Source organism: Aeromonas sp. 602200, from assembly GCF_049173895.1.
In the GTDB taxonomy this organism is placed as follows: Bacteria; Pseudomonadota; Gammaproteobacteria; order Enterobacterales; family Aeromonadaceae; genus Aeromonas; species Aeromonas veronii_A.
Genome location: NZ_JAAKSL010000010.1, coordinates 1 through 56,539 on the forward strand (window position 1 = coordinate 1; position 56,539 = coordinate 56,539).

General features: G+C 60.9%; 49 protein-coding genes and 1 riboswitch. Of the genes, 23 read left to right on the top strand and 26 right to left on the bottom strand.

All coding sequences use genetic code 11. The features are described from left to right. Positions 1-204: 204 nt before the first annotated feature. The 3 genes from glgA to rsmC all read right to left on the bottom strand — a co-directional run bounded on the left by glgA (position 205) and on the right by rsmC (position 4,052). Positions 205-1,665 carry a glycogen synthase GlgA gene (gene glgA / locus G5221_RS12780; protein WP_005343039.1) on the bottom strand — a complete coding sequence of 487 codons (1,461 nt, stop codon included), beginning with the start codon at positions 1,663-1,665 and terminating at the stop codon, positions 205-207. Then, a complete protein-coding gene (gene glgC / locus G5221_RS12785; protein WP_005340236.1) occupies positions 1,655-2,872 on the bottom strand; it encodes a glucose-1-phosphate adenylyltransferase in 1,218 nt (405 codons plus the stop codon). Before glgC ends, glgA begins: the two co-directional genes overlap by 11 nt. Before the next feature lie 151 nt (positions 2,873-3,023). Beyond that, positions 3,024-4,052, bottom strand: a complete 1,029-nt coding sequence (gene rsmC / locus G5221_RS12790; RefSeq protein ID WP_421263348.1) for a 16S rRNA (guanine(1207)-N(2))-methyltransferase RsmC — start codon at positions 4,050-4,052, stop codon at positions 3,024-3,026. A gap of 280 nt (positions 4,053-4,332) precedes the next feature. On the opposite strand from rsmC, the gene dapA reads away from it, so the two are divergent. Continuing rightward, positions 4,333-5,205 carry a 4-hydroxy-tetrahydrodipicolinate synthase gene (dapA, locus tag G5221_RS12795; RefSeq protein ID WP_421263349.1) on the top strand — a complete coding sequence of 291 codons (873 nt, stop codon included), beginning with the start codon at positions 4,333-4,335 and terminating at the stop codon, positions 5,203-5,205. A 91-nt stretch (positions 5,206-5,296) separates the two neighbouring features. Here dapA and G5221_RS12800 read toward each other — a convergent pair whose 3' ends face one another. Further along, entirely contained in the window at positions 5,297-6,265 is a 969-nt protein-coding gene (locus G5221_RS12800) for an inorganic triphosphatase (protein ID WP_421263350.1), read from the bottom strand. Positions 6,266-6,434: 169 nt separating this feature from the next. On the opposite strand from G5221_RS12800, the gene G5221_RS12805 reads away from it, so the two are divergent. Beyond that, the gene (locus G5221_RS12805) at positions 6,435-7,115 is read left to right on the top strand and encodes a TIGR00153 family protein (protein ID WP_005340244.1); all 681 of its coding nucleotides are present in this window, start codon (positions 6,435-6,437) and stop codon (positions 7,113-7,115) included. Between the two features lie 25 nt (positions 7,116-7,140). Next, complete coding sequence (locus G5221_RS12810; RefSeq protein WP_005343043.1) at positions 7,141-8,406, top strand: inorganic phosphate transporter; 1,266 nt, start codon at positions 7,141-7,143, stop codon at positions 8,404-8,406. Positions 8,407-8,499: 93 nt separating this feature from the next. Here G5221_RS12810 and G5221_RS12815 read toward each other — a convergent pair whose 3' ends face one another. Both G5221_RS12815 and metB read right to left on the bottom strand, forming a co-directional pair. Then, positions 8,500-10,956 carry a bifunctional aspartate kinase/homoserine dehydrogenase II gene (locus G5221_RS12815; protein WP_421263351.1) on the bottom strand — a complete coding sequence of 819 codons (2,457 nt, stop codon included), beginning with the start codon at positions 10,954-10,956 and terminating at the stop codon, positions 8,500-8,502. Beyond that, entirely contained in the window at positions 10,956-12,128 is a 1,173-nt protein-coding gene (metB, locus tag G5221_RS12820; protein ID WP_279623948.1) for a cystathionine gamma-synthase, read from the bottom strand. Before metB ends, G5221_RS12815 begins: the two co-directional genes overlap by 1 nt. Before the next feature lie 220 nt (positions 12,129-12,348). Between metB and metJ the strand changes: the two genes are divergently transcribed. The 3 genes from metJ to G5221_RS12835 all read left to right on the top strand — a co-directional run bounded on the left by metJ (position 12,349) and on the right by G5221_RS12835 (position 13,859). After that, on the top strand, positions 12,349-12,672 hold the full coding sequence (metJ, locus tag G5221_RS12825) for a met regulon transcriptional regulator MetJ (protein WP_005343046.1): 324 nt from the start codon (positions 12,349-12,351) through the stop codon (positions 12,670-12,672). A 41-nt stretch (positions 12,673-12,713) separates the two neighbouring features. Then, positions 12,714-13,436, top strand: a complete 723-nt coding sequence (locus tag G5221_RS12830) for a helix-turn-helix domain-containing protein (RefSeq protein WP_421263352.1) — start codon at positions 12,714-12,716, stop codon at positions 13,434-13,436. Between the two features lie 84 nt (positions 13,437-13,520). After that, positions 13,521-13,859, top strand: a complete 339-nt coding sequence (locus G5221_RS12835; RefSeq protein ID WP_040067328.1) for a tRNA-binding protein — start codon at positions 13,521-13,523, stop codon at positions 13,857-13,859. 72 nt (positions 13,860-13,931) lie between these two features. Here the strand turns inward: G5221_RS12835 and G5221_RS12840 are convergent, their stop codons facing one another. The 3 genes from G5221_RS12840 to nudE all read right to left on the bottom strand — a co-directional run bounded on the left by G5221_RS12840 (position 13,932) and on the right by nudE (position 17,099). Then, the gene (locus G5221_RS12840) at positions 13,932-15,203 is read right to left on the bottom strand and encodes an aromatic amino acid transport family protein (protein ID WP_421263353.1); all 1,272 of its coding nucleotides are present in this window, start codon (positions 15,201-15,203) and stop codon (positions 13,932-13,934) included. 437 nt (positions 15,204-15,640) lie between these two features. Further along, positions 15,641-16,453, bottom strand: coding sequence for a 3'(2'),5'-bisphosphate nucleotidase CysQ (gene cysQ / locus G5221_RS12845; RefSeq protein ID WP_005357849.1), 813 nt, complete (start codon positions 16,451-16,453; stop codon positions 15,641-15,643). Between the two features lie 37 nt (positions 16,454-16,490). Continuing rightward, a complete protein-coding gene (gene nudE, locus G5221_RS12850; protein WP_421263354.1) occupies positions 16,491-17,099 on the bottom strand; it encodes an ADP compounds hydrolase NudE in 609 nt (202 codons plus the stop codon). A gap of 143 nt (positions 17,100-17,242) precedes the next feature. Here nudE and yrfG point away from each other — a divergent pair, with 143 nt between their 5' ends. Next, positions 17,243-17,923, top strand: coding sequence for a GMP/IMP nucleotidase (gene yrfG, locus G5221_RS12855; protein WP_203977625.1), 681 nt, complete (start codon positions 17,243-17,245; stop codon positions 17,921-17,923). A gap of 85 nt (positions 17,924-18,008) precedes the next feature. Here the strand turns inward: yrfG and G5221_RS12860 are convergent, their stop codons facing one another. The 4 genes from G5221_RS12860 to G5221_RS12875 all read right to left on the bottom strand — a co-directional run bounded on the left by G5221_RS12860 (position 18,009) and on the right by G5221_RS12875 (position 20,610). After that, on the bottom strand, positions 18,009-18,221 hold the full coding sequence (locus tag G5221_RS12860; protein WP_040067337.1) for a hypothetical protein: 213 nt from the start codon (positions 18,219-18,221) through the stop codon (positions 18,009-18,011). A 114-nt stretch (positions 18,222-18,335) separates the two neighbouring features. Continuing rightward, entirely contained in the window at positions 18,336-18,674 is a 339-nt protein-coding gene (locus G5221_RS12865; RefSeq protein WP_421263355.1) for a DUF1294 domain-containing protein, read from the bottom strand. Then, positions 18,671-19,261: a sugar O-acetyltransferase gene (locus G5221_RS12870; RefSeq protein WP_421263356.1), complete on the bottom strand. Its 591-nt coding sequence runs from the start codon at positions 19,259-19,261 to the stop codon at positions 18,671-18,673. The genes G5221_RS12865 and G5221_RS12870 overlap by 4 nt, the downstream gene beginning before the upstream one ends. An 86-nt stretch (positions 19,262-19,347) precedes the next feature. Continuing rightward, on the bottom strand, positions 19,348-20,610 hold the full coding sequence (locus tag G5221_RS12875) for an MgtC/SapB family protein (protein ID WP_421263357.1): 1,263 nt from the start codon (positions 20,608-20,610) through the stop codon (positions 19,348-19,350). Positions 20,611-20,827: 217 nt separating this feature from the next. Between G5221_RS12875 and G5221_RS12880 the strand changes: the two genes are divergently transcribed. The 6 genes from G5221_RS12880 to cbl all read left to right on the top strand — a co-directional run bounded on the left by G5221_RS12880 (position 20,828) and on the right by cbl (position 26,620). Beyond that, the gene (locus G5221_RS12880; protein ID WP_421263358.1) at positions 20,828-21,829 is read left to right on the top strand and encodes a sulfate ABC transporter substrate-binding protein; all 1,002 of its coding nucleotides are present in this window, start codon (positions 20,828-20,830) and stop codon (positions 21,827-21,829) included. A gap of 56 nt (positions 21,830-21,885) precedes the next feature. Then, positions 21,886-22,461, top strand: coding sequence for an RBBP9/YdeN family alpha/beta hydrolase (locus tag G5221_RS12885; protein WP_058058574.1), 576 nt, complete (start codon positions 21,886-21,888; stop codon positions 22,459-22,461). A 271-nt stretch (positions 22,462-22,732) separates the two neighbouring features. Then, positions 22,733-23,572, top strand: coding sequence for a sulfate ABC transporter permease subunit CysT (gene cysT, locus G5221_RS12890; protein WP_421249667.1), 840 nt, complete (start codon positions 22,733-22,735; stop codon positions 23,570-23,572). Beyond that, a complete protein-coding gene (gene cysW / locus G5221_RS12895) occupies positions 23,569-24,459 on the top strand; it encodes a sulfate ABC transporter permease subunit CysW (RefSeq protein WP_005343065.1) in 891 nt (296 codons plus the stop codon). Before cysT ends, cysW begins: the two co-directional genes overlap by 4 nt. Positions 24,460-24,481: 22 nt before the next feature. Then, positions 24,482-25,549, top strand: a complete 1,068-nt coding sequence (locus G5221_RS12900) for a sulfate/molybdate ABC transporter ATP-binding protein (protein WP_184236101.1) — start codon at positions 24,482-24,484, stop codon at positions 25,547-25,549. A 123-nt stretch (positions 25,550-25,672) separates the two neighbouring features. Continuing rightward, positions 25,673-26,620, top strand: coding sequence for an HTH-type transcriptional regulator Cbl (gene cbl, locus G5221_RS12905; protein ID WP_040067353.1), 948 nt, complete (start codon positions 25,673-25,675; stop codon positions 26,618-26,620). Between the two features lie 59 nt (positions 26,621-26,679). Here cbl and gbpA read toward each other — a convergent pair whose 3' ends face one another. Both gbpA and G5221_RS12915 read right to left on the bottom strand, forming a co-directional pair. Then, on the bottom strand, positions 26,680-28,104 hold the full coding sequence (gbpA, locus tag G5221_RS12910; RefSeq protein WP_421263359.1) for an N-acetylglucosamine-binding protein GbpA: 1,425 nt from the start codon (positions 28,102-28,104) through the stop codon (positions 26,680-26,682). A gap of 65 nt (positions 28,105-28,169) precedes the next feature. Further along, positions 28,170-28,255, bottom strand: a riboswitch (cyclic di-GMP riboswitch). A 264-nt stretch (positions 28,256-28,519) separates the two neighbouring features. After that, positions 28,520-30,202 carry a methyl-accepting chemotaxis protein gene (locus G5221_RS12915; protein ID WP_216952126.1) on the bottom strand — a complete coding sequence of 561 codons (1,683 nt, stop codon included), beginning with the start codon at positions 30,200-30,202 and terminating at the stop codon, positions 28,520-28,522. A gap of 273 nt (positions 30,203-30,475) precedes the next feature. On the opposite strand from G5221_RS12915, the gene G5221_RS12920 reads away from it, so the two are divergent. The 4 genes from G5221_RS12920 to G5221_RS12935 all read left to right on the top strand — a co-directional run bounded on the left by G5221_RS12920 (position 30,476) and on the right by G5221_RS12935 (position 36,667). Further along, on the top strand, positions 30,476-32,320 hold the full coding sequence (locus tag G5221_RS12920; protein ID WP_421263360.1) for a M3 family metallopeptidase: 1,845 nt from the start codon (positions 30,476-30,478) through the stop codon (positions 32,318-32,320). 621 nt (positions 32,321-32,941) lie between these two features. After that, positions 32,942-34,285 carry a diguanylate cyclase domain-containing protein gene (locus tag G5221_RS12925; RefSeq protein WP_227341458.1) on the top strand — a complete coding sequence of 448 codons (1,344 nt, stop codon included), beginning with the start codon at positions 32,942-32,944 and terminating at the stop codon, positions 34,283-34,285. Further along, entirely contained in the window at positions 34,278-35,618 is a 1,341-nt protein-coding gene (locus tag G5221_RS12930) for a glycosyltransferase family 2 protein (protein WP_323912496.1), read from the top strand. Before G5221_RS12925 ends, G5221_RS12930 begins: the two co-directional genes overlap by 8 nt. Further along, positions 35,618-36,667: an HlyD family secretion protein gene (locus G5221_RS12935; protein ID WP_216952122.1), complete on the top strand. Its 1,050-nt coding sequence runs from the start codon at positions 35,618-35,620 to the stop codon at positions 36,665-36,667. The genes G5221_RS12930 and G5221_RS12935 overlap by 1 nt, the downstream gene beginning before the upstream one ends. Positions 36,668-36,766: 99 nt before the next feature. Here G5221_RS12935 and G5221_RS12940 read toward each other — a convergent pair whose 3' ends face one another. After that, the gene (locus G5221_RS12940; RefSeq protein WP_421263361.1) at positions 36,767-37,000 is read right to left on the bottom strand and encodes a hypothetical protein; all 234 of its coding nucleotides are present in this window, start codon (positions 36,998-37,000) and stop codon (positions 36,767-36,769) included. 306 nt (positions 37,001-37,306) lie between these two features. Here G5221_RS12940 and G5221_RS12945 point away from each other — a divergent pair, with 306 nt between their 5' ends. Continuing rightward, entirely contained in the window at positions 37,307-38,605 is a 1,299-nt protein-coding gene (locus G5221_RS12945) for a ferric reductase-like transmembrane domain-containing protein (RefSeq protein ID WP_421263362.1), read from the top strand. 15 nt (positions 38,606-38,620) lie between these two features. Here G5221_RS12945 and G5221_RS12950 read toward each other — a convergent pair whose 3' ends face one another. Next, complete coding sequence (locus G5221_RS12950) at positions 38,621-41,788, bottom strand: S41 family peptidase (RefSeq protein WP_421263363.1); 3,168 nt, start codon at positions 41,786-41,788, stop codon at positions 38,621-38,623. Positions 41,789-42,067: 279 nt separating this feature from the next. Here G5221_RS12950 and G5221_RS12955 point away from each other — a divergent pair, with 279 nt between their 5' ends. From G5221_RS12955 to G5221_RS12970, 4 genes are all read left to right on the top strand, one after another. Continuing rightward, a complete protein-coding gene (locus G5221_RS12955) occupies positions 42,068-42,547 on the top strand; it encodes a L,D-transpeptidase family protein (RefSeq protein ID WP_421263364.1) in 480 nt (159 codons plus the stop codon). 164 nt (positions 42,548-42,711) lie between these two features. Beyond that, a complete protein-coding gene (locus tag G5221_RS12960; RefSeq protein WP_270905182.1) occupies positions 42,712-44,238 on the top strand; it encodes a YjjI family glycine radical enzyme in 1,527 nt (508 codons plus the stop codon). Positions 44,239-44,248: 10 nt separating this feature from the next. After that, positions 44,249-45,133 (top strand): YjjW family glycine radical enzyme activase, encoded by an 885-nt coding sequence (locus G5221_RS12965; RefSeq protein WP_421172405.1) that lies wholly within the window; start codon positions 44,249-44,251, stop codon positions 45,131-45,133. 124 nt (positions 45,134-45,257) lie between these two features. Next, positions 45,258-45,581: a DUF1820 family protein gene (locus G5221_RS12970; RefSeq protein ID WP_216952118.1), complete on the top strand. Its 324-nt coding sequence runs from the start codon at positions 45,258-45,260 to the stop codon at positions 45,579-45,581. A 63-nt stretch (positions 45,582-45,644) separates the two neighbouring features. On the opposite strand, the gene G5221_RS12975 is transcribed toward G5221_RS12970, so the two are convergent. From G5221_RS12975 to G5221_RS12985, 3 genes are all read right to left on the bottom strand, one after another. Further along, entirely contained in the window at positions 45,645-46,577 is a 933-nt protein-coding gene (locus G5221_RS12975; protein ID WP_216952117.1) for a LysR family transcriptional regulator, read from the bottom strand. A 66-nt stretch (positions 46,578-46,643) separates the two neighbouring features. Beyond that, on the bottom strand, positions 46,644-47,840 hold the full coding sequence (locus G5221_RS12980; RefSeq protein WP_304520275.1) for an aromatic amino acid transaminase: 1,197 nt from the start codon (positions 47,838-47,840) through the stop codon (positions 46,644-46,646). Positions 47,841-48,010: 170 nt separating this feature from the next. Then, positions 48,011-48,286 carry a metal/formaldehyde-sensitive transcriptional repressor gene (locus G5221_RS12985; protein WP_005343089.1) on the bottom strand — a complete coding sequence of 92 codons (276 nt, stop codon included), beginning with the start codon at positions 48,284-48,286 and terminating at the stop codon, positions 48,011-48,013. A 71-nt stretch (positions 48,287-48,357) separates the two neighbouring features. Here G5221_RS12985 and dmeF point away from each other — a divergent pair, with 71 nt between their 5' ends. Then, the gene (dmeF, locus tag G5221_RS12990; RefSeq protein WP_421258253.1) at positions 48,358-49,317 is read left to right on the top strand and encodes a CDF family Co(II)/Ni(II) efflux transporter DmeF; all 960 of its coding nucleotides are present in this window, start codon (positions 48,358-48,360) and stop codon (positions 49,315-49,317) included. Between the two features lie 160 nt (positions 49,318-49,477). On the opposite strand, the gene G5221_RS12995 is transcribed toward dmeF, so the two are convergent. The 6 genes from G5221_RS12995 to G5221_RS13020 all read right to left on the bottom strand — a co-directional run bounded on the left by G5221_RS12995 (position 49,478) and on the right by G5221_RS13020 (position 56,064). Beyond that, the gene (locus G5221_RS12995) at positions 49,478-49,726 is read right to left on the bottom strand and encodes a hypothetical protein (protein WP_005343091.1); all 249 of its coding nucleotides are present in this window, start codon (positions 49,724-49,726) and stop codon (positions 49,478-49,480) included. Between the two features lie 66 nt (positions 49,727-49,792). Next, positions 49,793-50,365 (bottom strand): DNA-J related domain-containing protein, encoded by a 573-nt coding sequence (locus G5221_RS13000; RefSeq protein WP_204420230.1) that lies wholly within the window; start codon positions 50,363-50,365, stop codon positions 49,793-49,795. After that, positions 50,362-52,149: a cation:proton antiporter gene (locus G5221_RS13005; protein WP_204420232.1), complete on the bottom strand. Its 1,788-nt coding sequence runs from the start codon at positions 52,147-52,149 to the stop codon at positions 50,362-50,364. Before G5221_RS13005 ends, G5221_RS13000 begins: the two co-directional genes overlap by 4 nt. A gap of 154 nt (positions 52,150-52,303) precedes the next feature. Further along, on the bottom strand, positions 52,304-52,825 hold the full coding sequence (locus G5221_RS13010; RefSeq protein WP_421263365.1) for an MltR family transcriptional regulator: 522 nt from the start codon (positions 52,823-52,825) through the stop codon (positions 52,304-52,306). A 133-nt stretch (positions 52,826-52,958) separates the two neighbouring features. Further along, positions 52,959-54,104, bottom strand: a complete 1,146-nt coding sequence (locus G5221_RS13015; protein WP_421263366.1) for a mannitol-1-phosphate 5-dehydrogenase — start codon at positions 54,102-54,104, stop codon at positions 52,959-52,961. A gap of 37 nt (positions 54,105-54,141) precedes the next feature. Continuing rightward, a complete protein-coding gene (locus G5221_RS13020; protein ID WP_421263367.1) occupies positions 54,142-56,064 on the bottom strand; it encodes a PTS mannitol transporter subunit IICBA in 1,923 nt (640 codons plus the stop codon). Positions 56,065-56,539: the final 475 nt, after the last annotated feature.

Genomic DNA, 56,539 nt, shown 5'->3' on the forward strand with positions numbered 1-56,539 from the left:
AGAGGGACTCGAACCCTCACATCCGTGGGACACTAACACCTGAAGCTAGCGCGTCTACCAATTCCGCCACCTTCGCATCACTGCGGAGGGGGATTCTATAGAGTTTTGGGGGAGCGTCAACAGCCAAAGGGGACTTTTTTCGCTGTTGACGCCCAAAGTGGCGCCAAGGGTACAAAACTTCAGCAATCAGCTGACGTTTGGCGTTCAGTAACGGCCCAATGCGCTCTGATACATCCGTTCATACTGGGTGACCGAGTCAGGCCAGTTGAAGCGGGTGCTCATGGCATTGCGCTGCACTTTGGCAAAACGCTCCTTGTCCTGCAGGAAATAGAGCAGGCTGCGACGCATGGTATCGAGCAGGATGGCGGCAGTCGGATCGTTAAAACAGAAGCCGGTGGCATGCTCGGGATCGGCATCCCAATCCACCACGGTATCTTTCAGACCACCCACGGCGCGCACCAGTGGCAGGGTGCCATAGGCGAGACTGTACATCTGGTTGAGGCCGCAAGGCTCGAACAGCGAGGGCATCAGGAAGAAGTCGGCACCGGCTTCGACCAGATGAGCCAGTCGATCGTCATAGGTGTTGATGAAGGCAAGCTTGCCCGGATAATCCCGGGCCATGGTTTGCAGTTGCGTGGCGAGCGCAGGATCGCCAGAGCCGACGATCACCACTTGTACCTGATGGTGGAGGAATTTCTCCAGCGCAGGGAGCAGCAGGGGAACGCCCTTCTGCTCGGTCAGGCGGCAAACCATGCCGTAGATGGGCAAGTCCGCCACGGCCAGCCCCGCCTCCTGTTGCAGGCTCTCTTTGCAGATCTGTTTGCCAGCCATGTTGTCGATGCTGTAGGTCGCAGGCAGGAATTCGTCGAACTCCGGATCCCAGTCCTTGTAATCGCAGCCGTTGAGGATGCCGCAGAGATCCGCCGCCCGTTGCTGGAAGATATGCGCCATGCCGTGGGCGCCGAGGTGAGTCAGCAGCTCCTGGGCATAGTTGGGGCTGACCGCATTGATCTTGTCGGCGTATAGCACCCCGCATTTGAGCAGATTGACGTGGCCGTAGTCGTAGTTGATGCGGCGTTCGTAGTCGGCGATCTCGGGCATGGCCCAGAACTGCTCGCGGCCAAACACTCCCTGAAACGCCGCATTGTGAATGCTGATCACGCTGCGGGTCTGCTGGAAGAAGGGGTTGTGAGCGTGGCGGGTTTTCAGCAGCAGTGGCAGCAGGCCGGTGTGCCAGTCATTGCAGTGGGCGATATCCGGGGCAAAGCCAAGCTGCTCGCAGGCATGGAGGGCCGCGGCCGAGAAGAAGGCAAAGCGCTCGCCATTATCCGGATAGGCCTGATTGTTCTCGGCGTAGAGCTGGGGACGATCGAAATATTGCGGGCAGTCGAGCAGATAGACGCAGACGCCATCCAGCTCCATCTGGTAGATGCGATAACCGATATCCGGCAGCCCGGGGTGGGTTGGCAACCAGCGTGACGCCACCAGTCTGGCCTCATCCCGTCGCTTTATCGTCTTGTAGAAGGGGAGCATGATCCTGACATCATGTCCCTTCTGGGCCAGATACATCGGCAGGGCTCTGGCGACATCGGCCAAGCCCCCGGTCTTGACCAGCCCCTCAACTTCCGAGGCAACAAACAGGATTTTCAGTGGGTTAATAGCCAACTCTTGCTCCCTTAGGTACCACCACGATACCGCCTTCGGATACGGTAAATCGCTCTCTATCGTGGTCCAGATTTTCACCGATAACGGTGCCGGGCGCAATTTCAACATTTTTATCTATAATCGCGCGCCTGATGGAGCACCCTTCACCAATCTTCACATCCCCCAGCAGCACGGATTCACTGATATGACTGCACGCGCCAATATTGCAGCGAAAACCAAGGATGGATCGCTGAATCTGGCTGCCCTGAATGAAGCAACCGGCGGAGATGAGCGAGTTGGCGATCTTCACCTTGCACTCGTCGCTGTCGATGAAGGTAGCAGGCGGCAGCGCCGGATAGTGGGTGTGCAAGGGCCACTTTCGGTTATAGAGGGAGAAGGGGGGATTGTCGGCCACCAGGTCCATGTGCGCTTGCCAATAAGAGTCGAGGGTGCCCACATCCCGCCAGTAGACGTGCGGTTTCTCGCCGGGGATGACGTTGGTGCTGTAGTCATAGACATAGACGGGGGCACGCGGGTAGAGGCTCGGGATCACATCCTTGCCAAAGTCGTGGCTGGAGTTCTCCTCGGCGGCATCCCGCTTCAACTCGCGGCAGAGGGCATCGGTCTCGAAGATGTAGTTTCCCATGGAGACCAGCGCCTGGGTCGGATCGCCGGGAATGTGCTTGGGCTGCTTTGGTTTTTCCTGAAAGCCGATCATCCGCCCTTCGGTATCCACCTCGATCACCCCGAAGGCGCTCGCTTCTTCGATGGGCATGCGAAGTGCCGCGACCGTCATGGCGGCGTTCTTCTGCTTGTGGAAGGTGACCATCTGGCTCACATCCATCTTGTAGATGTGGTCGGAGCCGAAGATGCAGACATGATCCGGTTCGGCCCGCTCGATAAAGCCGAGGTTCTGGTAGATAGCATCGGCGGTGCCGTCATACCAGCGTTTGCCCATTCGCATCTGGGCCGGGATGGGATCGATAAAGCGGTCGGTGATGCCGACTATATTCCACCCCTTCTTCATGTGCAGGTAGAGGGACTGTGATTTGAATTGGGTCAGTACATAGATGCGCAGAAAGTCGGCGTTGACGAAGTTGTTGAGGACAAAGTCGATCAGCCGGTAGCTGCCACCAAAGGGGACGGAAGGCTTGCTGCGGGTAGTGGTCAGAGGCTGCAGGCGAGTACCTTCGCCACCAGCCAGGATCATGGTCAATATGCCTGCCATCGTATTTCTCTCCCTGAATTAACAACATGAAAAGGTTTTCAATGTTCGGTATAAAAACACCCCTAAAGGGGTGGTTTTAATCGTGCGCTTAATACCTTATCAGATGCCGGATGGCGCTCTCTAGCTGTTTTATTGTGCTGCTTACACTTATTTACATTTTGCTCAGATAGACCTTGAATTTGGCATCACTGCTGATCACTTCAGTCCGTTTGAAGTGTGTCTCCAGTATAGGCTGGTAGCGCAAGAAGGCGTTGGCAACAATGGTCAGCGAACCATTTGGCAGCAAAAATTCCGGCGCCTTGGCCAGGAACTGCTCGGTTGCCGCATAGAAGGTTTTGAGACCCGCATGGAATGGCGGGTTGGAGACGATGTGCTGGAAACGGGTGGAGACATCCGAATAGACATCGGAAGCGGTGACCTTGCCCTGCAGACCGTTGATCGCCAGGGTGCGGCGGCTCGATTCGAGCGCCAGCGCGCTGATATCCACCATGTTGACCCGCAGATCCGGATTGCGCTTGGCCAGCACAGACCCAATCACTCCGGCGCCACAACCGAAATCGAGCAGCTCGCCCTTCAGCGGCGGCACGGCGGCCAGCAGCATCTGGGTGCCGAGGTCCAGCTCGGCGGCGCTGAAGACGCCGGGCAGCGCCAGCACGGTCAGCTCGGTATCACCCGCCTTGCACTGATAGCGGCCAAACCAGCTATCCAGATCGAACGGGGCGACCGGTTTGCAGAGCTCACCATGATAGAGGGAGCAGCGGCGGGCCGAATCGCGCTTGATCGGCTTTTCGCCATAGGGGGCCAGCAGCTTGTCGGCGCCATTGATGCCGCCGCGGTTTTCACCGGCCAGGAACAGGTCAGCACCCGCTTCGAGCAAGGGGGTCATCATGGCCAGCAGATATTGTGCCTCGGCCTTGGCCTTGGGCATCAGCAGCAACAGGGCATCGAAGCGGGGCGTTCCGCCTAGCTGGTGGTCGAACAGAATGGCCTCGCCGAGGGCCGCCTGCTGGCTGCGGTAGTAGCAGTAATCGGTGGTAAAGACGGTCAGGGTCTGGGCCAGGCTCGCCAGCTGGCGGGGGTAGTCATCCTCCAGCGCGCCGCAGACAAGTAGCCGCTTGCCGACAAAGAGGGCTTGGTTTCGTTCCAGCATCTGGCTGACGGCACTGATTGGGCTGCTCATCGGGTCTCTCCACGCAATTTTGGGCGGCCATTATACATAGCCCCTTTCGCCTTGACATTTATGCCGTGTTCCCGAAATATGCCCAGACACCATTTTTTGACCAGAGATGACGAAATGCGGTTCAACGGGTTGAAACGAAAGCACAAAAAAAGCCTGAAATTCGGGCCTGCCGACGTTCGCGCGTAACCTCTCATCCCTGAGAAGCTTCAAACCCCGGTTGCGCACATCGTACCGGGGTTTTTTATTGCCATATGCGCGTCATTTAGGAGAAGGAGATCCCATGTTTCAAGGTTCAATCGTTGCGTTGATCACCCCGTTTCGACAGGGAAAGCTGGATGAAGAGGCGCTGCTGCGTCTGGTGGAGTGGCATATCGAGCAGGGTACTCACGGCATTGTGCCGGTGGGTACCACGGGGGAAAGTCCGACCCTTACCCACGACGAGCATTGCAGAGTGGTGGAGCTGGTGGTCAAACAGGTCGCTGGCCGTATTCCGGTGATTGCCGGAGCGGGCTCCAACAATCCGGTCGAAGCCATCGAGTACACCCTCCATGCCGAGCGGGTGGGGGCCGATGCCACCCTGCATGTAGCCGGTTACTACAACCGTCCCAATCAGGAGGGGCTCTACCACCACTTCAAGGCGGTACACGATGCCACCGCCAAGCCGATCATCGTCTACAACATCCCGCCGCGCGCCATCGTTGACGTGCAACCCGCGACCCTGGCCCGTCTGGCCGAGCTGCCGCGCATTGCCGGGGTGAAAGATGCCACCGGCGATCTGGCGCGCCCCTGGACCGAGCGCCAGCTGATCAAAAAGCCCTTCGCCTGGCTATCCGGTGAAGATGCCACGGCTGTGGCCTACAACATCGGCGGCGGCCAAGGCTGTATCTCGGTGACCGCCAACGTGGCCCCCAAGCTGGTAGCCGAGGTGCAGAACCTCACGCTGGCGGGCAAGTGGCAAGAAGCGCGTGAGCTGCAAGGCAAGCTCATTCCGCTCCATCAGGCGATGTTTGCCGAGCCGAGCCCGGCTGGTGCCAAATTTGCCGCTTCCCTGCTCGGTTTCTGCAGCGAGGAGTGTCGCCTGCCGGTGATGCCGCTGTCGGAAGCGACCCGCGAGCGCATTCGCAGCGCCATGCAGCAGCTCAACCTGCTGTAATGCAAAACGGGTGAGCCAAGGCTCACCCGTTTTGTTTTTGGCTTTTGTTTCTGGCCTTTATTTCCGACCTTTAGTACCGGTATGGCCACGCTCAGGCTGCGTGATGCAGCCATGTGGCGATGGCCAGCTGCAACTCGACATACGCCGGATAGAGGAAGAGATCGGCCAGTTCGGCAGGCCACTCGTTTTGCTCGTCCGATTGGGCTTGCAGATGGGCGTGCAGGCTGGTCAGAGCTGGCAGCCAAGGTGCGGGTTGTGGCAGCGCGGCCGCACTGCGGGCGACCAGATCGATCCCCTGGCACAGGGCCGCGAGTGCCTGCTGTTGAATGCCTTTATCCTGAGGATGCTCCAGCCAGAGCTGCTCGTGGTGCTGCCAGTGACCCAGCCCCTCGCTTACCCCCGTTATGCCATCCATACCTTCATGCTCGACCAGCGCCTGCAGGGACAGCGGTTTGCCAAGACCAGCCAGTCGATAGCCGCGCTGAGCCTTGGATTGGGCGCCAAGGCGTAGCCCGCCGATCCTGGCGAGGCGTTGGGCCAGCGCAAACAGCGCCGCGGTAGCGCCTGATTTGAGCTCCAGTTCCAGTTCGTTGATGGTGGTGCTGCCTTGGCTGCCGACTATCTCGCCCTGATCCCAGGCCAGCTCAATCTCGGCCCCCTCGAAGACGATCAGCCAGTGGCGGCGCAGGAAGTCGGTGCGAAACTGGGCGACCAGCTGCTGCTGAATGTGGTCACGCTCGGTCAGGGTCGGCCAAATTTCATCGGGAAAGGCCGAGAGGGTCGGCAGATCGCCGCTCACGGGGGTGTTGTACTCGGGTCTGGCGTGCAGGCCGCCCACCACCTGGCCACGGCATTTGATGGTCTGTTCGGCGAAGGCGTTGCAGCGGCGGATCCGCAGTCCCATCTCCAGCTGGCGCAGAGCTAGGGTCGGCGTATCGAAATAGACGTTGCCGAGCTGCTGTTGTGACGATTCTTTAATCTCAAGAGAATTCAGCAGGTTGGATAACTTGGCTTGAATGTCGCGGGCGACAAAAAACTTTATCTCGATCTCAGTTTGCATAGTCATTCCGGGCTGGCAGGCAACTTTGGGGGGCAGGATTCGGGTCGCGGGGATATAATGCCCGCGAGACGACTAGATTAATTCGCGGTTTAATTGAGGGCGCAGTTCGGTTACCATGCGCGCCTCATAAAATCGTATCGAGTGTTTTTTCACCGACACAGGTTTGGCCATGCCAGTAAATACTATTTTGGGGCTTTTTGCCAAGTCCCCCATCAAGCCGCTGCAGAAGCATATCGTCAAGGTTCACCAGTGCTCACAGCAGTTGGTTCCTTTCTTTGACGCCGTTGCCGAAGACCGTTGGGAAGATGCCGAGAAGATCCGGCAGCAGATCGCCCAACTGGAAAAAGAGGCAGATACCCTCAAGCGTGAAATCCGTCTGAAACTGCCTCGCGGCCTGTTCCTGCCGGTTGCACGTACCGACCTGCTGGAGCTGTTGACCCAGCAAGACAAGATTGCCAACCGTGCCAAGGATATCTCCGGCCGCATGCTTGGCCGTCGCATGGAGTTCCCCGCTGAAATGCGGACGGATTTCATGGCTTACCTCAAACGTTGTATTGATGCGACCGCTCAGGCCGAGAAAGCGATCGGGGAGCTCGACGAGCTGCTCGAGACCGGCTTCAAAGGACGGGAAGTGGAAATGGTTGCCGAGATGATCCACCAGCTGGATCTGATCGAGGACGATACAGACACCATGCAGATCGGACTGCGCCAACAGCTGCAAGCGGTTGAGCACAATTACAATCCGATCGATGTGATGTTCCTTTACAAGATCCTCGAATGGGTAGGTGACCTGGCAGATCAGGCTGAGCGCGTAGGCGCCCGTCTGGAACTGATGCTGGCTCGTTCGTAATCGACTGACTGGGTAAACACTACTAATGGACATTATCGCGAATTACGGCACCACTCTGGTGCTCGTGGCGGCCTTGTTCGGCTTTTTGATGGCTTGGGGTATTGGCGCGAATGACGTGGCCAACGCCATGGGGACATCGGTCGGCACCAAATCCCTGACCATCCGTCAGGCGATCATCATTGCCATGATCTTCGAATTTGCCGGTGCCTATCTGGCCGGTGGCGAAGTGACGGCCACCATCCGTAACGGCATCATCGACAGCAATGCGTTTGTCGATAGCCCGGACCTGCTGGTGCTCGGCATGATCGCCTCCCTGCTGGCGGCAGGTGCCTGGTTGATCCTCGCCTCCTACTTCGGCTGGCCTGTTTCCACCACTCACTCCATCATCGGTGCCATCGTCGGTTTCGCTGTGGTGAGCATTGGCCCGGAAGCGGTGCAGTGGAGCAAGTTTGGCGGCATCGTCGGCTCCTGGGTCATCACCCCGGCCATCTCAGGTGTCATCGCCTACTTCATGTTCATCAGCGTGCAGAAGCTTATCTTCAACACCGATGATCCCCTGAACAACGCCAAGCGCTATGTGCCGTTCTACATGTTCCTGACTGCGCTGGTTATCTGTCTGGTGACCATCAAGAAGGGGCTGACCCACGTTGGTCTGCACCTGAGCGATGGCGAGGGCATTCTGCTTTCCATCGCCATCTCCATCGCAGTGGCGTTTGCCGGCTGGATCTACATTCGCGGCCAGAAGTACAACCCGCAGGATGACAGCAAGATGCACTTCGCCAACGTGGAGAAGGTGTTTGGCATCCTGATGGTGATCACCGCCTGTGCCATGGCCTTTGCCCACGGCTCCAACGACGTGGCCAACGCCATCGGCCCGCTCTCTGCGGTGGCCTCTATCGTGGCTTCTGGTGGCGAGATTTCCAGTCAGGCAGCCATTGCCTGGTGGATCCTGCCCCTTGGCGGTATCGGTATCGTGATCGGTCTGGCGACCATGGGCGAGAAGGTGATGGCGACGGTCGGTACCGGCATCACTCACCTGACCCCGAGCCGTGGTTTTGCTGCCCAGCTGGCGACTGCCGCGACCGTAGTGATTGCCTCCGGCACCGGTCTGCCCATCTCCACCACCCAGACCCTGGTCGGTGCTGTGATGGGTGTCGGTCTGGCGCGCGGTATTGCGGCGCTGAATCTGGGGGTACTGCGCAACATCGTGGTCTCCTGGATCATCACCCTGCCTGCCGGTGCCATTCTGGCTATCGCCATCTTCTACGTGCTGCAGGCCTGCTTCTCCTAATCGAAGCGACATTCAGCAAAAAGCCCGAGTCATCGACTCGGGCTTTTTTATTGTGCGCGGGAGCTGAGGCGCTGCTCCCTTTGCATATCAGCCTTAGAGGCTGGCGCAGATCTGCCACAGATCGTACTGGATGGCTGCGGCTGTCACTTCCCGACCCGCCCCCGGCCCCTGGATCACCAGCGGGTTGGTGCGGTAGCTGTCGCTCTCGATGGCGAAGATGTTGTCGCACGGCAAGAGGTTGGCAAACGGGTGATGGGGCTCCAGCGCCTCCAGTCCGACCCGCGCCTTGCCGTCATGCTCAAAGCGGGCGACGTAGCGCAGTACCTTGCCGAGGCGCTTGGCCCCTTCGAAGGCGGTCTGGATCGGGCCATCCAGCTCTTTCAGTCTGTCCATGAACTGATCGGCGGTCACCTTGCGAAGCGTAACGGGCACCAGATTCTCCAGCTCGATATCGGCGGAGTCGAGCTCGAAGCCCGCTTCCCGTGCCAGAATAAGCAGCTTGCGCCGCACATCCTGACCTGAGAGATCTTCGCGGGGATCCGGTTCGGTCAGACCGTGCTGCCACGCCTCGTCCACCAGCTCGGAGAAGGGGCGGCTGCCGTCATACTGCTGGAACAGCCAGGAGAGGGTGCCGGAGAAGATGCCGGAGACCCCCTGAATACGGTCGCCGCTCTGGCGCAGCATCTGGATGCTGGACTGGATTGGCAGCCCAGCGCCCACGGTGGCGTTGTAGCGCCACTGCACCTGATGGTCGCGGCAGGTCTGCTTGATGCGCTGGTAGAACTCGCTGTCGGCGGCGCCGGCAAACTTGTTGGCGGCGATGATGTGAATGCCGAGCTGGGCGAAGTCGGGGTAGTAGCGGCTCACCGTTTCGCTGGCGGTCAAATCGATGGCGATCAGGGTGTCGAAGCTGTGTTGCTCCAGCTGGGCCAGCAGTTCGGGCCAGATCAGCGCTTTGGGGGCGAAGTTGTCCTGCACCTTGAGCGGATCCAGTCCCTCTTCATCGAGCAGGCCCCCTTCCGAGCTGAACACCCCGTAGAGGGTGAGCGCCAGATTGAGTTCATGTTCGAGGCGCGCCTTTTCGCGGGCATAGAGGCTCAGCCAGTGGCCGCCGATATTGCCCTTGCCGAACACCACCAGTCCGACCCGATTGGGGCGGCTGAACAGGGCGCTGTGCATGGCGATGAGCAGGGGTTCCAGCACTACCTGACGCAGCACTGCCACCAGACTCAGGCCATCTTTGGCCACCTGGACGAACTCCAGCGGCTGATCCGCCAGCAGCTGGTAGAAGCGGTGGCACTGCTCGGCATTGTCGGTGACGCCGGCCCCCACCAGCGCTACCAGACTGTACCCCTCCTTCTGGATGAGGCCGGTGAAGCTCCCTTGCAGCTGAAAGTCGCGCAGTAGCTCGAAAGCCCCCTGCGCTACCTCAAGGGTATAGGCGAGGCGCAGCACCCTGCGATCCGGCTGGCGCTGAAGAGTGAGCGGATTGAGACGGTGACGGGCCAGATGGGCCTCGATGGTGGCCACCGTCTGCTCATAGTTGGTCTGTGGCAGCACCTTCAGCTCGATGAGGGCGATCTGATCCACCGAGGAGACGATGCGGGCACCGCCGGAGCGGGGGGCGCGGCGCAGGATGTGGGTGCAGCCCTCGTCAGGGTTGTAGCTGCAGCGCAGGGTGAGGCGCTGACGACTGTCAGCCACCGGTTGCAGAGTACGGGAGTGCAAGACCGAGGAGCCGAGGCGGGCCAGCTCGTTGGCTTCGGCGAGGCTCAGGCGCTCCAGCAGACGCGCCTCCTTCACCCGGCGCGGGTCGGCGCTGTAGACCCCGGCCACGTCGCTCCAGATGGTGGTGGATTCGCCGTCCGCCAGCAGCGCCAACAGGCTGGCGCTGTAGTCGGAACCGTTGCGACCGAGCAGCAGTGAGCGCCCTTCCATGTCGGCAGCGATAAAGCCGGTTACCACGATACGACCGGCATGCTCCGCCAGTCGCGCTTTGAGCAGTTCGCTGGAGAGCGCAGTATCCACCTTGACCAGAGCGCCATCCTCGGCGCGCAGGAAGCTGCGGGCATCGAGCCAGATAGCCTTGTCGCCGCGGCTGGTGAGCAGGGCAGCCAGCAGGCGTGCCGACCACACCTCGCCAAAGGCGAGCAGGCCGTTGCGGGCGAAGCGGTCAAACTGCCCCTCAAGCGTCTTGGCGATGAGCTGCATGTCGTCGGCCAGCTGCTTGCTCAGGTCGAGCTGCAGCTCGCCCTCCAGCAGGCCGTCGATCAGCCCCTGTTGATAGGCGTGGAGGGCGGAGATGGCTTCGCCAGCAGCTTCGTCCCCCGCTTCGGCCAGCTCCACCAGCTGGATCAGCCGGTTGGTGGTCTTGCCGGCGGCGGAGACCACGATCAATTCATCCCCACCCACCTGTTGTTCAACGATGCTGGCGACTCGGCGATAACAGACCGGATCCGCCAGACTGCTGCCACCGAATTTGTGGACGTGACGTCGCTTCAAGCCTGTTTCTGTTGCCACCGCGATCTCTCCTTGTTGCTGCTGTTCCATTACTTCGCTACCTGTTCTGCCTGCTGCGCCTGTGCAAAAGCCTGTGCCAGATCGGCCACCAGATCTTCACCGTGTTCAATACCGACCGACAACCGCAGCAGCTGGGCGCTGATGCCAGCTGCCTGCTGCGCCGCCGGGGTCATGGCCCTGTGAGTCATGCTGGCCGGATGGGCCACCAGACTCTCCACCCCGCCGAGGGACTCGGCTACCGAGAAGAGGGTGAGGGCCGCGAGGAAGGCGCGAATGCCCGCCTCGCTGCAATCGAGTTCAAAACTTAGCATGGCGCCAAAGCCGGACTGTTGACGGCGCGCAATATCGTGGCCCGGATGGCTCGGCAGGCTGGGGTGATAGATGCGTTTCACCAGCGGCTGCTGTTGCAGGAAGGCGAGGATGCGATCGGTGTTCTCCTGATGGGTGCGCAATCTGGGGGCCAGAGTGCGCAGGCCGCGCAGGGTGAGGTAGGAGTCGAACGCCCCGGAGGTGAGCCCCAGACAGTTGGCCCACCACACCAGCGACTCGGCCAGTGCGGCCTCCTTGGCAATCGCCACCCCGCCCACCACGTCTGAGTGACCGTTGATGTACTTGGTGGTGGAGTGCACCACCACATCGGCACCAAGTGCCAGCGGCTGTTGCAGCAGGGGGGAGAGGAAGGTGTTGTCCACCACTACCTGTGCACCCACCTCGTGGGCGGCGCTGGCAATGGCGCTGATATCCACCACCCGCAGCAGCGGGTTGGAGGGGGTCTCGACCCATACCAGCGCAGGCTTCTGGGCCAGAGCGGCGGCCAGTGCGGCCTCATCCCCCTGATCGACAAACTGCACCCGGTAGTGGCCCTTGGTCGCCAGATACTCGAACAGGCGCCAGGTACCGCCGTAGCAGTCGTGAGGGGCAATCAGCAGATCCCCAGCCTTGAGCAGGGCGGTGGTGACCAGATGGATAGCACCCATGCCGGTGCCGGTGACCACAGCGCCAGCGCCCCCTTCCAGTGCCGCCAGCGCGTCCGCCAGATTGGTGCGGGTCGGGTTGCCGGAACGGGCATAATCGTATTGACGGGGCTCGCCAAAGTCGGCAAAGGTGTAGTTGCTGGAGAGGTAGATAGGCGGCACCACGGCACCGTGTTGCTGGTCTGTCTCAATCCCGGTGCGAACCGCCAGGGTGGCCTTGTGGGTCATGTTTCTCTCCTTGATCTCTCTGGACGGTGGCCGCTCTTCCTGCCACGCTGCTTTTGCCACACGCAATCGTGCCAATGCTGGCATCATGATGAACCACACTACGCCAGCTTAAAAAGGCCGTCAACACTTCCAGACGTCTAAATGGCTTTGCTGTTGGATTGCCATTAATTTCCTTAAGGGTTAAAATCCGCGCTCACGGCTAAATGAGAACAGGTGAGTCATGGGAACAGAGTGGAACGGCGACTACGTCAGCCCCTACGCGGAACACGGTAAGAAGAGCGAACAGGTCAAGAAGATTACCGTCTCGATCCCGCTCAAGGTGCTGAAAGTGTTGACCGATGAGCGCACCCGCCGTCAGGTGAACAACCTGCGTCATGCGACCAACAGCGAGCTGCTCTGTGAAGCTTTCCTGCACGCTTTCACCGGCCAGCCGCTCCCTTGCGACGAAGACTTGCGCAAGGATCATCCGGACAGCGTCCCTGCCGAAGCGCGCGCCATCATGGAAGCGCTGGGCAAAGAGATCGAAGATTTCGACAAGGAATAACCCCCAATGACGCGGCCCTAGCCGCGTCATTGCTATCTGCCATGTCCCGTTTCAGCCTGCGCCACTATCACCACCACGTTTGTAGCCATAGTCACGACTTTGCCCAGCTGGTGATCCCCCTCGACGGCCCCCTCGAGATTGAGGTGCAGGGCCATGGGCGTCGGCTTGCCCCCGGTTCTGCCTGCGTCATCGCCCCCGGCGAGCGACACGACTACGCCGCCGATCCTGCGCTCTCGTTTCTGGTGCAGGAGAGCGACTGGTTGCCCGGCGATCTGGCTGCCCGCCCCTTTATCGAGCTGGATGAGCCCCAGCGTCACTACCTCGCTTTTCTGCACCGCATGGTGGCCGAGGGTCGGCAGGTGGCGGGCATGGAGCAGGTGTGGCTCTCCCTGCTGGCGGAAGGGCTGGGGATGCAGAGCGCTGCCACACCGCGCCTTGCCGCCCGCATCCTCAAGGTGCAGCGCCATATCGAGGCCAACCTCGCCGCCCCGCTGACCAATCAGCAACTCGCCGCCATCGCCTGTCTTGGCCAGAGCCAGTTCAAGCTCGCCTTTCGCCAGCAGTTGGGGGTGAGCGTCTCCCACTACATTCGCAGTCGACGCATGGCGCTGGCGCGCACCCTGCTTGCCGGTACGCAACTGCCCGTTGGCGAGATTGCCAGCCGCTGCGGTTACCAGAATCAGGGGGCCTTCGGCGAGCGCTTCTTGAGTGAGAATGGGCTCACTCCGTCCCTCTGGCGCCAGCAAAACGGCCGCCTGCCGTAACGAAACGGCTGATCGCCGAAGACGGGATGCTCTCTTTGGGCCATGCTGCGGGTCATGCGAGGTGCACGATAAACAGGAGCCGAAATGGAGACGATTAGCTGGCAGGATTTCGAGATGGTGGAGCTGAGGGTGGGCACTCTGGTGCGGGTCGAGCCGTTCCCTGAGGCACGTAAACCGGCCTACAAGGTGTGGGCGGATTTTGGTCCCGAACTGGGGATTCGCAAGAGCAGTGCCCAGATCACCGCCCTCTACCAGCCAGAGCAGCTGGTGGGCCGCCAGATCATCGCCGTAGTCAACTTCCCGACCAAACAGATAGGGCCGTTTCAGTCGGAGTTTCTACTGACCGGTTTCTACCGGCCGGATGGCGCCGTGGTGATGGCCATCCCCGAGCGGGCGGTGGAGAATGGCGCCAAGCTGGGCTGAATTCATACCCGAACAGAGACAAGAGAGGCGACCCCGGGGTCGCCTCTCTTTTTTGTTTTCTGCTGCGAGTCGTTACTTCAACAGGCTGAAGATCAGCGCCGATACTGCCAGCGAGCCGGTCAGCAGGATAAAGCCGTTGGTCCAGCCGTGACGGAAGCGGGCCAGCGCCTCCACCTTGTAGATTGCAATCACCGGCATGATAAACAGGATCATGGCGATGACCGGGCCGGAGAGGGTTTCCATCAGCCCCAGAATGCCCGGGTTGATGACGGCGGCACCCCAGATAGAGAAGAACATCAGGGCAATGCCCAGCTTGTCCGCCTTGGCCAGCGGCAGACCGGTGGGCTTGGCGATCAGGCTTTTCAGGCTTTCGCGGGCACCGAGGAAGTGGCCGAGGAAGGAGGAGCTGATGGCGATAAAGGCGATGAGCGGTCCCAGAGTCACGATCACCGGGTTGTCGGTGATGTTGGCGAGATAGGAGAGCACAGAGACGTTCTGGGCCTTGGCTTCAGCCAGCTGGGCTGGCGAGAGGCTCAGCACGCAGGAGAAGACGAAGAACAGCACGAAGCCCACCAGCATTACTGTGGTGTTGCGCAGGATCAGACCGCTCTTGGCTTCCGCCTGCTCGCCATATTCACGGCGCTGCACGTTGGCAAAACCGGAGATGGCGGCGGCGTGGCTGAAGGCGAACACGGTGACCGGCAGCGCCAGCCAGACGGTGTTGAGGAAGCTGACCCCTTCAAATGCGGTCACTTCCGGCCATTGCCACTGAGGGATCAGGTAGCAGGAGAGCGCCGCCAGAATGGCCGCCAGCGGATAGACCATAAAGGCGAAGGCGCGCAGCATCGCTTTCTCACCCGCCAGCATCACGGCGATCATGGCAAATACCAGCACGCCGGAGAGCATCACCCGATCCGGGGTTGCCATGCCGAGCTGGTTGACCATAAAGCTCTCTACCGTGTTGGTCAGCCCGACCCCGTAGATGAGCAGGATCGGGAAGATGGAGAGGAAGTAGAGCGCCGAGATAAGGCGGCCGGCCATTTTGCCGAAGTGCTCCTCCGCCACTTCAGTGAAGTCGGCGTGGGGGCGTGACGATGAGAGCACGAAGCGCGCCAGCCCGCGGTGGGCCAGGAAGGTCATGGGGCCTGCCAGTATCGCGACGATGACGAGAGGCCAGATCCCGCCCAGACCCAGATTGATGGGCAGGAACAGGATGCCGGCGCCAACGGCGGTGCCAAACAGGCTGATGACCCAGTGGGTGTCGTGACGGCGCCAGCGGGTGGTGCTGGCCGTGGTGGAGCAGGAACCGGATAGCTCCTTGGTAGCCTCTACAGATAAACTCATTAATAATTCACTTTTTGTTAGTGTTTTAATCTGAGTTTATTGTGGTTTATCGGGATTTAATTCTCAAAAAGCGAGGCTGAAACATATCACTGCCATTGCGGGGTTTAGCCAGCGAGATTGGGAATGGAATCTGGGTCACAGAATGCAACAAAACTGATATTTGTGGTTTTTGTGAAATATAAAACCAAAATTTGATCTGCGTTCGTTTTTTTATTTTGACTAATCAGGTGTTTTCAGAATTACGTGAAAAGCTGCACCATTTCTCGCCGACCGACTGTGATGTTTCACTGTCATTTTGCCGCTTTGCCAGCGTATCACGCTGTTCAAGAGCGCCTTGACCAGAGGATCACTCCGGTCATTACCCGGGGTAACTTCTCTGAAAAAGCAGGCGGCCATCGGGCCGCCTGCTTATCTGGTGTGATGATATCGCTATCGGCCTAGTGGGCCAGAATGTTGCCCCAGGCGAGATCCGGATCCCCCATCACGATAAAGTCCGGGTTCTCCAGCGACTCGGTTTCGTTGTAGCTGAGTGGCTGCAACGCCAGGCTGAGGATGCGGCCACCGGCTGCCTCGACGATGCACTGGGCGGCGGCGGTGTCCCACTCGCCGGTGGGGCCGAGCCGCACGTAGCAATCGGCCGCCCCTTCCGCCACCAGACAGGATTTGAGGGAGCTGGAACCAAGCGGGATCAGCTCGTAGTTGATGGCCGGGTTGAGGCGGCGGGTGAGGTTCTCCAGCTTCTGGCGGCGGCTGATGGCAACTACCAGCGAGTCGGGCTGGTCATGCTCGTGGTGCATGGCGCTGATGGGCAGTACCTCGCCATTCACCTCCTTGAAGGCGCCGTAGCCGCGCACCGCCCAGTAGAGCACGTTGGACTCGGGAGCATAGATGACCCCGAGCACCGGCACATTGTCCCGCACCAAGGCGATCAGGGTGGCGAAGTCGCCGCTGCCCGCGATAAATTCGCCGGTGCCGTCGAGGGGATCCACCAGCCAGTACTGCCGCCAGTTGGATCGCTGGCTGAAGGGGATGTCGGCCGCCTCTTCAGTCAGCACGGGAACGTGGGGAGTGAGCGCCGAGAGCGCCTGCTTGAGGTAGGCATCGGCAGCAAGATCGGCACTGGTGACCGGGGTCGCATCCTCCTTCAGCTGACGCTCGAACTGACCGCCGTGATAGATGTCGTGAAGGATCCTTCCGGCTTCGCGGGCAATCTCCTTGACCCCCGGCACCCAGGCCAACAACTCCTGCATCTCGTTATCCTCTGTCTGTTAACTGCCCGTCTGCGGGCTACTCTGTCTGCTCCGCCAGCCACTTCTGGGCCAGGAGCAGGGCACTGATGCTGCGCGACTCGGTGAAGTCGGGTCGCGCCAGCAATTCGTCGATCCGGTTCAGCGGCCAGGGGATCACCTCCAGTGGTTCCGGTTCATCGCCGATCCGCTGCTCGGGGAAGAGGTCCCGCGCCAGCAAAATATCCATCCGGCTTGAGAAGTAACCAGGCGCCAGCGACACCTGTTTGAGCAGGGTCAGGCTGTTGGCGCCAAAGCCCGCCTCCTCCATCAGCTCCCGGTTGCCCGCCTCGAAGGCATCTTCGCCCGGGTCGATCAGCCCCTTGGGAAAGCCCAGCTCGTAGGAGTGGGTGCCGGCGGCATATTCGCGCACCAGCAGCAGGGTGTGGGCATCGAACAGCGGCACCACCATGACGGCGCCACGATTGCCGCCGCGCATCCGCTCGTAGACCCGCTCTTCGCCGTTGGAGAATTTGAGGTGTAGCGATTCCACCTTGAACAGTCGGCTCTCGGCCACGATATCGGCCTTGAGGATCTCCGGCTTGCTCTTGGGATGATCCAGTTGGTCGATCGAAATCTGTTCGGGGGGGCTTTTGTGGTGCTCACTCATCAGGGGTGACGGCTCGTTAAAAAATCGTGCTTCAAGAGTAAACGACTCTCACACCGAACACCACGGGCCAGGGATGGCAAAGGGGGAGGAAAAATCCGTTATACTGCCGCCCCGTTTTCCGAGATCCGCGCTCAAGAGGCCCGATGCCACACTCCCGCTCCACCACCTTGCCTTGGCACCAGATTGATACCGTCTTGCTCGATATGGATGGTACCCTGATCGATCTGCATTTTGACAACCACCTCTGGCAGCAGCTGGTGCCGGAGCGTTACGCCGAGCGGCTCGGCCTGCCGCTGGATGAAGCCAAAGCGCAGATCGACGTCCACTATCACGCCGTCAACGGCACCCTGAACTGGTACTGCGTGGATTACTGGAGCGAGACCCTGGGGCTCGACATTCGGGCCCTCAAGCAGGAGCTGCTGGCGAAGATCCAGTGGCGTCCCCACGCCATCCCCTTTCTGGCCGCGCTGCGCGCCGCGGGCAAACAGCTGGTGCTTTTCACCAATGCCCACCCCGCCAGCCTGTCGGTGAAGGATGCGCAGCTGGGGCTGAGCGACCATCTGGATCTGATGGTGAGTACCCACGAACTGGGCTGGTCGAAGGAGAGCCAGCACTGCTGGCAGGCACTGGCCGAGCGGCTGGCGTTCGATCCGGCCCGCACCCTGTTTGTGGATGACAGCGAGCGGATCCTGCGGGCTGCCGCCGACTATGGTATCGGCTATCAGCTGGCGATCCAGAATCCGGATAGCTGCAAGCCGGAGCAGAGCATTACCGCTTTTCCGGCGATCCGCGACTATGCCGAGTTGCTGCCGTTGGCAATCTGAAGCAGTTCAAACAAGAGAGGGCTGCATCATGCAGCCCTCTTTCTTTGATTTGAATTTTGGTTATCTGACGCCTGATGGCGAAAAATCACAGCTCCCGAAACGGGCGCCGCTTCTCCTCTTCGATGACGATCGCCTCCAGATTGGCGATCCGCTCCTGCAATTCTCTGATGATCATATCCTGCTTGCCGAGGCGGTCGGTGATGCGTGCATCCCCCATCTGGTAGCGAGCTCGCTTGCCGAGGTATCCGAACAATAGGCTGATAAATACGATCAGGACTATGCCTGTCCACATGGTCATGTCACGACTCCTTGTCGTCTATAAACGGCGAAAACGCTGATGGGATCTGTTCTGTTTTCTCACAGCCGCCAATTGGCCGCAATGGGTCCCGTTTCGCCTTTGTGATGCAGTTGGCTATTGCTGCCAGAGTGGCCGCCCGACCCAGAGCGCCCACAGTGTGAGGTGCAGCTGCACGATAAACCAGAAGACCAGCCGGTAGCTGCGCTTCTGGGTCTTGTGACGCAGCCACTGGCGGGCCACCAGTGCCCCCGGCCAGCCGCCGCACAGCTCCAGCAGGTGCAGGCGAGATTCGGGAATGCGCCACTCGCCCCGCACCGCCTGCCGCTTGTCCCAGGCGTAGGCGGCTACCGTCAGCAGGCTCATGAAGAGCAACACGGCCAGCGGCCACCACTGCTGCTCGCCGAGGCCGAGCCAGAGGGCGGCGCCCAGTGGCAGCAGCGCCAGCGCCATCACTGGGCCAGCTCCCAGCAGCGCTCCTCGTCCTGCTTGAGGGTGCGGATCACCCTGGCCGGATTTCCCACCGCCACCGAGTCGGCCGGGATGTCGCGGGTGACCACTGCGCCTGCGCCAATGATGGAGCGCGGCCCTATGGTGACGCCGGGGCAGATGATGGCGCCGCCGCCAATCCAGCAGTCATCGCCGATCCGTACCGGCTTGTTGTAGGCAGTCCAGTTGCGTCGTTCCAGATAGTTCATGGTGTGGGTGGCGGTGTAGATCTGCACGTTGGGGGCCAGCAGCACATGGCTGCCGATATGCACTTCGCCTACGTCGAGAATGGTGATATTGAAGTTGAAGAAGGTCTTCTCGCCGATATGAATGTTGCGGCCGAATTCGCAGGTGAAGGGCGTGCTGATCCAGCAGGAATCGGGGCAGTGGCCGAACAGCTCGCGGCAGATCTGCTGGCGCAGAGGGGCATCGCCCGCCGATGAACCATTGAGCTGGGCCAGCAGCGCCTGACCGCGGATCCGGTCGTTGGCTATCTCCTCGCTCTGGCTATCCAGTGCCCCGCCAGCCAGTACCTTGTCCCAGTCGCTCGCCATTGCTACCTCCTCATGCTGCAAGAGGGGGCAGTATACGTGACAAGCGCGAGAGGCGTCAGTCTGTCACTTCTGGCAGGTGATCCCCGTCATCCTGCCGGCCAGACGAGGGGCAGGATCAGCAGAGCCGAGACGAAGTAGGGGAGTAGCACCCGCAGCCCCAGACTACGACCACCGATGCCGAGGGCCAGCAACCCCTTCACCAGCGAGTTGACCAGTCCGGCCAGCAGGATGCCGCGGGCCGCCACCTCCAGCGCCAACTCCTTGTGGGAGAGCTGGGAGAGCGACAAGGTGATGGCGTCCACATCGGTGATCCCCGAGACCAGCGACAGCAGATAGACCCCCGAGTTGCCCACCTTGCTCTGCAACAGGGTGGCCATAAAGCCGATCAACGCCAGCAGCAGGCCGAACTTGATGGCGGTGGCCAGATCGAGCGGGTTGCTGGTTTCCGGCTGTACCGGGCCGTCAGTCAGCTCTTCGCGCTGACGCCAGAACCAGAAGGCAAAGCCGTACACCGTGGTCGCCAGCAACACGAGCGGGGCGGCGAGGCGCATCGCCAGCTCGCTGTGAATGAGCAGCACCAGCACCAGCAGCCGCAGCCACATGGTGGCCCCCGCCAGCAGGATACCGGTGGCCAGCAGCCGCTCCAGCCCGCCCTGCTCCTTGTTTAGGCGGGCGAACTGCAGGGTGAGGGCGGTGGAGGAGGCCAATCCCGCCAGTATGCTGGTGAGCACCAGTCCGGCGCGGGTGCCGAGCAGCCGCACCGCGAAGTGGCCACAAAACGAGATGCCGGCGATCACCACCACCATCAGCCATATCTTGAAGGGGTTGAAGGCATCGAGGGGCCCCATCTCCTCGTTGGGCAGCACCGGCAGCAGCACCAGCGAGATAAGCAGAAAGCGCAGGGTGGCGTGGAATTCGGTTTCGCTCAGAAACAGCATCCCCTGCTGGATCTGCCCCTTCAAGCCCATCAACAGGGCGGCCAGCACGGCGCAGGCCACCGCTTCGCTCGGGCTCAGCAGCACCGACATCAGCCCCAGCAAATAGGTGAGCAGCATAGCTACCGAGCTGGTGAGGCCAAACTCCCCTTGCCAGCGCTGGGCCAGCCAGACCGAGAGGCCGCAGCCGATCACCACCGCCAGCAGGCCGAGCAGCGGCAGCCAGGGGCCTAGGGTGGGCAGCAGCAAACCGCACACCCCGCCGAGCAGGCCGATGAGACCATAGGTCCGCATCCCGGCGATGCGCTGGTTGTCCCCCAGCTGGCGCACCTGCCAGCCCCGCTCAAGTCCAATGATAAGGCCGATGGCCAGCGAGACCAGGGCACCGTTGACGGGTTCTGCATTGATCCACATAACGACTTCCTTTTCGTCATCTGCCTGCCTTGTTCCCATGATGGCACAGGACGTAAGGAGGCAGAGGGGCATGGCTCACAGAGTCTGCGTCCGACTCCCGGTGCGGGTGGCTGAGCTGATATGAGCAAAAGAGATAAGCAAAGAGTTATTTCTTTCTTCTGGGCATAACAACTCCACGGCATGCTGTTCTCAACCCAACAAGATATGGAGTATCACCATGAAACTGCGAATGACCGCCCTGACCCTGCTCTCTCTGCTGGCATTTGGCCAGGCCAATGCCGCCGAGATCCGCCTGCTCAATGTCTCTTACGATCCGACCCGCGAGCTGTTTCAGGAGTACAACGCCGCCTTTGCCAAGGAGTGGAAGGCCAAAACCGGCGACGACGTGGTGGTGAGCCAGTCTCACGGTGGCTCCGGCAAGCAGGCCCGCGCTGTGGTGGATGGACTGGAGGCCGACGTGGTATCGCTGGCGCTGGCCTACGATGTCAACGCTATCGCCAAGGAGGGGCTGACCGCTGCCGACTGGCAGAGTCGTCTCGGCAACAACGCCTCTCCCTATACCTCCACCATTGTCTTCCTGGTGCGCAAGGGCAATCCCAAGCAGATCAAGGATTGGGATGATCTGGTGCGCAAGGATGTCGCCATCGTGACTCCCAACCCCAAGACCTCCGGCGGGGCACGCTGGAACTATCTGGCCGCCTGGGGCTATGCCCTGAAGAAGAGCGGCAGTGAAGAGGGGGCCAAGCAGTTTGTTGGCGATCTATTCAAGAACGTGAAGGTGCTGGACTCAGGCGCCCGCGGTGCCACCACCAGCTTTACCGAGCGCGGTCTCGGTGACGTGCTGCTGGCGTGGGAGAACGAAGCACTGCTGGTGCTTGGTCAGGCGGGGGCCAGCGACAAGTTCGAGCTGGTGGTGCCTTCGGTCTCCATTCTGGCGGAGCCGCCGGTCGCGGTAGTGGACAAGGTGGCCAAGAAGCACGGTACCGAAGCGGTGGCCAAGGCCTATCTCGATTATCTCTACTCTGACGAGGGGCAAAATATCGTCGCCAAACATCACTATCGCCCCAGCAACCCGGCGATCCTGAAGGAGACAGCAGCCCAGTTCCCGCAGCTTGCCTTCTTTACCGTCAAGGATCTGGAAGGGGATTGGGAGAAAGCCCAGAAGAAACACTTCGCCCAGGGCGGTCTGTTTGACCAGATCTATCAGCCGGGTCGTTGATAGCTTCGTTATCCATCACTGAACTGGCCCCTGTGCCAGCCGATAGGAGCACCAAGATGAACAAGATCCTCCTGGTTCCCGGTCTGCACAACAGTGGGCCGGATCACTGGCAGAGCCGCTGGCACGATCATTTTCCCCAATGGCAGCGGATGACCGGGCTACCGTGGGACAAGCCGGACCTCAGGGTCTGGAGTGCCAAGCTGGCGAGCAAGCTGAAACGTCGCCGCAGCCGGGTCCATCTGGTGGCTCACTCCTTCGGCGCCCTGACCGCCATCGCGGCGGCCCGCTTGCAGCCGGAGAAGGTGGCCTCGATCTTTCTGGTGGCGCCCGCCGATCCCGCCCGTTTTGGTATTGCGGATGAGGCCTTGGCCGGGCCGCTGCAGGTGTCGGCCCAGCTGGTGGCCAGCCGCAATGATCCCTGGATGAGCTTTGAGCGGGCCGAATACTGGAGCCGTCAGTGGCAGGTGCCGCTGTTCGATGCCGGTGAGGCTGGCCATATCAATGCCCAGTCAGGTCATGGGGACTGGCATCAGGGGCTGCATTTGCTGGGGGCACTCTACCGCCGTGGTGAGCTGGTAGTGGCACCGGTCAAGACCGCATCGCCCCGGCCGGTCGTACTGGGCTTTCGCTAGGTATCTGTGAAGTGGTTGGAGGGTTGGCGAGCGCGCTGTTCGCTGGCTACTCCATGCCCCCGTTCTTTGAATGCTCCGCTCCGTATTGCTCCATTTCTTAGGTCTTTTATTTATATAAAAGACCTTTTTTTATTTGGAGTGCGCCAAGAGCCTTGTGACTCTGCGGTTAGACAAAAAAGTGATTAGCAAAGTCGCAATTGATGTTTGTTGCCGATGAGGGGAGTGCGCAGAATCACCATATCGAAAATTCTTCATAACAGATGGATGTGTTATGCGATTTGGTTCTTATTCTGTCCTGCCCGGTTTTGGCCTCACCTTGGGGTTCAGCCTGCTCTATCTGGGCCTGCTGGTGCTGTTGCCGCTCTCGGCCCTGGTGCTGTTTGTGATCAACAACCTGACCGCCGCCGAGTTCTGGCAGGTGATCGGTTCACCCCGGGTGCTCGCCTCCTTTCGCCTGAGCTTCGGTGCGGCCTTTGTCGCGGCGCTGCTCAACAGCCTGTTTGGCCTGATCCTGGCCTGGATCCTGGTGCGCTATACCTTCCCCGGTCGTCGTCTGGTGGATGCGCTGATCGACCTGCCATTCGCCATGCCGACCGCCGTTTCCGGCATCGCCCTGTGCGCCATCTTCGCTCCCAACGGCTGGATCGGCCAGTTGCTGGCGCCGCTCGGCATCCAGCTCGCCTACAACCCTATCGGGGTGGTCATCGCACTCACCTTTATCGGATTGCCGTTTGTGGTGCGCACCCTGCAGCCGGTGCTGCGGGAGGCTGAAACCGAACAGGAGGAGGCGGCCGCCAGCCTCGGCGCCGATCGCTGGCAGACCTTTATCCACGTGCTCTGGCCGACCCTGATCCCGGCCCTGCTCACCGGCTTTGCGCTGGCGTTTGCCCGCGGGGTAGGGGAGTACGGTTCGGTCATCTTTATCGCCGGCAACCTGCCTATGGTCTCGGAAATCGCGCCGCTGATGATCATGAGCCACCTGGAAGAGTATGACTACGCAGGTGCCTCCGCCATCGCCGTGGTGATGCTGCTGATTTCGTTCATTTTGTTACTGCTAATCAACAAGTTGCAGGCCTGGAGCTGGTCTCGCATCGGAGGGAGCCGGATATGAGTTCATCTGCTATCGCCATTGAGGCGGCCTCTGTGGAGGCGACCCCCGCTCGCAAGGCACCGGTCGTGATCCGTGAACCCCAGTGGGTCAAGTGGCTGCTCATCACGGTCGGTTTGGGCTGGTTTGCCGCCCTGTTGCTGCTGCCGTTGGCCACCGTCTTTATTCAGGCGCTGACGCCGGGGCTCGCCTTCTTTTGGCACGCCATCAGCGAGCCGGATGCCTTGAGCGCCCTCGGTCTCACCGCGTTGGTGACCCTCTGTGCGGTTCCACTCAATCTGCTGTTCGGGATTGCGGCGGCCTGGGCTATCGCCCGTTTCCGCTTCCCCGGTCGGCAGCTGCTCATCACCATCATCGATCTGCCCTTCTCGGTGTCGCCGGTGATCGCCGGTCTGATGCTGGTGTTGATGTTCGGCAGCCGCGGCTGGTTTGGTGACTGGCTGAGCGAGCACGACATCAAGATCATCTTCGCCACCCCGGGGATCATCCTGGCCACCACCTTCATTACCGTGCCCTTCGTGGTGCGCGAGCTGCTGCCCCAGATGGAGGCGCGTGGCCCGGAAGAGGAGGAGGCGGCTATCATGCTGGGGGCGAGCGGTTTGCAGATGTTCTGGCGCGTCACCCTTCCCGGCATTCGCTGGAGCCTGATGTACGGCCTGCTGCTCTGTACCGCCCGCGCGGTGGGGGAGTTTGGCGCGGTGTCGGTAGTTTCCGGCCATATTCGCGGCCAGACCAATACCCTGCCGCTGCATATCGAGATCCTCTACAACGAGTACCAGACCGGCGCCGCCTTTGCAGTGGCAAGCCTCTTGGCTCTGTTCGGGATCTTCACCCTGCTGGGTGAAACCCTGTTGGCCCGGCTGCGTGCCCAGCCCACCAAATCTCACTGATCACCGTTTTAAAGAGGCAGCCATGAGCATTCAGGTTCAACAACTCAACAAGCATTTCAATCAGTACGCGGCGCTGGCAGACATCAACCTCGACTTTCACGACGGTGAGCTGGTGGCGCTGCTTGGCCCCTCCGGCTGTGGCAAGACCACCCTGCTGCGGATCATCGCCGGGCTGGAGCAGGCCGACTCTGGCCACGTCATCATCCGCGGTGAGGACGCCTCGGATCTCCATGTGCGTGAGCGCAACGTCGGCTTCGTGTTCCAGCACTACGCCCTGTTTCGCCACATGACGGTGTTCGAAAACGTAGCGTTTGGCCTTAGGGTCAAACCGCGCAGCGAGCGCCCGGCCGAGGCGGCCATTCGCGCCCGGGTCAAGGAGCTGCTGGATCTGGTGCAACTCAGCCACGTGGCCGAGCGCTATCCGACCCAGCTCTCCGGCGGTCAGCGTCAGCGGGTTGCGTTGGCCCGCGCGCTGGCGGTGCAGCCCAAGGTGTTGCTCTTGGACGAGCCCTTCGGCGCCCTCGATGCGCAGGTGCGCAAGGAGCTGCGCCGCTGGCTGCGCGAGCTGCACGACGAGCTGCACGTCACCAGCCTGTTCGTCACCCACGATCAGGAGGAGGCGCTGGAGGTAGCGGATCGGGTGGTGCTGATGAATGCCGGCCGGGTCGAGCAGATTGGCACCCCGGCCGAGGTCTATGACCAGCCCGCCAGCTCCTTCGTCCACAGCTTCCTTGGCAGCGTGAACCAGTTCCGCGGTCGGGTGGCGGAGCAGGGATTCGGTGTCGGCGAGCAGCTGCTCGGCGGGCCGTCGGCTTCCCATCTGGCCCACGGCAGTGCCGCCATCGCCTATGTCCGTCCCCATGAACTGGAGATTCTGCCAGCCGATGCGCCGGGCGGGATCCGTGCCACCATCACCCGTCTGCTGCCCATGGGGCCACGCATTCGGGTGGAGCTGCGTGGCGATGGCGAAACCAAAGGGGCCCACTATGAGGCGGAGCTGAGCAAGGAGGCGGCCAAGCAGTTTGCTCCGGGACAGGGGGTGCGGCTGGTTGCCAGACAGGCGCAGTTCTATCCCGATTACCAGATTTGATGTTTTGTTGCGGGTGGCATGGCTGCCCGGGTTCAGGCGCTCTGCCGGGGCATGATCCGGCCAAATAACAAAAATGAGGGGGTGACCAGCTTGTGTCTCCCACTCTTCGCAGGAGGCGACAAGGTGAATTTTCAGCAGTTACGAATTATCCGGGAGGCTGCGCGGCGGGATTACAACCTGACCGAGGTGGCCAACGCCCTTTTTACCTCGCAATCCGGGGTGAGTCGCCATATCCGCGAGCTGGAAGAGGAGCTGGGGATCGAGTTGTTCATCCGCTACGGCAAGCGGCTGCTCGGTATGACCGAGCCGGGCAAGGAGCTGCTGGTGATCGCCGAGCGCATTCTCAATGACGCCAACAACATCCGCAAACTGGCCAGCACCTTTGCCAACCGCGACTCGGGACGTTTACTGGTAGCGACCACCCATACCCAGGCGCGCTATGCCCTGCCGCGGGTGGTGAAGGCGTTTCGCGAGCAGTTCCCGCTGGTGCAGCTGGAGCTGCGTCAGGGTAGCCCGGAGGAGATAGTGCGGCTGGTACAGACCGGCGAGGTGGATATCGGCATCAGCAGCGAGCAGCTCGACAAGAGCGAAGGGGTGGTGGCATTCCCCTACTACCGCTGGCACCACAATATCGTGGTGCCCGAGCAACATCCGCTGGCTGGCGAGCGGGATCTGACGCTGGCGGCGCTGGCCAACTGGCCCATCGTCACCTATCAAGCCGGGTTGACCGGGCGGGTGCGGGTGGATGAAGCCTTTGCTGCAGCTGGCATTGAACCGCAGATCCTGCTGACGGCGCAGGACTCCGATGTCATCAAGACCTATGTCGAGCTGGAGATGGGGGTCGGCATACTGGCCGACATGGCGTTCGACGCCCAGCGTGATCAGGGGCTGGTACAGCTCGACGGCAGCCATCTGTTTGCCCCCCACACAGCCTGGATTGGCCTCAAGCAGGGGCAGTTCCAGCACAACTTTGCCTGGCAGTTTATCCAGCTCTGCAACCCCGAGCTGGCGCTGGCGGATATTCAGGCCCGCGCCATGGGCAGCGAGCCCGCCCTCGACTTCCAGATTTGAATCGGAAGAGAAAACAAAAATGGGAGCCAATGGCTCCCCTTTTGCTATCCGGTGACGAGTTACTTCACTTCATCCCATGCCATCTGCCAGTCGGAGCCGATGCCAGGCTCGTACTGGGTGGCGGTGGTGGTCCACTGCTGGCAGTAGCCGCTGTAGGGGAAGGGCTTGCACTGATAGACCTTGCCATTTTTCGGCTGCAACACCCTGGTGCCAGCGGTGTAGGATTTGATGTCGTTCGGGAAGCGGAACTGGTAGTCGCCGCCACTGCTCTGCTCCTTGAACATCAGATCCAGGGTCTGCTGGAGGGTCTCGCCGCCCGCTTTCGGGGTGGCCTTGATCACCAGCTGGTGGTGACCTGCCGTGAGCCCTTCCAGCGCCATGGTGAAGGTGTGGCTGCTGTCTTTGATATCGGCACGGCTTTCACCCCTGGCGACGCCGCCGTGATCATAGAGGGTGTTGGAAACGGCCAGATCGCCCTGTGCGGTGACGGTAAAGTCCAGGGTTGCCTTGCCGTTGTCCAGCACATAGTCGCTGGCCAGACCGCTGACGCTGATGCTGTCCACCACAGGCGGTTGCAGCTGTTGCAGGTCAATCTCGACTCGATCCAGTTTGCTGTCTCGATGCAGATAGACGGGGTTCATACCGTAGACCGGATTGAACTGGCCATCGGCTCCTTGCTGACCGGCGCGGATCAGGCTCTGCTCGGCGTTGATCTTGCTGGCGAGGGCATGGGCCCAGCTGTTCTTCTGGCCCTGCTCGGCGGTGGTGATGGTCAGCACGGTCTGCAGATCGGGGCGCTCGCCGTTGGCATCGAATACCCGGGTCATCGCCTTGTCACCCACAGCAAGGTCGATGGAGGGGTAGATGGTGCCGGCTTGGCTCCACTCCAGCGGCGGCTGGCTACCATCTTTGAACTTGGCATCGATGATGTTGTAGAAGCTGTTGCTGGTGTCGCCCACTTCCCACACGCCGAGGATCACCTGATAACCGGTTCGCTCCGGCAGGACACAGTTATGGGTCATCTCCTTGGGCGGCTGCACCATGTTGCCGTCGATGACGCAGAAGGGGGTCAGGTCGAACGAGTCGCGAGTGAGCGGTTGATTGGGGTTCCAGTCCTGCTTGGTGAGGTAGTAGCGCCAGTTGCGGGTGACGTGGTTGGCGGTGAAGGTCCAGCTGATGGCGAAGGGGCCGGGCTGTACTTCACGCTTGGTCCAGCGGTCGCTGGTCTGGATGTTCAGCTCGCTCCAGCGCGGGCTGCCCGCCGAGGCGATTTGACCATCCTGCGGGCCGGTTTGCGGGAAGCCTGATGGCCCCTCCACGCTCTGGGGTTCCCACTGTACGCCTCCACACTGGCTGTTGCCGCCGGTTTTGCACAGGTAGTTGCGGCTCTCGGGCTGGCTGATGTAGCCATGAGCCAGGGCGCTGCCGCTGGCCAGCAGGGCCAGCACCGCCGCGATGTGATTGAGTTGGATTTTTGCTGCCATACATTCCTCTGTTCGATAGATGTGGGCAGTCAGTTGGCCAGGGAGTTCCCCGATGCACACTTGCGTGTGGCAACCCCGCTATCCTGGACAAAACGTCTGTAGACCGGAGGCTTTGCGTCCCGACCTTTCGGTCAGTTTGCCAAATGACTAGATGGTTAGTGATGGGCCAAATGTTCGGCCATCAGCATTGTGCACCGCATTGATTAATTATTTGAAGTTAAATGTTTAAATGCATAATCCGGTGGCACAAAAAACGTTCTAACTGGCTGTTTTTAAATTGTTCTCTAATTTGTGAATGGCGTCGAATACCGTTGAATATGCCGATAAGGTGCATGCTGATTGCGTGTTGTCGGCGTAAAAAAACCTGCCAGCCGAGCTGGCAGGTCGAGTGACAAGGCGACACGGATTGACGCCATCAATGGCGGGCGCGCTGCTCGCTATTGGAGTGATGTAGAGTTGGCATCATAGGAGTCTTGCTGGACTCCTTGCCCAGTTTGAACACCGCAAGCCGCTCATCCAGGCTGCGGGAGAGACCGGCCAGCAGTTCGCTCTCCTGCGCCAGTTGCGAGGCGGACTGGGACATCTCGAGCGCCGAGTCGTTGATGCCGCTGACGTTGCGATTCATATCCTCGGCCACCATGCTCTGCTGTTCGGCGGCGGTAGCGATCTGGGTCGCCATGTCGCTCACATGCTGGATATGGTTGACGATCAGAGTGAGATCCTGACCCGCTTGTTGTGACTGGTTGACGCTGCTTTCGGCCAGTTTTCGGCTGGCATCCATGGCATTGGCAGCAGTGACGGCCCGTTGCTGCAACTGGGCGATGGTGCTCTGGATCTCTTCGGTGGACTGGCGGGTACGACTGGCCAGCTGGCGCACTTCATCGGCGACTACGGCAAAGCCACGCCCCTGCTCGCCAGCACGGGCGGCCTCTATGGCGGCGTTGAGAGCCAGCAGATTGGTCTGATCCGAGATGGAGCTGATGACGGCGGTCACTTCACCGATCTGCATGACCCCCTCTTTGAGCTGGTTGACCTGCAGGGTGGCCTGCTCCACCTCGGTAGCCAGCGCCTTGATGCCGTGCACACTGGCGTGAACGTCACGGTTGCCGAGGCCAGCTTCTCCGGTCGCTTCCTGGGTATCCCGCGCGGTATTTTCGGCATGCCCGGCCACATCGGAGATGGTGGCGCTCATCTCATTCATGGCTGTGGCGAGCTGGGCCAGCTGATCCCGCTGGCTGCTCACCGCCTGATTGGTTTGCTCGGCGGAGGCGGCGATGCGCAGGGCTGCATCGGCCACGTTGCGGGCACCCAGACTGGCCTCCAGCAGGGCGTGACGAATGGCATCGAGACTCTGATTGGTACAGCGGGCGACCATGCCCAGCTCATCCTTGCCATGTACCGGGATGCTCACCACCAGATCCCCCTGGGCGACCCGTTGCATGGCGTTGTTGATCTGGTTGAGGGGGGAGACGATGGAGCGGGTGATGCGCCAGCCCAGCAGCCCCATCAGCAGGGTCACAATGGCGGTGGCGCTACCCATCTTCATGTACTGGGCCCAGATGGTCTGCTGGATATCCTGCAGCAGCATGCCGGAACCGAGGATCCAGCCCCAGGGTTGATAGCCTGACACCATGGAGAGCTTGTCAGCAGTTTCGCCCGATGGGCCGCTCCAGACATATTGCAGGGTGCCCTGTTTGCCTCCCTTGGCAATATCGACCATCTGCAGCCAGAACTGCCCGGCGGTGGCACCTGTTCCTTCCCCCATGGTCTGGCCGACCAGCTCCGGCCGGATGGGGTGCACCAGCATCTGGCGGTTCTCATTGATCACGAACAGATAGTTGTTGTCGTCAAAGCGCATATTGGTCAGCAGCTTGCGTGCCTCTTGCTGCGCCTGCTCCATAGGCAGGGTGCTGGCCAGAAACTGGATCTGGCTCATGGCCTGGCTTAATACCGCATTGAGCCGCGCCTCTCGCTCACTCATCAGATTGCGCTGGAGCGCGTTGGCCGAGATGAACAGCAGCGAGACAAAACCGACAAACGCCAACGTGAGCAGCAAAAACAATTTGCGGCTCACGGTGATATCACCGAGCTTGAACATGACGAAACCCTCATTCCCTGTTGATTTTCTATGGCTCGTTACTGCGGCAGCCAATTGCTTGATGTAACAACTTATTTACTATTAACCAGTGGTCGCGCGCCCTTAAATGAGCGTTTTGACAACAGTATAGCCAGCAGACAGCACTCCCCATTTTTTGGTAGCGTGTTCAGGCGCATCCCTGCGCAATTTTTGCCAAAGAGTGTGAATCATTTGGCATTTCACTAAAAAAGGAGTGGGCCCCGCTGCGGGTGACCCCATAACAAGAGGGAATTTATGAGTTCCATTGCCAGGAATTACTTCAACCAGCTCAACGCCGACTATCTGCAGGTACACAGGCGCAAGGAGGATCTCTTCTGGTCCACCTATATGGGCACCAGCGACGATCAGGCCGGTTTTACCGCGGCCGAGCAGGCCTACAAGGCTTTTTGCGCCAATCCGGCCCGTCTGCCCGAATTGCGGGAGATGCTGGCGCAGGCCGACGAGGATGATATCAAGCGCGGTCTGCAAGGCTGGATCGCCTTCTTCGAGTGCAATGTGATTGAAGATCCCGCCGCTGCCGCCCTGATGGATGAGCTGGTGGCTGCCGAGGCGGCGCTGTTCGCCCGCCGCAAGGGGCTGAAACTGACCCTGCTGGATGAGCATGGCCAGCAGGTGGCTGGTAGCCTACCCGCCGCCAGTACCTCCCTTGCCGCCAGCCCGAGCGAGGCGGTGCGCCAGAGCGCGCTCGCCATGTTCCACACCCTGGAGCAGTGGGTGGTCGGCAATGGTTTTCTCGAGGTGGTGGCGCTGCGCAACCGCTTTGCCAGCGCCATGGGCTATCGCGACTACTTCGATTACAAGGTGCGCAAGAACGAGCAGATGAGCCCGGAGCAGTTGTTCTCCATTCTCGACGACTTCATTTCCCGCACCGACGCCCGGCTGCAGCAAAGCCTTGCCGAGCTGAAAGCGGCCAAGGGGGAGGCGGCCCTGATGCCCCATAACCTGCGCTACGCCATCAGTGGTGATGTAACCCGCCAGCTCGATCCTTATGTGCCCTTCTCGCGGGCGCTGAAGGATTGGGTCGAGAGCTTCCGTCGTCTCGGCATCCAGTATCGCGGGGCGACCCTCACCCTGGACTTGCTGACCCGGGAGGGGAAATACGAGAACGGCTTCTGCCACGGCCCGGTGCCGAGCTTCTTCCAGCAGGGGGAGTGGATACCTGCGGTGGTCAATTTCACCAGCCTGGCCGATCCGGCGCAGGTGGGCAGCGGCTGGAGCGGGCTCAACACCCTGTTCCACGAGGGGGGCCACGCCGCGCATTTTGCCAATGTCACCGGCAACGCCCCCTGCTTCTCACAGGAGTTTCCGCCCACCTCTATGGCTTATGCCGAGACCCAGTCGATGTTCTGCGACAGCCTGCTGGACGATGCCGACTGGCTCAAACGCTACGCCAGAAATGCGGCAGGAGAGGCGATCCCCGATGCGCTTATCAAGGAGATGATCGCCGCCCGTCAGCCGTTTCGCGCTTTTAACGAACGTCAGATCGCGCTGGTGGCCTACTTCGAGCGGGATCTCTACGCCATGGATGAGGCTGAACGTACTCCCGAGGCTGTGCTGGCGCTGGCCCGCAAATGGGAGCGCAAGATCCTCGGTGTCGAGAGCCCGCGCCCGCTGCTGGCCATTCCGCACCTCCTTAATCAGGAGTCGGCCTGCGCCTATCACGGCTACCTGCTGGCGCTGATGGCGGTGGAGCAGACCCGCGCTTGCTTCCTCAAGCGCGATGGCTACCTCACCGACAACCCGCGCATCGGGCCGGATCTGGCCGCCCACTACTGGGGGCCGGGCAACGGCATGACTCATGATGAGACCCTGCGCAGCCTGACTGGTGAAGGCTTCAGTGCCGTGCCGCTGGCCGAGGCGTGCAACCTGAGCGCCGCTGAGGCGTGGCAACAGGCGCAAGCCTGCATGGCCGCAGCCCAGCAGCGCCCCGCGGCTGGCGAGGGAAGCCCGCTCGATGCCCATATCCGGGTGGTCCACGGCGCCGAGCTTATCGCCGACAACAACGAGTCGGAAACCCGCATGCTGGCCGATTTCGAGGCGTGGATCGTTGATCATTACCGACGAGCGTCAGCCGAATAATCCGCACTGCTCCCGGTGATCAGGCCGGGGGCTGTGCTTTTCATGGTTATTCGTTGTCGTAACCGTGGCAGACGCTGCCATATTATTGGCAGGTGCGCGACATAGTTTGTCGCCTTGCCGATTGGGTCCGCATTTTGCCATCAGATATGTATTCATATGAACATGAATAGGAATTGCAGGCTGCAAGATAGTAGATTCACTGAGTTACGCTCTTTTGTTTTTTCTGTTAATAGTGCTTTTTGTAGTCATCTTTGTGCATAAAGATTGATCCATTCAACTATCTGCTAGTTATTCTCATCTTTCCGGGTTGACTAAATTGTCCACAACTGCAAAATCGCCCACCTTGCCACCCCCGATGTGAGTCGGGCTCGGAAAGCTTCAGATCTCTTCCCCCCGAGATGGCTGAGCCGCACATGAAAATGGCGTCAGCTCTCAACTCTTTCTGCGCGTTCGCCTGCTTCATGCTATCCGTCGATAACGTTGACACTGCTGTTGTGCTGTCCGTGCAGGGCAATGCGCATCTCGCGACATTGCCTGAGTCTGCCGATGCATGGCAACAGGCGGGTCCGTTTTATTGGCTTGGTATCTATTTGTCAGTGAATGGAAAGAGGTTATTTCCCCATGATGAGCACGAGTGAACACCCCGGTCAGATTGCGCTGCTGGGAGGCTCGGTGGATCGTGTTGCCTTGCCACTTCTCGATCTGTCCTGCTGGGATCCATTGCAGCAGCCGGTATTACTGCTCAACCTGCCTGCAGATGAGCAGGACAGGGTATTGCAGGCTGTGCGGCGTGACCCGATACGCTATTTGCAGCCGGTATTTTGTGTTGTGAAGAGCCCGCTCTCTCCCATGTTGGCCGACGGTCTCCTGACACAGCTGGATGAACGGGCCTCTGACATGCTTGAACGGTTGGCGTTGTTGACCCCTCGAGAGCATCCGGATGACATGGAAAAGCTGGCTTGGTACAGCTGGCCTCGCTCCCATTTTCGCTTGTTGCCACGTTGGCAGGCTGGTTGCCGTCAGGGGTACAGCTATCCCCTGCTGGATTGCCTGCTGGGCAGCGAAGCAGGGGATGCCCTCCCGCAGCTGGTTGCAGAGCGTTTATTGCAGAGTGAGCAGCTGGTGGACCGGGTACGTCTTTGTCACAGTTGCAACTCGGCACATCTCAATTTTGTCGATGTGTGTCCCGAATGCGCTCATATCGCCATCCAGGCCAAGCCAGCTGTGCACTGCTTCACCTGCGGGCACGTGGATGATCAGGATGCATTCATGCGACAGGGTGTGCTGCGTTGTCCCAAGTGCGTCACGACTCTGCGTCACATCGGTGTTGACTATGACAGGCCCCTTGAGAAATTCCGTTGTTTGTCATGCCATGCCCGTTTTATGGAGGCTGCCGTCCAGGCGCGTTGCCATGAATGTGGCCAGGCGCACAAACCCGATGATCTGGTGGTTGCGCCCATCTATGAATATCGCATCGGCAAGCTGGCCCGCCACATCGCACGGGAAGGAACTCAACAACTGCATCTGCCGTTGACCTGGGGTACCCCTATGGCCATGGAGCACTTCCCCTGGTTGCTGCAATGGAACAATAGCTTGCTGCAACGCCATGGTGGCTGCCATACCTTGCTGGCTATTCGGGTTGAGCATCTGGCTGAGTTGCGTGCCGAGTTGGGCATGCTAAAGACTCAGCAGCGACTGGCCGCTCTGCTCAGCCGTTTGCAAGCTCTATTCCGTGATACCGATGTCGTTTGCCAGTATGCCGATGACCGATTGTTATTGCTGTTGCCGCATACGGATGCCGACGACTGGCGCATTCTGCAGGAGCGCATTCAGGCATTGAATCTCATCGAGGGACTGGATGCTCTGACGCTGGCGGTGAAAGTACAACCTTTGCCCGCCCTGTTGGGCGACGATACAGCGGTATGGCTCGGCCAGTGGCTGGATGGAGATAGCCCGGATGCATGAGTGGATGAATACGGTGCACTACATCCTGATAGAGATACTGGGTAGCCTCCAGTTTTCTCCCCGGATGATTCTGTTGCTGTTGCCCATGTTGCTGTTGATGGAGGTGCCACTGATGGCGCTGACGTTGACCGGGATCCTGAAATGGTATGCGCGCCAGCTTCCCATGGCATCTGAACTGCCGCGATCTCGGCGCTGTCCCAAAGTGTCTTGCATCATCACCTGTTATGGGGAAGGGGAGGCGATCCGCTCCACCATATTGACGCTCAAGGAACAGCTTTATCGCGGTCAAATGGAAATCATTGCTGTGATTGATGGCGCCAAGGCCAACGCGCATACCTATCAGGCTGCGCTCAATTGTGTTCGTGAATTCGAGGGGTGCGAGAACAGAAGTTTGGTCCTGCTACCGAAATGGCAGAGGGGAGGCCGGGTCTCCACTCTCAATGCCGGTCTCTCCGCTGCGACTGGCGAGATAGTGATGAACGCGGATGGAGATACCTCCTTTGACAACAACATGATCGATGAGATCGTGGCTTGTTTCGATGATCCTGATGTGCCTGCTGTGGGAGGGGCATTAAGGGTGCGAAATCTGAACGATGGCGTACTGACCCGGATGCAGAGCATTGAGTACATGATCTCCATGCAGGGGGGCAAGACGGGACTGAGCGAGTGGAACCTCATCAACAATATCTCGGGAGCCTTCGGTGCGTTTCGTCGTGATTTTTTGCGCCAGATTGGTGGGTGGGATACCCATACCGCAGAAGATCTGGATCTGACGGTCCGTATTAAGCATTACCTCAAACGCCATCCGGCTTTAAAGATAGGGTTCGCCCCTCGTGCCATCGGTCACACCGATGCGCCCGCAGACGTGATCACGCTTGCCAAGCAGCGTTTACGCTGGGATGGAGATCTGCTGTTTCTCTATCTGCGCAAGCACAAGCTCTCCCTGACGCCCCGTATTCTGGGCTGGAAGACCTTTTTGTTTACCTTGATCTACGGGGTGGCGCAAAACGTGGTGCTGCCCCTGCTGGTCATGGGTTATAGCTGGTGGTTGGTGCTTAGCTATCCGGGGCAGTTTGTCGCTGCGTTGATGATCTGTCTCTATCTGGTTTACCTGTTTCTTACCCTGGTTAATTTCGCCGTGTTTTTGCTGGCTATATCTGAACGCCCGGAGGCAGATCTACGTCTGCTGCCATGGTTGTGTCTTTACCCGGTGTACACCTTGCTGATGCGCTTGTGGTGCGCCATCGCACTGTTGAATGAGATGTTCCGGCGCGGTCATGAAGAGAGCAGCATGGCCCCCTGGTGGGTATTAAAACGAGGAAATAAATTCTGATGAAAGTCACATTCAATCCCCCCAAGAAGCAGGATGCCACGTCGGATGAAGGGATCCGGGTATTGTATGCCCCCGCCAAGCGTGTCGCCTTCAAGGCTCGCTGGTATCTCATCCTGTTACTGGCATTCAGTCCCGTTATTATTCTGCTGTGGTATCTGGGGCGCGAGTGGTGGCTGACCCAGGCGCCAGCCATCATTACCACCGAGCCGCAACTGGTTGTTGCCAATGGGGATGGCTTTATTCGACACATCTACACGGCTCCCGGCCAGGGGGTGTCACAAGGCGATGCCCTGATGCAGTTCGAATCTCCAACCCTCAAGGCCAACATGGCGGAACGAAAAGCGCGCAGAGCGGCCATCGAATTGAGCAAGGCTGAGGCTGAACAGGCTATCTTGCGCAATCTGGACGAACAGATTGGTATTGCCGAACGGGGGAGCCGGGAGCAGGAGGTCATCTATCAGGAGTATGCCGGTTATAAAAAAGAGAAGCTGGTATCCAGTGCAGAGTACGCAACGGCCCTGCTGAATTGGACTCAGTCACGCATAGCTCTGCAGAAGGCAAGGGCAGAGAAGATAGCGCAGGAACTGCAAATCAGTGAGGACCAACTGACCGGACCGCTAGCCAGTGCTCGTCACTTGCTCGATCAGGAGCTGACCGAGATGGAAGCGATGGCGTACCATCAACAGCCAAGAGCTCCGGCGACTGGCAAGGTTTCAGATGTGCTGGTACAGGAGGGGGACTGGGTATTCTCGGGGGCTCCTCTGGCACTTATCTCGAAGCGAGAAGACCCGCTGGTGATAGCCTATGTGCAGCCCAAATATCTCTCTTCAATGGCTCCTGGACACAAGGCTGTCGTCAAGCTGCCCAGCGGGGAGCGTCTGGCTGCCAGGGTCGCCAGACAGGTCGAGCTGGCGGACAAGTTGCCGGCTCAGTTAGCCGCACCGTTTGAAGGGGAGAAAGCAACCCTCAAGGTCGCACTCTCGCTGGATGAAAAATTACCCCCGAACCTGCAAGTGGAAGGGTTGCCGGTGACCGTGTTGTTTGATTGACGTCTATGGCGTTGTGATCCTGAATCGCAACGCCTTCTTTTGGGTTTCGGCCATAAAAGGTGGCTGGTGTATGGAAGCCCGCAATTGCCCCTCCCTTTTTCATTCATCAATGACTTTATTTCCGCAATGTTCGCAGATGGCATGTCGTTCAAAGCGATCCATGTTGGCCAGAAAGGGGCCGGCGGCCCAGCCGGTAATGAAGTCCTTGATAAACGCTTTGCGCTTTTGCTCCGGTGTCAGCTGCTGGCCAAAGGTTTTGTCGACCAGCACCACGACATGGTTGGTCTCGCGCTGACAACTCGGGCAGTAGCGTTGTTCGGTGGATGAAAGCAAGGGGGCTCCTTGTCCGGAAGAGTGGGCTGCAGGTTTTCCGCCGCAGATATGTAACATCCCCATTTGATTCCTTTTGCTGGCGGGTCGTCAATCACAGCGGAGGTGGATTGTGCGCCATCTCCTGTGAAGAGGGGCGAGCCAACAAGGGTGATCACGAGGGGCCAGTCGGCCCCTCTTTTGTTTCCGTTTGTCACACATTGCCACACAAGCTTCCCCCTCTGGCAAAGTCTTGTGACCGGACGGGTGTGCAATGGTGCCATGAGCAGGGAGATGAGGCCCTGCCGCGATGGAACCAGGGAGCATGTTATGACGGATAAACGGGTTTGGTGGCTGTTGCCACTGCTGGCGGTCGGGGTCTGGTGGCTCGGTTATGCGGGGGATGCTAACGGGGTGTGGCCCTGGCGCCATGAGATGTTGCTGCTGACGGGTTTGCTGGGGATGATCTACATGGCGATTTCGCTGTTGCTGGCGCTGCGCTTGCCGCGGCTGGAGGTGTGGTGTGGCGGTCTGGACCGGATGTTGCGATTGCACCGCCAGACGGCCATCGGTGGTGCATTGGCGCTGACCGCCCACTGGCTGGTGGTGGAGGCGCCCAAGTGGGCGGTCTCGGCGGGTTGGCTGAGCCGTCCCGCGCGGCGTGGGGCCAGCGCGGCCGCAGCTGGTGCAGGAGCAGGCAATGGCATCTCGCTCCATGCCCTTGGCAATACCCTGGGGGAGTGGAGTTTCTATCTGCTGATCGCGCTGGTGGTGGTGAGCTTGCTGGCGCTGGTGAGTTATGGCCGTTTTCGGCTGATCCACCGGCTGGCCCCGCTCATCTATCTGGCGGGGTGGGGACATGGGCTCTGCCTGCTTCCTCAGGTGGGAGCCATGACGCCGGTTGGGGTATCGATCTGGTTGAGCGGCGGGATCGGTGCTATCGGGGCCCTCTACTCCCTGCTGGGACAAGTGGGGACGCGGGATCGCCATCCGGGCCGGGTCATTGCGGTGCGGGCGCTGGCGGATCACACCTGCGAGCTGACCATGCAGCTGGAGCGGCCGCTCGCCCATTACCGCCCGGGTCAGTTTGCCTTTTTCGAATTTGACGCCAAAGAGGGGCCGCACCCCTTTACCCTGGTGCGGGTGTCGGCGGATCGGCGCCAGCTGGTGATCGCGGCGCGGGCGCTCGGGGATCATACCCGTCAGCTGGTGGCAGAGGCGCGCGTCGGGGATGGAGTGGTGGTGACCGGCCCCTATGGCGCCTTTGTTGCGCCGCAAGGGGGAGGCCGAGCCCTCTGGCTGGGAGCCGGGATAGGTATCACGCCGTTTGTTGCCTGGCTGGAGGGGCTGGCTGCCCGTGGTGAGCGCGGCGAGGGGATCACCCTGATCCAGTGCGCGCCGGATCTGGCGGGGGCTGTCTACCACCGACGGTTGGCCGAGCTCTGTCATCGCACCGGTGTGTGCTATCAGCTGCATCTGGACAAGGCGGCCGGGCGGCTGGATCTGGCTCGCATCGCGCAGGATGCGCCCGAGCAGGTGTGGTTTTGCGGGCCGGAGGGGATGGCAGATGCCCTGATCCGGCTGTTGCCGGACGGGCATCTGCATCGCGAGCTGTTTCGCTTTCGTTGAGCTAGATGGGCGCCGTTATTTGGCGCTGGCTGGCAACTGCTTGAGGGCGGCTTGTACCGCCGCCTCCAGCTGCGGGTCGCGTCCAGCCACCATGTCGGCCGGAGTGAGGGGCACCTGCTGGTCCGGGATCAGCTCCCGATTCTCGTAGAAGGTGCCGTCCGGTTTGCGCAGCCCCAGGGTCGGAATGCCGTAGGAGAGCCCCGGGATCAGCCGGGAGTCGTGGCTGTAGACCATGGTGCCGGTGCCGGGCACCGGATCGCCGACGATGGGGCCGACCTTGAGGGCGCGGTAGTACTCGGGGAAGGCGGAGCCTTCCGAGTAGCTGGCGGCGTTCACCAGCACCACCGAGGGCTTGGTCCACTGGCGAGTGGCGGCGTCGGTTTCACCCTTGCCCTGACGGGGCCAACTGCTGGCCATTCCCTTGGTGCTGCCGCTGCCGGTCAGAAACTCCACCAGGGTATTGGCGAGATAGCCGCCGCTGTTGAAGCGGACATCGACGATCAGCGCCTCGCGATTGCGCTGCCTGCCGAGGGCATCCGCCACCACCGCATCGTAGACCTCGCTATTCATTGCCGGCAGATAGACGTAGCCGACCCGTCCTCCGCTCAGGCTGGCCACCAGCTCCCGCCGTTTCTCAATCCAGCGATCCTGTTGCAGCTGGTACTCCTGCTGCTTGTCGATGGCGGTGAGCACTACCTCGTCAGTTTGCTTGTCGCCCTCCTGCTGGAAGGTGAGGGCGAGCCGGGCACCGGCCTGATGGTTGAGGGCCTGATCCAGCTCGGCCAGATTGGCAATCGGGACGCCGTTGATGGCGAGCAGACGGGCGCCCGGGGCGATATCGCTCTCCTGATCCAGCGGGCCGCCAGAGAGCAGAGCGGTGAGCATCACCCCCGGCTCGCCATCCTGCCAGTAGCCGCCAAGGCTGGCGGTCTCGTCCGCCATGCGCGGGAAGGGGGCGGGGCCGCTGCCCCAGGTGTGGGAGACATTGAGCTCGCCAGCCAGCTCCGCCAGCAGGTTGCCAAAGTCCCGCGGGTTGCCGATGCCCGGCAGCAGGCGGCGGTAAGCGGCGACATAGCTATCCCAGTTCACCCCGTTCATATCGTCCAGATAGAACTCGTCCCGGGTTAGGCGGGCGATCTGATCGAAGGCGGCGGTCATGCGTTCCTGCCAGCGGCTGGTGGGTTGCAAGGCGAAGGGGGCGCTGGTGGCCTCGCCGGAGTCGAGATGGATCCGGGTGATCTCCCCATCCCGCACCAGGGTCGCCAGGGTGCCCTGCTGGTTGAGGCTTGCCAGCGCTGGGCCGGGCTGCTCGCCAAACAGTTCGCTGGTTTTGCCCTTGCGCAGATCCTGGCTGTAGCCCTTGATCTCGCTCTCGCTGTTGACCCCCATCTCCTCCACCAGATAGATCAGCTGGTCGCCGATGATGCGGCTGGCGAGCAGGGTGCCGGTGGGTTGCAGCAGCAGCGCTTCGCGATGGTTGAGACGATCGCTCTCAAATCCGTATCCCCCTTTCGGCGGCTCCAGTTCGGCAATCGCATCGGCTCTGGCGGCGCGGCTGCTGTAAATGCCGAGCAGGTTGGTGACGAGGGGCTCGCCATCGGGCCCCAGTGCGCCAAATCGGGTCGATTGCCAGTAGAGGATGGCGCCATCCTGGCTCCAGCCCGGTTGCCCATCCTGATAGCCGTTGAGGCTGACATTGACCGGTTTGGCCTTGGGATTGGCCGTGTCGATCACCGCGATCTCCTGCTCTGCCGCATCGGGGCGGAAGGTGAGCGCCAGATGGCGGGAGTCGGGGGCAAAGGCGAGATGCACCTCGTGGCGCGAGGGGTTGAAGCTGGCAGGCACCAGCTCCCGCTGCTTGTTGCTCGCCAGATCCAGCAGATGGATGGCCTGGCCATCCACCACGAAGGCGAGCTGTTTGCCATCGTGGGAGAGCACCGGACGGCTGATCCCCTTGCCGGGAATCGCCAGCAACAGGCTCTCGGTCAGAGTGCCGGGATCGCTGAACAGCAGATCCGGATCCCCCTTGCGCAGGCGATAGAGGGCAGCGTGCCCCTGCTGCTCCGACAGATAGATGAGGGCGCGGCCCTGCTCGGCGAAGAGGGGGCTGGATTGCTCGCTCGGATCGCGGGTCAGCTGGCGCACCCGCTCCCGCTCGGGGTCGACGGCAAACAGGTTGCCCTCGCTCACCAGGATCTGCTCGTCCGCCTCTTCGCTGACCAGCGCTTCGTCTGCCAGGGTCAGGGTCTCGCTCGCCTCATCCGGCGTGCTCGCCACTTGCGGGGTGAGGGTCAGCTTGCGTGGCTCGCTGCTACCGGCATCGAGGCGATAGAGTTCACCCAGCCATGACCAGACCAGATCGCCATTGCGAGAGGCGCTGAGCCCCCGCACCGGATGGCCCTGATAGTGGGTCAGCTGTTGCTCCTTGCCGCTGGCGAGATCCCGACGCCAGACGTTGAAATCGCCGCTGCGCTCGCTCAGGTAAAAGAGGGTATCTCCCTTGTCGCTCCAGACCGGATCGGTGGCCGCCACTCGATCTTCGGTCAGCTGCTTGTGCTGCTTGCCATCAAACAACCAGAGACGGGGCACCGCAAACGAGTGCTGATGCTTGCGAAAGGGTTGATCCGCCGCGGGCATCTGATAGGCGAGCCGCTCCCCGTGGGGGCGGGCGAGAGTTGCAGGCAGCGGCAGATCGGCCTGCAAGGTGCCGCCGGTGATCGGGGTCCAGTAGAGCTCGCCCCATTGGTAGCCTTCCGCGATAAAATGGTCGGCATCGGGCGCACCCAGGCGCTGGCTGCTCAGCAGCAGTCGTTTGCCATCGGCGCTGAAGGCTTGCGGCAGATCGGTGCGCGAATCGCGGGTGAGGCGCACCATCTCGCCGCCGTTGGCAGGCACCACGAACACATCCTCGTTGCCGTAGAGATTGGCGGCAAAGGCGAGCTGTTTGCCATCCGGCGACCAGATTGGCCGCTGGCTCAGGTAGTCGCTGCCGGTGAGCGCCGTGGCGGGGCCACCCCCGGCACTGGCGACAAAAATGCGCCCCTGCCAGGTGAAAGCAAGCTGCTTGCCATCGGGGGAGAGGGCGGGCTCGCGCAGCCAGAGTGCATCGGCGGCGACACTGGCGGGCAGCCAGAGCGAGAGTGGCGAGAACAGCAGGGTGGCGAGGCGGCACGAAGAGCGCATGGCATGATCCTGTCGGGGAGTGGAGTGTTATCTTCGCCGATCATTGCCCCGGGTGCCAGCGCGATAATTTTTTGTATCTTGTTGTTTTAACTGTTAATTACCAATGTCAAATGACGGCGTTCAAGGAAGATGGCCTTGCTGCGGCAAGATATGTTTTGCCGGGCATATTGAGTATTGATGGCGATCCAATATCATGGCGCTCGCTCGCCGCTCGGCGGGCATCGTTCAGATGATCTGGTAACAAGAAAAGCCCGCACCAGAGGCTTGTCGAGGGATGGAATGAGAGCCGTATTACTGTGTTTGTTGGGGCTTTGGCCCGCATTGAGTTTTGCCTTTACCGAAAAAGCCGATTTGGTGGTGGTCAAGAAGTCGACCTATAGCCTGACCCTGATGAAGGATGGCAAGGAACTGAAGCGCTACTGGATTGCACTGGGCCCGGCGCCCAAGGGGCACAAGCAGCGGGAAGGGGATCAACGTACCCCGGAGGGGCGCTACACCCTGGATTACAAGAAGAGCAACTCCGGCTTTTATAAAGCGATACATATCAACTACCCGAATCTGGACGATATCAAGCGCGCCAATGAGTTGGGGGTGAACCCGGGTGGCATGATCATGATCCATGGTCAGCTTAACCGGATGGGTAACCGTCGGGTACAGCCCTCCAACTGGACCAACGGTTGTATTGCGGTACTTAACCACGAGATGGATGAGCTCTGGAATGCCATTGACCCGGGTACGCCCATCATCATCGAGCCCTGATCCGCACAACGGGGGCCTTGTCGGCAGACAAGGCCCCCGTTCTGTTCTGGTTGTGATCCCCTTTAACGGATGTCTTTTTGAGACATTCGCATTGTTGTGAATGTCACTTCAAAAAAAGCCTGCAAATGGTGAGGATATGTGCTCTGTCCGTGAAGGAGTGTCCCATGTCTTTGACCGAAACCTGTCAGCGCATCGTGCGCGATCCCCATCTCTCCGCTGCTCAGAAGAGCCACGCACTGGCGCTGGCCGCCGAGAATGCGTTGCCCTACCCCGACCTGCCTGCCGCAGTCGCCGAGGCGATGGAGCAGGGATTTATCTGCGACATGTTCGAAGGGCATGCCCCCTACAAGCCGCGTTATGTGCTGCCGGACTATGAAAAATTCCTGACTCAGGGCTCTGCCTGGCTGGAGCTGACGGCGCCGCAGGATTTCGACGAGGCGCTCAACGCCCTGCGCATCCTCTATCACCATGTCCCCTCCGTCACCGGCATGCCGGTCTGGCTGGGACGGCTCGACCATCTGCTGTTGCCGTTTGTCGGCGAACTGGATGACGAGAGCCTCTATCGCAAGCTGAAGGGGTTCTGGGTCTATCTGGATCGGGTGTTGCCGGACGCCTTCATGCACGTCAACATCGGGCCTGATGACAACCGCATCTGCCGCCTGATCCTGCGCATCGACAACGAGCTCAAGCAGGTGGCGCCGAACCTCACCTTCTTCCACGATCCGGAGCAGACCCCGGACAGCCTGCTGCTACAGGCTGTGAAGAACATCGCCGAGTGCAGCAAGCCGCACATCGCCAACTACCCGATCCATCGCGATACCTTTGACCAGCGTGGTTTTGGCATCGTCAGCTGTTACAACGCCTTGCCGCAGGCCGGTGGCGCCAATACCCTGGTGCGTATCTCCCTCAAGCGGGTCGCCGAGCAGTGCCAGGGGATCGATGACTTCCTCGGCTGCCTGCTGCCCCACTACTGCCGTCTGGCCTCCCAGTTGATCGAAGCGCGGGCCGCTTTCTTGCATCAGGAGTCCGGCTTCTTCAACAGCTTCCTGGTGAAAGAGGGGCTGCTGGATGAGGATCGCTTCGTCCCCATGTTCGGCATCTACGGCATGGCGGAAGCGGTCAATATCCTGATGGATAAAGAGAATCTGCCGGATCGCTATGGTCACGGCGAGGAGGCGAACCAGCTTGGCTATCGCATCTCGGCCCAGCTCTCGGAATATGTCACTGCGACGCCGCAAACCCATGCCTGGGGTGGTCGCGCCCTGCTGCACTCGCAAGGTGGCCTCAGCATCGATGTGGCAGTCACCCCCGGGGTGCGCATCCCCTACGGGCAGGAGCCGGATCCGGCCAGCCATGTGCTGGCGCTGGCGCCGCACCACACTTATTACCATTCGGGGATCAGCGAGATCCTCACGCTGGATCCCACCATCCGCCAGAACCCGCAGGCACTGCTGCAGCTCTGCAAGGGGGCGCTCGCTATCGGCATGCGCGAGTTCACCGCCAACGTGGCCGACAGCGATCTGGTGCGGGTGACCGGCTACATGATCCGCAAGAGCGACGTGGCTCGCTTCGCAGAGGAGGGATCGCGCTTGCAGACCACCTGTCTCGGTGCCGAGGCGAGTGAAGTGACCGCCATTCGTCAGCGGGCTCCGCGGGTAGTCGCCCACGAATCGACCATCGGCGAGTATTGAGTTCGCACCGATGGCTGATGTCTTGCCAACACGCAGCGCCCTGGTGAGCAGGGTGCTGTCGTTCTCCTGTGTCGACGGGCCGGGCAACCGGCTGGTGTTGTTTCTGCAGGGGTGCAACTTTCGCTGCCCCGGCTGCCATAACCCGCACACCATAGGGCTGTGCGACGATTGCGGCGACTGCCTTGCGGTCTGTCCGAGTGGCGCCCTCTCCATGAGCGAAGGTAAGGTTAATTGGCAGGAGGCGCTCTGCACCGATTGCGACGCCTGTCTGGATGTCTGCCCGCGCAGTGCCAATCCCAAGACCGCCAGCATGACGGTGGCCGAGGTGCTGGCCCTGCTGCGCCGCTACGGCCCCTTGCTGAGCGGGATTACTGTCTCAGGCGGTGAGGCGACTACTCAGCTCCCCTTCGTGGTTGCGCTCTTTACCGCCATCAAGGCCGCGCCGGATCTGGCCCATCTCACTTGCCTGCTCGACAGCAACGGCTCGCTGGCCGAAACCGGCTGGCAGCGGCTATTGCCGATGCTCGATGGTGCCATGCTCGATCTCAAGGGGTGGCGTGACTCGGTACACCTCTCGCTGACCGGTTACAGCCGCGAACGGGTGCTGGCATCGCTGCAACTGCTGGCAAGTCACAGCAAGCTGACCGAACTGCGGCTGCTCCACGTGCCGGGCAAGAGCGATTTTCTGGATGCGAATGGTGAGCTGGACGCGGATCTCGCCGCCTTCTTGCAGCAGCTGGGGCCTGTGCCCATTCGCCTCAACGGTTTTCGCCACCACGGGGTGCGGGGGGAGGCGGCGCAATGGCCAGAGGCGACCCGCAGCGAGCTGGAGTGGCTGGCGAGTCGGTTGCGTGCTGCGGGAGTGGGGGCGGTGACCTTGCCACCGCTGATCTAAAGAGGTCTGATCGATTCCCTTGCTGTGTAGTAAAAGCACACAACTGTGACTTCTGTCTATTGGAGGGGGCCTTGGGGCTCGTTATGATATTGCCCATCCGTCCCTCCTCCATCACAGATAAATCATGAGTGAAAGCAAGGCGTTATATCGGGTTCAGTTTATTTGCCACAACGAGCGCTATGAGGTTTATGTGCGCCAGGTGAATCAGGGCCAACTGTTTGGATTTATCGAGATCGCCGATTTTGTCTGGGACAACCACACGGCGCTTATCGTCGATCCCAGCCATGAAAAGCTCAAGAGCGAATTTGCCGATGTGCGTCACACCCTTATCCCCATGCATCAGGTGTTACGCATCGATCAGGTGAAAAAGCAGGGGGCTGCCCGCATTACGGATCTGGGTAGCAACGTCGCCTCCTTCCCCAGTCCCATTTATACCAAGCGTCCCTGATCCCTCATTGCCGTGGATGTTTCGCCGTGGCGAAACATCCATCTCTTCTCGCTGTCACCTGGCTCAGGGCTCGACCAGCTCGCGACCCAGTTGCAGGATCCGCTGGCGGAACCAGTGGCGGGCCGAGCCATCACCGGCCGGGCCATACCAGACCAGACTGTGACTCACCTTGCCGTAATCGAACGGTGCCGGACGCAGCTCCAGATCCGGCTGGCTGGCGATGCATGCCGCCCAGCCACCGATGGCGGTGAGGATCAGATCGGTCTGGGGCAGCAGGGCCGCCGCGCTGGCAAAATCGGGCAGGGTGGCGCCAATCTGGCGACGCACCTGTTGCTGGGCAAGGCTCTGCTCGAAGAAGGGGTTGGCCAGCTCCTGATCCCGGATGGCGATATGGCGCCAGCTCAGGTAGGCATCGAGATCCCAGGGCTTGGCCAGCGCCGGGTGGTCTTTGCGCAGCAGACAGACCAGTTTCTCTTCCCGCAGGGTCTCCCACACCAGCCCGGGCTGGCGCGGTAACGGCTGGCTCTGGTCATGGGGCAGGATCACGAAGTCGAGTTTGCCCGCTGCCAGCGCCTCCAGCCCCTGCTCATCCTTGTTCCAGATCTCCGGCACCATGCCCGGCACTTCTTTCATCAGCTGACCCAGAATGGGGCCCACCGGCCAGGTCATCACGCTCTCGCGCAATCCCAGCCGCAAGCAGCCCTGCCACTGCTGGGGGTTGAAGGCATTCTGGCGAGTGAGGCCGTTCAGCTCCCCCAACAACCGGTGCAGGGTGGGAGCCAGTCGCTCGGCCATGGGGGTGAGCAGCAGCTGGTTGCCCTGGCGGTAGAGCAGTTGATCCCCCAGCAGACCCCGCAGCTGGTTGAGGGTCTTGCTAACGGTGGAAGGCGTGGTGCAGAGCCGCTCGGCGGTGCGGGTGACGCTCTGGTTGTCGAGCAGCAGATGCAGGGTGACCAGATGGCGACCTCCCAGCCGAGAGAGTGCGATCAGATCCATAAGTACTCCACAAGCGAAGGGAAGAGACAAGACAAAAAAGCCCCGCCAAAGCGGGGCTAGTGCGGATTAGCCCTTGAGCACCGCCGCCATGGCGTCGGCTACGTAGTCGACGTTGCGACTGTTGAGGCCCGCCACGCACATGCGGCCGGAGCGCACCAGATAGACGGCGAACTCCTCGCGCAGCCTGTCCACCTGCTCCGGGGTGAAGCCGGTGTAGCTGAACATGCCGCGCTGGTTGATGAAGTAGCTGAAGTCGCGGCCCGGCACCTTGGCGCTCAGCACCTCGAACAGCTTCTGGCGCATGGCCTTGATGCGGGTGCGCATCTCGGTCACCTCGTCGACCCACATGGCGTGCAGCTCGGGCTGGCTCATCACAGCCGCGGTGATCTGGCCACCGTGGGTGGGCGGGCTGGAGTAGTTGCGACGCACGGTGGCCTTCATCTGACCCAGTACGCGGCTGGCTTCTTCGGCATCCTTGCAGATGACCGACAGGCCGCCGCACCGCTCGCCGTAGAAGGAGAGGTTCTTGGAAAAGGAGTTGCTGACGAAGAAGCTGACGCCGGCGGCCACCATGGCGCGAATGGCATAGGCATCCTCTTCCAGCCCGTCGCCGAAGCCCTGATAGGCGATATCCATAAAGGGGATCAGGTTCTTCTCGACCACCAGCGCGATCACCCGATCCCACTGGGCACGGGAGAGATCCACCCCGGTCGGGTTGTGGCAGCAGGGGTGCAGCAGCACGATGCTCTTCGCCGGCAGAGTGCTCAGGCAGTCGACCATCGCATCGAACTGCACGCCGCCGGTGGCCGCATCGTAGTAGGGGTAGTCGTGCACCTTGATGCCGGCGCCTTCGAACATCGCCTTGTGGTTATCCCAGGTGGGATTGCTGACCCATACCTCGGAGGTCGGGAAGTAGCGCTTGAGCAGATCGGCGCCGATCTTCAGCGCGCCCGAGCCGCCGATGGTCTGGATGGTGGCGATACGTCCCGCCTTGACCGCTTCATGGTCGGCACCAAACAGCAGGTGCTGCACCGCAGTGCGGTAGTTGGCGGCGCCTTCCATCGGCTGGTAGGGGCGCGGGGCTGGCGCGGCGGCGCGCTGGGCTTCGGCCTGCTGTACCGAGGCCAGCAGCGGAATGCGGCCCTGCTCGTCGTAATAGAGGCCAATCCCCAGGTTCACCTTCTGCTCGCGGGTGTCTTTGTGGAAGGTCTCGACTAGCGTCAGGATGGGGTCGCCAGCATAGGCATCGACGTGTTCAAACATGGGGGATCCTTGAAATTGACTGTCCAGTAAAACCGGCGGTCAGCCGGGCTGGACATCATGGCGCAAAGCTGGCGGTGGCTCAAGCCCGAAAGGGACGGGGGCTGGCGGGCAGACGCCACACAGCCGTAAACGGAATGATGCGGGGTCGCCTGCAGCCTCATTCACCGGTCCTACTTCAGATAGGATCGCAATACCCGCACTACTTGATCCAGATCTTCCAGCCGCTCGGCCGGGGTCGCCTCTTCGGCGCCCAGGTGCTCACGCATGTGCCCTTCCAGCACCTCCAGCATCAGGCCGTTGACGGCACCGCGAATGGCCGCGATCTGCTGCAAAATGGCGGCGCAGTCGCTCTCCTGCTCCAGCGCGTGCTCCAGCGCACCGGCCTGTCCCTTGATGCGACGTACCCGTGCCAGCAGCTTCTTTTTACCGTGAATGGTGTGTGACATGCAGGATCCTCTCGATCAATAAAACTATACTGGGGTATAGTATATTGCATTGTCGTCCTCAGGAGAAATCCATGTCATCCCTTGCCTCATCCCACTGCCACCAACCCGTCGTCCACGAAGGGAATCCGCTGGCCGAACAGAAGACTCGCTGGGCCGTGCTGCTGACCGTCATCATGATGGTGGCGGAGATCGGCGGCGGCTGGTTCTACAACTCCATGGCGCTGCTGGCCGATGGCTGGCACATGAGTTCCCACGCGCTGGCGCTCGGCCTCTCGGTGCTGGCCTACCGCGCCGCCCGCCACTTTGCCCGCGACCACAGATTCAGCTTCGGCACCTGGAAGATCGAGGTGCTGGGTGGCTTCACCAGTGCTCTCCTGCTGGTGGGGGTGGCCGGGCTGATGCTGTTCGAGTCGGTGTTCAGGCTGCTCGATCCCAGCCCGATCCACTATCAACAGGCGATCGCCATCGCGCTGGTGGGGCTGCTGGTGAATCTGGCCTGTGCCTGGCTGCTCAAGGATGATCACGGCCATCATCACCACGGCCATGGGCATGACCACCATCATGGGCATCACGACCACGATCATCATGACCATGACGCTCACCACGGCCATCAGGATCTCAACCTGCGCGCCGCCTATATCCACGTGCTTGCGGATGCGGCCACATCCGTGCTGGCGATCCTGGCACTGGTGGGGGGTATGCTGTGGGGGGCCGACTGGCTGGATCCGCTGATGGGCATAGTGGGGGCCGTACTGGTGGCGGTGTGGGCCTGGGGTCTGCTGCGTGACTCCGGTCGGGTGCTGCTGGATGCCGAGATGGATACCCCGTTGGTGGGTGAGATCCGTGAGGTGATTGCCGACCTGCCGGATGCCGAGATCCGCGATCTGCACGTCTGGCGGGTGGGCCAGCAGCAGTATGCCTGCGTGCTCTCCCTGCTGATGGCGGCACCTGTCTCCGCCAGCGAGATCCGCGCGCGGTTGGCGATACATGAAGAGCTGGTTCATGTGACCATAGAGATAGCCACTCCATAGCCAGATTTATGGCTGTCTATGCCAGATAGCGTGCAACTTGCACTCTGCAACACGAGTAAATCGAAGCGGTTGTTTCTGGGGAGGCCTGTGGCAGGCACGTTCTGACTATATGCCTGGTACAAGCCTCACCGGGGCTAGGGGTGAGATGTGACGGTTTGAGTTAACGTTCGAAGAAGCGATAGAGGTGTTCTACCTGCATCGGGCAGTCAGCTACCAGATGCACATGATCGCGGGCCTGCTCGACCGTATCGAAACTGACCGGGCAGCCTAGGGTATCGGTCAGCTCGTAGAGGGCGCCATCATTGCCTCTGAATTCGATGATCCAGCCGGGGATGGCCACGTCGTGGAGTATTTCGGCCTCTTGCAGGATCTGTTGTTGATAGAGCTTGCGAAGTTCACTGACTGTCATGATGCTCTCCTGTGAAGGGGGATTCAGCTCCAGTCTATGCCTCTCTTTGTGCGGACGGCAACCGGATCATCCCCGCAGGACCTCCCAGGCCCAGCGGATACGGATAAAAGTCTCGGCATTACCACCCCGATCCGGATGGTGCTGCAATGCCAGCTCCCGCCAGCGGCGGCGGATCGCCTCCTGACTCGCCCCCTCATTCAACCCGAACAGGGCCAGCGCCTCGGCTTTGTGCCCCTCACCGTCATAAGCGCGCCAGAAGCGGTTGAGCAGGGCTTCAACTTCGGCACGGTCGGTCTGCCAGAACACCTGCCAGTCGAGATAGTAGCTACGCAGATTTTCGCCAAGGGCAAAGCCGTGGTTGGCCTCCTGATTCCCGGCCAGCGGTTCGAGCCGGATATCCAGGGTGCTGATTACCAGCCACCATCCCTCTTGCCAGAGCTCGGCCTGCAACTGGTAGAGGGCGTTCATGATCAGGAAGTTGACCCGAAACAGCTGCAGCTGCTCATCGTCGGCCAGCCGGGGGATCTCCCCCTGCTGGCGCAGAGCGGCCATCAGTTCATGCACCTTGTAGCTTCCCGCCGCCTGTTGCAATAGCACCAGCAGAGGGGCGATCAGCGGATTGTGGTTGGCTTCGCTCATTCGGCACCCTGCTCTCTGGGTGGCTGCAGGGCGATCAGCAGCTCACCCGCCTGCGGGGTGACAGGGCCGGTAACGATCTGGGGCTTGCCCTTGCCATCCATGATGAACAGCGGGATGGCGCCGGGATTGGCGGTCTGATACTGGGCCCAGTCGAACGTCTCGCTCAGGCGGGTCGCCTTGATCTGGCCGCCCCGGCTCAGCAGGCTGCTCAGCTTGGCATAGTTGATGTCGGGGCCGAACAGGTTCTGGCGAGCGCGAAAGGTGGCGCTCTCCCGGTTGGCCTTGCCGTGCTGCTCGCTGGATCGCAGGGAGTAGACCTGCTCCTCGCCGTAGAGGTGGGCAAAGTGCAGCACCCCGAGGGCGTTGTTGTGGCGGTTGGGGGAGAGTGCCAGCACGGTACTGATGCTGGTAAGCGGCAGGTGCAGCTCGGCATGTTCCGACTGGGGGTTGCCGAAGTAGCAGGGGAGGTTGCTCATCCGCGCCTGTTTGCAGAACTCCCAGGCGGGATCGCAGAGCTGTACCGGCACCCCCTGATCCGCCAGCGCCTTGCCAATGGCCCGCGCCACCGAGTTGGCCCCTATGATGAGCCAGGTGTTGGGGGCGCTCTGGCGCATCTTGAGCAGGCTGGCCAGCGGTGCCGAGGTGAGGCTCTGCAACACCACGGTGGAGATGATCACCGCAAATACCAGCGGTACCAGCTTGTCGGCATCGGGGATCTCGGCCTGATGCAGGCTGATGGCAAACGAGGCACTGACTGCCGCCGCGACTATGCCACGCGGGGCGATCCAGCTAAGCAGGGCGCGAGCTCGCCAAGAGAGATCCGAGCCCCAGGTCGAGACCAGAATACAGAGCGGACGCGCCACGAATTGCACCACGCAGAGCAGCGCCAGCACCATGGGGCCGAGTTGCCAGAGCTGGGCCAGATCGAGGCGCGCTGCCAGCAGGATAAACAGGCTGGAGATAAGGATGACCGCGAGATCCTCCTTGAACGCCAGCACCTCCTCCAGATCCAGCCCCTCCTGATTGGCGAGCCAGATGCCGAACACGGTCACCGCCAGCAGACCGGACTCGTGGCTCAGCCAGTTGGAGAGGCTGAAGGTGAGCAGCACCAGCGCCAGCACGCCGAACTTGTGCAGGCTGACCGGTAGCCAGTCCTTGCGAATGAGCAGGGTGGTGAGCCAGCCTGCTGCCACCCCGATCAGGGAACCGACCAGCACTGTCTTGCCCAGCGCCAGCAGGGTATGGCTGATGAGATCTCCCTGACTGCCGAGGCGTACCGCCTCGAACACCAGCACCGCAAACAGGGCGCCGATAGGGTCGATGACGATCCCCTCCCAGCGCAGGATACGGTCCACCTCCCGGGTGGGGCGGATCACGTTGAGCATGGGGGCGATCACCGTCGGGCCCGTTACCACCAGCACCGCGCCGAGCATGGTGGCGACCCGCCAGTCCAGCCCCAGCAGGAAGTAACCGGCGCTGCCGATGACGGCGAAGCTGACCAGCATGCCGGTGGAGCAGAGATTGCGCACCACCTTGCCGATCCCCTTGAGCTCGGCCAGATGAAGGGTTAATGCCCCTTCGAACAGGATGATGGCGACCGACAGGGAGACCAGCGGAAACAGCAGATCCCCGAGCAGGGCATCGGGGTCGAGCAGGCCGCTGACCGGACCCAGAGTCAGGCCGGTGAGCAGCAGAAACAGGATGGCGGGCACCCGCAGCGACCAGGCAAGCCATTGGGCCAGCACGGAGACCAGGGCGATCCCGGCCAGAGAGAGGGCAATCATGCAGACCTCGATTCAGGCAGTGAGTATGGAGCTAGTGTAGTGGCTAAGTTGGTCAGATTGACACCCGAAGGAGCGTGCGTCATGGTGGCTGGCGGTGGTGTGAAGGGTGCCAGCCAGACGCCAACCGTGGTGATGGGGTGGCCTTGGGGCCGGATTAGATGGGGCTCTCCTTGTGGAGCTCGCCGACACAGTCGGCCAGCGCCAGTACCAGTGCGGAGCGCACCATCTGATCGAGCCGGTTGAGCTGCATCTGGTAGAAGGCCCAATCCTCTTCGCCGGCGGGGGGGGCCAGCTTCATCATGCCGCCCTGATTGACCCCGTGCAGGCGGTCGAGCAGATCGCGGATCGGCTTGTCGCTGAAGCGGTAATCCTTGGGGTCGCGCACCAGAAAGTCGCGGATCTTGAGATAGGCTTCCAGATCCTGATAGCGCTCAAGGGAGATGAGGCCGAGGGCGAAGATGAGCTTGAGGCGTACCTCCAGCTGGCCGAGGGGGCCGCTCTGGTTGAGCAGGGGTTCGATGGCGTATTTGACGGCATACTCCTCCTGACGAAACGCGCGTCGCATCAGGGAGTCGACCGCTTCTTCCAGGATGGTCACGGCTTCGAGGAAGAAGCCGCGGGGGCCATCCTGCTCGTTCAGTCGTTCCAGTACTTCATCTTCCTGGTGTGTGGTCATAGGTGCATTGGGTCCAGCTGACAGGGAGAGAGTCAGCCTCTCTCCCGGTTTTTATCATATGGGGCACATTCCCTTGCCATTCAAGCGCTTGGCGCGCTATCAGTGGTGGCTGAATGCGCCGCAAGCAGGGTCATTACAGGGTTTCGTAACGGGCGACGATGGCGCGAACCACTTCGCTCTCTTCATCCAGTCCGGTGACGCGGGCCAGCGCTTTGGCCGGGCCCAGCTCCGCCAGCAGGGCTTGCAGCTCCACCGCCTGCGGGTCATCGGCATTGCGATAGTGGAGCGCCGCGGCGATCCCCTCCTGCAACTGCTCGTTGGGCAGGCCGTACTCCAGGGTGCCCAGCAGCGGCTTCACAAGTCGATCTCCCGCCGCCAGCTTGCGCAGTGGCTGACGACCGACCCGGTCAATCTCGTCCACCAGATAGGGGTTGGCGAAGCGGGCCAGGATCTTCTCGATGTAGGCGGCGTGCAGGCGCGGGTCGAAGCCGTAGCGTTTTACCAGCACGGCACCGCTCTCCTCCATGGCGCGGCGTACCTTGCTGCGGATCACCGGATCCTCGATCGCCTCGCGCACTGTGCGGTAGCCCCACAGTTTGCCGAGGTAGGCGGTGACGATGTGGCCGGTGTTGAGGGTGAACAGCTTGCGCTCGACGAAGGCCATCAGGTTGTCGGTGGGTTCCATGCCCGCCACCTGTGGCAGCTCCCCCTTGAACTGGGTCTGGTCGACGATCCACTCGCTGAAGCTCTCGACCGTCACTTCCAGCGGATCATCGTTGGCAGCCGCGGCGGGCGGCACGATGCGATCCACCGCCGAGTCGACGAAGCCGATACAGGATTCGAGCGTGGCATGATACGCGACCGGCAGGTACTTGAGTACCTCCCGCTTGAGGTGGCTGGTGCCGCGCACCATGTTTTCGCAGGCAATGACGTTGAGCGGAGTCAGGTTGCCGGCATCGAAACGGGCCTGCAGCCCCTTGGCCAGGGTGCTGGCAATCTTGTCCAGAATGTTGGGGCCGACGGCGGTGGTGACCAGATCGGCGGTGATGATGCGGGCGATCACCTCGTGACCGGCGGAGCTCACCGCCGCCACGTTGCGCACCACATCCAGCTTCTGATCTGCCCCCACCACATGGACCTTGTACTCCTGACGGTGGTTGAGCTGGTCGATCAGGGTGTCGTTGACGTCGGCGAAGGTGACCTGATGGCTGGCATCCGCCAGCACTTTGCCGATAAAGCCGCGACCGATGTTACCAGCACCAAAATGCAATGTTTTCATGATATTAACCTCTTGAACCAAAGACGATGAAAGATGATTAGGCAGCCTGTTCGGCACCCAGCAGATCCAGGAAGGCCTGGGGATCCGTGGTGCTGGCCAGCCGGTCGATGAGACCGGGTTCATCCAGTGCATTGGTCAGGCGGGTTATCACCTGCATGTGTTCGTCGTTGCGGGCGGCGATACCGATCACCAGCCGCGCTACCTCATCGGCAGCCTCGCCAAAGGCGACCCCGGCCGGGTACTGGCAGATGACGATGCCGGTACGCTTCACAAACTCCTTGGCGGCGATGGTGCCGTGGGGCACGGCGATGGATTCGCCGAGGTAGGTGGAGACCAGCTGTTCACGCTCCAGCATGGCGTTGACGTAGTCGGGCGCCACGTAGCCGCGCTCCGCCAGCAGTCGGCCTGCAGTCAGGATGGCGGCCTCCTTGTTGTCCGCTTTCAGTCCCAGATGCACGTCATGACGGCTCAGGGTGAACACTTCGGCCGCTTGCGGTTCGTAGCTGTCGTCGTTGGCGGCCACCAGCAGCTGCGGGTTGGCGACATCGTCGTTGGCGGCTTGAGTCAGACTCTGTACCAGCTCCTGATAGAGGCCGTTGTCGAGGAAGTTGGTCAGTGAAATATGGTGGGCATGCGGCGCATGGCGACGGGCCCGCTCGGTCAAATCCTTGTGGGTGATAACCCAGTCCACCTGATCGTCGAGCTGATCGATGGCGCGGTTGGTGACGCTGATATCGAGCCCGGCGGCCTGTACCCGCTTGCGCAGCATGCCGGCGCCCATGGCGCTGGAACCCATGCCCGCATCACAGGCGACCACGATATTGCGCACCGCCATCAGTTCGCCGCCCGGCTTTTTGGCCGCTGCGGTTTCGGGCTTGCCGCCCTTCATGGCTTTCATCTTGCGGGTAGCTTCACCGAGGGCATCGGCCTCGTCGGCTTCCGGCTGCTGGGCGCGGACGAACACGGCGGCAACCAGGAAAGAGACCAGAGTAGCGCTGATGATGGAGAGGGCGACCCCGATCAGGGAGGCTTTCGGCGTCATCAACAACACGGCGAAGATGGAGCCCGGCGACGCGGGGGAGACCAGACCGGCATTGAACAGGGTCAGGGTAAAGACCCCGGTCATGCCACCGGCGATCACCGCCAGAATGAGGCGCGGGTTCATCAGCACATATGGGAAGTAGATCTCGTGGATGCCGCCGAAGAAGTGAATGATGGAGGCGCCAGCCGCGGACTGCTTGGCCGCACCGCGGCCGAACACCATGTAGGCCAGCAGCACGCCCATGCCTGGGCCCGGGTTCGCTTCAATCAGGAAGAAGATAGAGCTGCCGTGCTCGGTCGCCTGCTGGATCCCCAGCGGCGAGAAGATGCCGTGGTTGATGGCGTTGTTGAGGAACAGGATCTTGGCCGGCTCGACGAAGATGGAGGTGAGCGGCAGCATGTGGTTTTCCACCAGGAAGCCGACGCCACCGGCCAGCAGGCCGGAGAGCACCTTGACGAAGGGGCCAATCACGAAGAAAGCGAGGATCGCCAGCAGCATGCCGATAAGCCCGGCGGAGAAGTTGTTGACCAGCATCTCGAAGCCGCTCTTGACGCGACCGTCCATCGCCTTGTCGAAGCGCTTGATGGCCCAGCCACCGAGCGGGCCGACCATCATGGCGCCCATGAACATGGGGATATCGGTTCCCACGATGACACCCATGGTGGTGATGGCACCGACCACGCCGCCGCGCTCACCGCCCATCAGTTTGCCGCCGGTGTAGCCAATCAGCAGCGGCAGCAGGTAGGTGATCATGGGGCCGACCAGCTTGGCCAAGGTTTCATTGGGCAGCCAGCCGGTGGGGATGAAGAGGGCGGTAATAAAGCCCCAGGCGATAAAGGCGCCTATGTTGGGCATGACCATATTGGACAGGAAGCGTCCAAAATTCTGTATCTTGACTTTGGTATCCGGTGATAACATGTCGGGACCCCGTTTTAAGCCTGTTTGATTAAAAGTGGTAGTCGGGATGGCCGGTTTTGCCGAACCGCCATCCCGGTCGTCTAAGCAACTTCAATCTACCAGCTTGATATCAAATTAGGCTGAAAACGGGGTGTCTTGTGATCCATCTCTCAGATACCCCGTCGTACCCCCTCTCCAACCAGTGATGAAGATCACATTCGCCCGCTGTAATTCGGCTACATTTCGATCTTTTCTGTTTTTAATGACTATTTTTTGTGATTCAGATCACCAAGTGGGCTTTGCCGTGCCTTTGCGTAAAGGTGATTCACTTCACAAATTCAGTTTTTGTATTCGAATGGGGCAAATCACTCAATAACTCATCAGAGGGTGGTGACGATGGATCTATCGAAATCTCTCTCTACTTATCAATGAATCAATAGTTTTGTAACCCGCTTTCAGTTTTTGCAGGCAGTGATGAGGGCTCTTTTGTGGCCGG

What these genes read in the sequence shown, in the direction of transcription:
- glgC (WP_005340236.1), bottom strand. Translation starts at nt 2,872, where the DNA reads ATGGCAGGCATATTGACCATGATCCTGGCTGGTGGCGAAGGTACTCGC.
- rsmC (WP_421263348.1), bottom strand. Translation starts at nt 4,052, where the DNA reads ATGAGCAGCCCAATCAGTGCCGTCAGCCAGATGCTGGAACGAAACCAA.
- dapA (WP_421263349.1), top strand. Translation starts at nt 4,333, where the DNA reads ATGTTTCAAGGTTCAATCGTTGCGTTGATCACCCCGTTTCGACAGGGA.
- G5221_RS12800 (WP_421263350.1), bottom strand. Translation starts at nt 6,265, where the DNA reads ATGCAAACTGAGATCGAGATAAAGTTTTTTGTCGCCCGCGACATTCAA.
- G5221_RS12805 (WP_005340244.1), top strand. Translation starts at nt 6,435, where the DNA reads ATGCCAGTAAATACTATTTTGGGGCTTTTTGCCAAGTCCCCCATCAAG.
- G5221_RS12810 (WP_005343043.1), top strand. Translation starts at nt 7,141, where the DNA reads ATGGACATTATCGCGAATTACGGCACCACTCTGGTGCTCGTGGCGGCC.
- G5221_RS12815 (WP_421263351.1), bottom strand. Translation starts at nt 10,956, where the DNA reads ATGGAACAGCAGCAACAAGGAGAGATCGCGGTGGCAACAGAAACAGGC.
- metB (WP_279623948.1), bottom strand. Translation starts at nt 12,128, where the DNA reads ATGACCCACAAGGCCACCCTGGCGGTTCGCACCGGGATTGAGACAGAC.
- metJ (WP_005343046.1), top strand. Translation starts at nt 12,349, where the DNA reads ATGGGAACAGAGTGGAACGGCGACTACGTCAGCCCCTACGCGGAACAC.
- G5221_RS12830 (WP_421263352.1), top strand. Translation starts at nt 12,714, where the DNA reads ATGTCCCGTTTCAGCCTGCGCCACTATCACCACCACGTTTGTAGCCAT.
- G5221_RS12835 (WP_040067328.1), top strand. Translation starts at nt 13,521, where the DNA reads ATGGAGACGATTAGCTGGCAGGATTTCGAGATGGTGGAGCTGAGGGTG.
- G5221_RS12840 (WP_421263353.1), bottom strand. Translation starts at nt 15,203, where the DNA reads ATGAGTTTATCTGTAGAGGCTACCAAGGAGCTATCCGGTTCCTGCTCC.
- cysQ (WP_005357849.1), bottom strand. Translation starts at nt 16,453, where the DNA reads ATGCAGGAGTTGTTGGCCTGGGTGCCGGGGGTCAAGGAGATTGCCCGC.
- nudE (WP_421263354.1), bottom strand. Translation starts at nt 17,099, where the DNA reads ATGAGTGAGCACCACAAAAGCCCCCCCGAACAGATTTCGATCGACCAA.
- yrfG (WP_203977625.1), top strand. Translation starts at nt 17,243, where the DNA reads ATGCCACACTCCCGCTCCACCACCTTGCCTTGGCACCAGATTGATACC.
- G5221_RS12860 (WP_040067337.1), bottom strand. Translation starts at nt 18,221, where the DNA reads ATGACCATGTGGACAGGCATAGTCCTGATCGTATTTATCAGCCTATTG.
- G5221_RS12870 (WP_421263356.1), bottom strand. Translation starts at nt 19,261, where the DNA reads ATGGCGAGCGACTGGGACAAGGTACTGGCTGGCGGGGCACTGGATAGC.
- G5221_RS12875 (WP_421263357.1), bottom strand. Translation starts at nt 20,610, where the DNA reads ATGTGGATCAATGCAGAACCCGTCAACGGTGCCCTGGTCTCGCTGGCC.
- G5221_RS12880 (WP_421263358.1), top strand. Translation starts at nt 20,828, where the DNA reads ATGAAACTGCGAATGACCGCCCTGACCCTGCTCTCTCTGCTGGCATTT.
- G5221_RS12885 (WP_058058574.1), top strand. Translation starts at nt 21,886, where the DNA reads ATGAACAAGATCCTCCTGGTTCCCGGTCTGCACAACAGTGGGCCGGAT.
- cysT (WP_421249667.1), top strand. Translation starts at nt 22,733, where the DNA reads ATGCGATTTGGTTCTTATTCTGTCCTGCCCGGTTTTGGCCTCACCTTG.
- cysW (WP_005343065.1), top strand. Translation starts at nt 23,569, where the DNA reads ATGAGTTCATCTGCTATCGCCATTGAGGCGGCCTCTGTGGAGGCGACC.
- G5221_RS12900 (WP_184236101.1), top strand. Translation starts at nt 24,482, where the DNA reads ATGAGCATTCAGGTTCAACAACTCAACAAGCATTTCAATCAGTACGCG.
- gbpA (WP_421263359.1), bottom strand. Translation starts at nt 28,104, where the DNA reads ATGGCAGCAAAAATCCAACTCAATCACATCGCGGCGGTGCTGGCCCTG.
- G5221_RS12915 (WP_216952126.1), bottom strand. Translation starts at nt 30,202, where the DNA reads ATGTTCAAGCTCGGTGATATCACCGTGAGCCGCAAATTGTTTTTGCTG.
- G5221_RS12920 (WP_421263360.1), top strand. Translation starts at nt 30,476, where the DNA reads ATGAGTTCCATTGCCAGGAATTACTTCAACCAGCTCAACGCCGACTAT.
- G5221_RS12925 (WP_227341458.1), top strand. Translation starts at nt 32,942, where the DNA reads ATGATGAGCACGAGTGAACACCCCGGTCAGATTGCGCTGCTGGGAGGC.
- G5221_RS12930 (WP_323912496.1), top strand. Translation starts at nt 34,278, where the DNA reads ATGCATGAGTGGATGAATACGGTGCACTACATCCTGATAGAGATACTG.
- G5221_RS12935 (WP_216952122.1), top strand. Translation starts at nt 35,618, where the DNA reads ATGAAAGTCACATTCAATCCCCCCAAGAAGCAGGATGCCACGTCGGAT.
- G5221_RS12945 (WP_421263362.1), top strand. Translation starts at nt 37,307, where the DNA reads ATGACGGATAAACGGGTTTGGTGGCTGTTGCCACTGCTGGCGGTCGGG.
- G5221_RS12950 (WP_421263363.1), bottom strand. Translation starts at nt 41,788, where the DNA reads ATGCGCTCTTCGTGCCGCCTCGCCACCCTGCTGTTCTCGCCACTCTCG.
- G5221_RS12955 (WP_421263364.1), top strand. Translation starts at nt 42,068, where the DNA reads ATGAGAGCCGTATTACTGTGTTTGTTGGGGCTTTGGCCCGCATTGAGT.
- G5221_RS12960 (WP_270905182.1), top strand. Translation starts at nt 42,712, where the DNA reads ATGTCTTTGACCGAAACCTGTCAGCGCATCGTGCGCGATCCCCATCTC.
- G5221_RS12965 (WP_421172405.1), top strand. Translation starts at nt 44,249, where the DNA reads ATGGCTGATGTCTTGCCAACACGCAGCGCCCTGGTGAGCAGGGTGCTG.
- G5221_RS12970 (WP_216952118.1), top strand. Translation starts at nt 45,258, where the DNA reads ATGAGTGAAAGCAAGGCGTTATATCGGGTTCAGTTTATTTGCCACAAC.
- G5221_RS12975 (WP_216952117.1), bottom strand. Translation starts at nt 46,577, where the DNA reads ATGGATCTGATCGCACTCTCTCGGCTGGGAGGTCGCCATCTGGTCACC.
- G5221_RS12980 (WP_304520275.1), bottom strand. Translation starts at nt 47,840, where the DNA reads ATGTTTGAACACGTCGATGCCTATGCTGGCGACCCCATCCTGACGCTA.
- G5221_RS12985 (WP_005343089.1), bottom strand. Translation starts at nt 48,286, where the DNA reads ATGTCACACACCATTCACGGTAAAAAGAAGCTGCTGGCACGGGTACGT.
- dmeF (WP_421258253.1), top strand. Translation starts at nt 48,358, where the DNA reads ATGTCATCCCTTGCCTCATCCCACTGCCACCAACCCGTCGTCCACGAA.
- G5221_RS12995 (WP_005343091.1), bottom strand. Translation starts at nt 49,726, where the DNA reads ATGACAGTCAGTGAACTTCGCAAGCTCTATCAACAACAGATCCTGCAA.
- G5221_RS13000 (WP_204420230.1), bottom strand. Translation starts at nt 50,365, where the DNA reads ATGAGCGAAGCCAACCACAATCCGCTGATCGCCCCTCTGCTGGTGCTA.
- G5221_RS13005 (WP_204420232.1), bottom strand. Translation starts at nt 52,149, where the DNA reads ATGATTGCCCTCTCTCTGGCCGGGATCGCCCTGGTCTCCGTGCTGGCC.
- G5221_RS13010 (WP_421263365.1), bottom strand. Translation starts at nt 52,825, where the DNA reads ATGACCACACACCAGGAAGATGAAGTACTGGAACGACTGAACGAGCAG.
- G5221_RS13015 (WP_421263366.1), bottom strand. Translation starts at nt 54,104, where the DNA reads ATGAAAACATTGCATTTTGGTGCTGGTAACATCGGTCGCGGCTTTATC.
- G5221_RS13020 (WP_421263367.1), bottom strand. Translation starts at nt 56,064, where the DNA reads ATGTTATCACCGGATACCAAAGTCAAGATACAGAATTTTGGACGCTTC.